The following is a 47,018-nucleotide window of genomic DNA, read 5'->3' as shown; positions in this document are numbered from 1 at the left end:
TGGTGGAACAGAAATCAACCTTTTAAATAAAGACAGTAAGGCACGGACGCTTTCTGGTTTGAATGATGGAATGCTTTCAGAAACTTCGACTGAAGCGGTTACTGGTAAGCAGCTTTACAATACGAATACTAAAGTTGCTCAATATTTTGGAGGTGAAGCTAAGTATGGTCCTGATGGATGGACTGCTCCGACGTTTCAGATTATTCAATTTGATTCTGATAATAAAACCGGTGAGCAAAAATATAAGAAATATAATAATGTAGCTAGTGCTTTTGATGGTGTTAATAAAAGTATGGAAGATCTGAACAAACGCCTTAATAATATTCAAGGTCAGGCAGGAAATGATGGTTTAGCTTGGAATAAAGATAAAGGTGCCTATGATGCAAGCCGAAAAGGAGAAGATGGTGAGATTACTAATAGTAAGCTTACCGGTGTCGCTGATGGTGAAATAAAAAAAGGCTCTAGCGATGCAGTGACTGGTGGTCAGCTTTGGGAGACAAATCAAAAAGTCAATGATCTTGAAAATAAGTTTAATAAATTTGAAAACTCAGGTGGTCAGATGACAGAGGGTGCCGTTCTATATGATCAAGATGAAGATGGGAATAAAACCAATAAAATCACTTTAGTAGGGGGTGATGCAAGTGCGCCTGTTGTGATTGATAATATTGGTGATGGTAAAGTTGAAAAACATTCAAAAGAAGCCATCAATGGTGGACAATTATATGAAAAAATGGAGTTTATCCTTGATGAGTCGAAAAAATATACAGACGAAAAGATAAAGAATGCTGTTTCTGAAGCTAAAGAATATACCGATATGAAATTTGATACATTAAGTTATAACCTTGAGGGTGTAAAACAAGAAGCAAGGCAAGCAGCAGCTATTGGTTTAGCAGTGTCTAATCTACGTTACGAAGATGCTCCTGGTGCGTTAAGCATTGCGTTTAGTAGCGGTGTGTGGCGCAGCCAATCTGCAATTGCTTTTGGTGCTGGTTATACATCTGAAGATGGAAATATTCGTTCCAATGTTTCTGTAACAACTGCTGGTGGTCATTGGGGTATAGGTGCAGGTATAAGTGTGAGACTGAAGTGATGATAAGATATCAAAGTGTTTTTGTAAGGCTTTTTTTCGCTTTTGTCTTATTAGGCTTAGGCGAAAGGGAAAGCTTTTCTCATGAAAAAAATAACATGTATACGGTGTATCCACCCCAACTTTCTGTACCTTCTGGAAAACCTGGAGAAATACGACGGCTCATTATGCAATTTTATAATTGGACTTTGATTTGTGATGAAAACAAAATCCTTAAGCAGGGTATATGTAATGTAACGCAAACAGTTCATGATGAAGAGGATAATACAGTTTTTAGTTGGTCTCTTGTTTCTACAAAAAATGGTCAACCAGCTATGCTTTTCCGTACATTACCAAATGCTGATACAACTGTTCCTATAAGAATATCTATGGAAGGTGTTAAAGAAGCTATTTTGGTTCATTATACACAGTGTGATCAAGTGGTTTGTTTAGCACAATCGCCTTTGAGTCCGGTCTTAAGTGATCAAATAGAGAAAAAGAAGAATGTACGTGTTTCCTACAAACTTAAAGAAGAAAAAACATTTTCTTTTATCTTACCATTTAATGGGTTGAGTGATGCACTGTTTTCTTTACAAAGATAAGGGATGTAATTTTACAAAGATAAGGGATGTAATAAGGTGAGATGATTATTTCAGATAAGTAGTCACTGTTCTTTTTTAACTAAAATAATAAAATAAAAAAATTGAGCATTTATATTTAATTTAAAAATATAAGATCAATAATATTAGCATCTTTTTCTTAATAGATAATTTTGATCGATCTTATAAAAAATTATAAATGCTGTAAACTATTATATTTTGATATATAAGTTTCCAATTCTAAAATTTCTTAAGAAAAAATGATTTTTATGAAAATCGATGTTTTCTTTATTTATTTAATAAATTTCATCATTTTCATACAGAATTTAGAATTTAAAGAACAGAAATATATTTTTCAGCTTTTGCATATGAGGATTGATTTTTTTACATTGAAAGTTGTTCTTTAGAAATTGCTCTTCTTGATATTTTGAAAAAATTTTCTTTGACATTTGGTTAGAGAAATTATGGTTTGGATATATTTCTCTCCCCCATTGATATTGTTATGCTCGCTGAGTGTTTTTAGGCGGAAGATGTGCATTTAGGTGGTTTCAGATCACTGAAAATTATGTGCGAGTTTTTTTAAAGAATTTTTCAGATCCTTACAATTAGGAGTTTTATTACAGAGCTGGATATTTTATCTTTTGGGAACTTTTGGAACAATGATGATTTTAGTAGGGATCTATCTCAATTCTAAATATTATGATTGGAGTCAAAGCGAGGGTATTTGGATGAAAAGCACAGATATGGTCTTTATGATAAAAAATTTATTGTTGTGCGATATCAAAAATATGTAACTAATTTTTGCATTGAGTATGAGAGGGAAAATTTAGTTTTAGCTGGTCGTGTTATTTGAGATGTTATTCAAGAAGTTTTGTTCAGCCAGTGATTTAAGAGTTGCGGATTGTGAAGCAAATAAGGGATTTTATAGAGTTGGATGTTGAGCAATGGTGTTGGGGCATCATCATAAAAGCAAATATTTTAAGTATTAGAAATTATCAGAATATAGCAGTGGTAAATTTATGAGAAAAATAACATCAAAAGGTGGTAGAGGTGGTTCGGGATCACATGCACTATATCAGCGTGTAAAAAAGAGAGCAGGAACAATTAAAGCATCATCAAGGCGATGGTTAGAGAGGCATTTGAATGATCCTTATGTTCATCAATCAAAAGTGGATGGTTATCGTTCGCGTTCTGCTTATAAACTAATTGAAATTGACGAACGTTATAAGATTTTCAAAAAAGGTCAGAAAATCATTGATCTAGGAGCTGCTCCTGGGGGATGGTGTCAGGTGGCAGCCCATAAAGTAGAATCAAGCGATCAAAAGCCTAGCGTCGTTGGTATTGATTATTTACCGATGGATCCACTGCCTGGAGTTGTAGTGCTGGAGATGGATTTTTTACATGAAAATGCACCGCAGAAGTTGATGAATGCTTTAGGAGAACAGCCGGATATAGTTCTTTCTGATATGGCAGCACCAACAACGGGTCATCGTCAAACGGATCATTTGAGAACAGTATATTTATGTGAAATGGCGGCTGATTTTGCTCTTTCTTTTCTTAAATCTGGAGGGCATTTTTTGGCAAAGGCTTTTCAAGGAGGAGCAGAAAATATTCTTCTTACTAAATTGAAACAGAATTTTAAAACGGTTCATCATGTCAAACCTCCTGCAAGCCGAGCAGAATCAGTTGAACTTTATCTTTTAGCTCTTGAATTTAAGGGTATAACTGAAACATAAAATAGTTTTTTCATTTATAAAAAGTTAAAAGTTACTTGACTTGATTTACAGTATTTACAGTGCAAAAATTTTTTTAACCAATTTGTAGTAATTATTGTGTGGTTTTTGTGCAGAATGAAAATCCGTAAAATAGGCGTATTTTTTGTATAGATAGAATAAGTTAATTCTCAGTAGGCGTTTTTATGAAATTTCTTGATCAGGCTAAAGTCTATATTCGTTCTGGTAATGGCGGAGCAGGAGCAGTGTCATTTCGTCGTGAAAAGTTTATAGAATTTGGAGGTCCAGATGGAGGGAATGGGGGACGTGGTGGTGATGTGTGGGCTCTTGTAGTAGATGGGCTCAACACACTGATCGATTATCGTTACCAGCAGCATTTTAGAGCAAAAACAGGTGGACATGGTAGGGGGCGTAATATGACAGGCGTAAAGGGTGATGATATCATCCTTAAAGTGCCGGTTGGAACACAGATTTTTGAAGAAGATAATAAAACGTTGATTTGTGATCTGATAAAAGTTGGTCAACGTTACCGTCTTGCTAAAGGAGGCAATGGCGGTTTTGGTAATCTTCATTTTACAACTTCTACGAATCGGGCACCTCGGCATGCAAATTCAGGCTTGAGGGGAGAAGAGCGTACACTTTGGCTACGTTTGAAATTGATTGCTGACGGAGGGCTTGTTGGTTTGCCGAATGCTGGAAAATCGACTTTTTTGGCTTCAGTAACCGCTGCAAAGCCAAAAATTGCAAATTATCCTTTTACTACTTTATATCCTCATCTTGGTGTTGCATCTATTGATGCTCGTGAATTTGTTTTGGCGGATATTCCTGGTTTGATCGAAGGAGCTCATGAAGGTATTGGAATCGGTGACCGTTTTTTAGGGCATGTGGAACGTTGTCCTGTTTTACTTCATTTGGTTTCTGCTCAAGAAGAAGATGTGGCAAAAGCTTATCACACTATTCGCCATGAGCTTGAGGCATATGGACACCATTTGAGTGATAAAACTGAAATTGTGGCTTTAAGCCAAATCGATACTCTTCCTATTGAGGAACGTGCAGTCAAACAGGAAATGTTGCAAAAGGCATCTGGTAAATCAGTTATGATGTTTTCTGCGGTTAGTCATGAAGGTTTAGATAATGTATTGCGTGCTATTGCACATATCATTAAAAAAGAACAAAAAAATAATGTTTGTGAAGAGTAAACAGGATTCATAACATGGCATTTGGAATGCAAAAACTTGCGCAATATAAACGTATTGTGATTAAGGTTGGTTCTGCGCTTTTAGTTGATCCTCAAACAGGTTTACGCGTTGAGTGGCTTAAAAGTTTAATCAGTGATGTTGTTGTACTACGCCAAAAGGGAGTTGAGGTTTTATTAGTTTCTTCTGGTGCTATTGCTTTAGGGCGCACCTCACTTAATCTTTCTAGAGGTTTTTTAAAATTAGAAGAGAGTCAGGCATGTGCTGCCTTAGGTCAAATTGAGCTTGCCAAGGCTTATGGTGATGTACTTGCTCAACATGGATTGAAAACAGGCCAGATTTTGCTGACATTATCCGATACAGAAGAGCGTCGGCGTTATCTTAATGCCCGTGCTACTATTGATACACTGTTACGTTTAGGAGTTGTTCCTATTATCAATGAAAACGATACCGTAGCAACAAGTGAAATTCGTTATGGTGATAATGACCGTTTAGCAGCACGTGTTGCAACGATGATAGGGTCGGATCTTTTAATTCTTTTATCAGATGTTGATGGTCTTTATACGTGTTCTCCTCATTTGAATCCAGAGGCTGAATTTGTTGCTTTTGTTGCATCAATTACACGTGATATTGAGGAAATGGCAGGTGTTGCTGCTTCAGAGTTTTCACGAGGTGGAATGAAGACCAAACTTGATGCAGGGAAAATAGCTACTTCTGCTGGAACAGCGATGATTATTACCTCAGGAAAACGCATGAATCCCCTTGTAGCAATTGACAAAGGAGAACGCAGTAGTTTTTTTGCGGCAAGTGAGAAGCCAGTCAATGCTTGGAAAACATGGATTTCTGGCCATTTAGATCCATCTGGTGTTTTGACTATTGATCAGGGAGCTGTTAAAGCACTTGCGTCTGGAAAATCATTACTTGCTGCCGGGGTTATTGCGGTTGAGGGCATGTTTGATCGTGGAGATACGGTTGCGATTGTTGATAAAAATGGGATTGAAATTGCTCGTGGTCTTATAAATTATGGAACAGATGAAGCGAAAATTATTATAGGTCGTAAGAGTGAAGAAATAGAATATATTCTTGGGAATGGAATGTGTTCCGCTGTAGTGCATCGCAATGATATGGTTTTACGTTGCTTGCCGGATTAAATGTAAAAATTCTCCTTTTTTATACTCCTTTTTGGTGAATGAGTGATCATATGACCTTAGAAGAACAGATGAAAGCTATAGGGCAAAAAGCACGTGATGTTGCTTCGATACTTGCAAGTGCTTCTGCTGACCAAAGAAAAAGTGCTTTGGAAATGATTGCTCTGAGCCTAGAGGCTCAGTCGATTAAAATTTTATGTGCTAATCGTCAAGATTTAGAGAATGCTGCTCGGAATAATTTAACATCTGCGATGGTTGATCGGTTGAAGTTAGATGAATCACGTTTACATGGAATGATCGATAGTGTTCGTCAGATTGCTTGCTTGCCCGATCCTGTTGGAGAAGTTATCAGTGAATGGACACGTCCAAATGGGCTTAATATTCGTCGCGTGCGAACACCACTTGGTGTAATTGGTATTATTTATGAAAGTCGGCCAAATGTTACGATTGATGCAAGTGCTTTGTGTTTGAAATCTGGAAATGCTGCAATTTTGCGTGGTGGTTCAGACAGTTTTCATTCTGCACTTGCGCTTCATTCAGCATTAGTAAAGGGTTTGGAACAGGCTAATTTACCTAAGAGTGCTATTCAAATAGTTGAAACAAAAGATCGCGATGCTGTTGGGGAAATGCTTAAGGGTTTGGATGGCGCAATTGATGTTATTATACCCCGTGGTGGGAAAAATCTTGTGGCACGTGTTCAATCTGATGCGCGTGTTCCTGTTTTTGCACATTTAGAGGGCCTCTGTCATATTTATATTGATAAATCAGCGGATTTAAATATGGCACGTGAAATTGTATTAAATGCAAAATTGCGGCGTACGGGTATATGTGGAGCCGTTGAGACAGTTTTGATTGACCGTCAGGCATTAAAAAAATTTCTTCCTGTTCTTATTGCTTTGAAGGAGAAGGGATGTGAAATTCGTGCGACAGAAGATATTTTTTTGCTTATGTCTGGAATTAGATTAGCCTGTGAAGAAGATTGGTCTTGTGAATATCTTGATGCAATTTTATCTGTCAAAACGGTTGATGGTGTTGAGGGAGCTATTGCACACATTCAGCGTTATTCATCAAGACATACTGAATCAATTATTAGTGAAGATATGGGGGTGGTTAAAATGTTTTTTGATCGTTTGGATTCAGCCATTTTGCTTCATAATGCATCTACACAATTTGCTGATGGAGGTGAATTTGGTTTTGGAGCGGAAATTGGTATTGCGACAGGGAAAATGCATGCACGTGGACCAATAGGGGTTGAACAGTTGACATCATTTCAATATCACATTAGTGGAAATGGACAGGTTAGACCTTGAAGCAACTGTTTTTTCCATGGGAAAATCGTATACCACATGTTGAGAAGTCGAATGTTATTGGACTTTTCGGTGGGTCCTTTAATCCACCGCATGCAGGTCATCTTCTTGTTGCAAAGACTGCAATTTTGCGTTTGCGTCTTAACCAATTATGGTGGATGGTAACTCCGCGAAATCCTTTAAAAGATTGTATACAATTGCCATCTTTACACCAGAGAATGCAGTTAAGCTTGAAATTTATTAACCATCCAAAGATTCGCGTAACAGGTTTTGAGAAGGCTATAGGGAGCAAAATATCAGTCGATACGATTTCTCATATCCTTATACGCCATAGGGGAGTACATTTTGTTTGGGTTATGGGGGCAGATAATTTAGCAACGTTTCATTATTGGCATAGGTGGCGTGATATTATGTCTATACTTCCCGTTGCAATTATTGATCGTCCTTCAGCACGTATGTCAGCACTTTCTTCTCCTATGGCTAGAACTTATCGTTATTCTCGTGTGGATGAGAGAGAAAGTACAATACTGCCTTTTATGACGCCACCTGCTTGGATTTATTTGCATGGGCCTTTATCTTTTCAATCTTCAACGAAGCTTCGTTTAGAAGGGAATGATTCTTCTTGAACATTGTATAGGATTCTGCGACTATTTTAGAATAATCCTCTTTACTCTTATGTTGCAAATAATAAGAAAGGATATTAACCTGGAAAAATTTGTACAAAAACGCTGTGATATTATTGCTAATTTAGTAGAAGAAAAATGCTTGTCAGTTACTCATGGTCTTAAAATTATTCTCGGCAGTTTAGAAAATATAAAAGCAGAGGATATTATTTCTATTGATCTCCAGGGAAGGTCTTCGTTGGCTGATTATATGGTTATTGCTTCTGGTTGTTCGCAGCGTCATGTTTCGGCTATCACTGATTATCTTTTACATGTTTGGAAAGACAGTGGATACGGTAAGGCAAGGGTAGAAGGAATGGCTGGGGGAGATTGGGTGCTGATTGATACAGGCGATATCATTATTCACCTTTTTCGTCCGGAAATTCGTAATTTTTATAATTTAGAAAAAATGTGGCTTGATTCAAGTTGGGATAATATTGAATCAATTTTTGTTGGAGACAACTGACATGCAAATTTCTATTTTTGCTGTTGGTCGTATGAAACAAGATGCTGAACAGATATTGGTTCAACGTTATTTGGATCGTTTTTCTAAAAGTGCTGGGGCTGTAGGTTTTCATTTTGGGAAGATGCAAGAAATATCAGAAAGTCGTGCTCAGACAGTCTGTCAGCGTGTAGAAGAAGAAGGGAAAAAACTTTTTGAATCCTTGCCTGAAAAATGCCGATTAATTGTATTGGATGAGCGTGGAAAGTTGATATCATCATCTATTTTTGCTGAAAAATTAGCATTTTATCGTGATGAGGGTGTTCGTGATTTAATACTTGCTTTAGGAGGACCTGATGGACATAGTGAACATGTTAGAAATCGAGCTGATTTTCTTTTATCTTTTGGTTTTATGACATGGCCGCATCAAATTGCGCGTATATTACTTACAGAACAACTTTATAGGGCCGTAACAATTATCAGTCATCATCCTTATCATCGTTTCTAAATTTTATATATTTTTTATTTATTTATGTACTTATTAACATTGTTTTAGGTGACAGCATTTAAAGCATCTTTATTTTAGTAATTGAGCTTGATGGTTAGGCAAATGAAGAGGTTTCTTCATGAAAAGATAAAAATACAGTATTTATGCAAGAAATGCCTGATATCTCTGATACTGATATTAAGCATGGGTGTTGGGATATCTATATTGCATGCTGAAAATATAGACAGTCGCGAAGTAGTACGAAAAACATTGGAGGACATTCGCAATAATATTTCTGTATCACGTGACCATATTGTTTCATTGCTAAAAAAAGTTGATCGCTTAAAAAAAGATCAACGTACTTTGACTGATGAACTCATAAAAGTCGCTAAAATAGAACGTAATGTAGCAAATGATATTATTAAAAGAGAGGAAAAGCTTAAGCAACTTTTAGAGCAGCAGATGCATGTGTATCACAATTTAAAAAATCGTCGGTCTGAATTTGCAGAAGTATTAGCCATTTTAGCGCGGACAGGATTAAAACCGCTTCCTGCTCTTATAACAAGACCTAAAGATGTTCTTGCTTCTATACGCAGTTCTATTTTATTGGGAGCAGTCATTCCTGATATGCAAGAAAAAATACAGGATTTAACAAAAAGTCTCAAAAGATTAACCGATTTAAGCCATGTAATTACTATGGAATGCGCGGATTTAAAAGCTAAAATGCAGAGTCAAGCTGAACAGCTTAAATATTTAGAGTTTTTATTAGGTGAAAAAGTGAAATTACAGAAAAGATCAGAAAAAGAGCTTATAATGCTGCGACAGAAAAATATCATTCTTATTAAAAAAGCTCAGTCTTTAGAAGAATTAATTTTAGAGCTTGATCATCAATCACAGTCTGATTTTTCTTCATCAGAAGAGATGCAAAAGAGTTTACAATTATTAGAGCAGATGGATTTTAAAAATAAAAAAGGTCGCTTGCTTTTACCTGTTTCAGGAAAAAAAATTCAACAGTTTAATAATAGTTCCCATATTGCACGCTTTGGTGAAATTATTGCAACAGAACCAGCAGCTGTAGTTGTTGCTCCTGCTGACGCTCTTGTTGCTTTTGCTGGATCATTCCGTTCTTATGGGCAATTAATCATTCTTAATGTTGGACACGGTTATTATATTATTCTTATCGGAATGGCTAAAATCAATGTAACTCAGGGGCAATTTGTTCTTTCAGGTGAACCTATTGGTATGATGGGGACGCAATTTTTTGCGAATACTATTGCATTGGATATAGGCAAAAGAACTCCAGTGCTTTACATTGAGTTTAGAAAGCATGGGAAACCTGTGAATCCAAACCCTTGGTGGCAGACTGAACAATTGAAAAGGAACAAAAATGATTCGTAAAGTTATTTTTTCGGTCGCTGTGATGTTGCTCAGCGCTAGTTCAATGATTATGGTGCAGTCTGTTTCTGCGAATAATGATAGCAATACTTATAAACAGTTGGCTATATTTGGTGATGTCTTTGAACGAGTGCGTGCGCACTATGTGACAGTTCCAAATGATAAAAAGCTTGTTGAAAATGCTATTAATGGTATGCTTTCTTCACTTGATCCACATTCCTCTTATATGGATGCTGAAGCAGCCAAAGACATGCGAGCTTCTACTAAGGGAGAGTTTGGTGGTCTTGGTATTGAGGTGACTATGGAAAAGAACCTCCTTAAAGTTGTTTCCCCAATGGAGGATACACCAGCTTCAAAAGCTGGTATTTTAGCAGGAGATGTTATTTCAAAGATTGATGGTAAACAGATAAATGGTCAATCCTTGAATGAGTCTGTTAATCAAATGAGAGGTGCTGTTGGTACACCGGTTACGCTGACAATTATTCGTTCTGGTGTTGATAAACCGTTTGAGATCAAAGTTATTCGTGATGTTATCAAGGTGAAGGCGGTTAAATATCGTGTTGAAAATGATATTGGTTATTTAAGACTCATTCAATTTTCTGAGCAGACTTTTGGTGATCTTCAAGCTGCAGTTAAAGATATTCAATCCAAAATTTCTAAAGATCATTTGAAAGGGTATGTACTTGATTTACGTCTTAATCCTGGAGGCCTGTTAGAACAGGCTGTTAGTATTTCAGGTGCTTTTCTTAATAAAGGTGAGATTGTATCAATTCGTGGTCGCAGAAAGAAAGATGTGACGAGATTTGATGCTAGACCAGGAGATTTAATTAATGGGAAACCTCTCATTGTGCTTATTAATGGTGGTTCAGCAAGTGCTTCTGAAATTGTCGCAGGCGCTTTACAAGATCATCGCCGTGCTACAATTTTAGGAACACAATCTTTTGGTAAGGGATCTGTTCAAACAATTATTCCTCTAGGTGAAAATGGAGCTTTACGTTTAACGACAGCGCTTTATTACACCCCAACGGGTACATCGATTCAAGGAACTGGGATCACACCTGATATTATTGTAGAGCAGCCATTACCTGAAGAATATAAGGGTTATGATGTAACGCTTGGTGAATCTGAGTTAAAAGGACATATCAAAGGAAAACAAGAAAGTGATAAAGGCTCTGGTTCAGCTGCTTTTGTTCCTAAAGATCCTAAGGATGATATGCAATTAAATGAAGCTTATAAGCTTTTACGGGGTGAGATAACGCATAAAGCATTTCCACCAGATCCTCATCAAGATACTTTAAAGTAAGAAGAAATGTGTACAGAATATATTTTTTATGAGTTGCACTTTATATAGGGGATAATGGGATGGATACAATAGTTGACTTTAAAGCTCTCCCTTATCGGAAATGTGTTGGAATTCTTGTGTTTAATTATGAAGGTAAGGTTTGGGTTGGACGCCGTTTGATGACAGTTTCTCATGCAAATGTTGATATGTCCAAACTCTGGCAGTTACCACAGGGGGGGATTAATCAGGGAGAAAAGCCAATAGATGCAGCACGGCGTGAACTTTATGAAGAAACAGGTATCCAATCAGTTAAGTTGATTAAGGAAGCTCAGGATTGGTTTGAGTATGATTTTCCACAGGAACTTATGGGACATGTTTTAAACAATAAATATCGTGGTCAAACACAAAAATGGTTTTCTTTTCAGTTTACAGGAGAGATTTCTGAGATTACAATTAATCCACCACCTGATGGAAATAAAGCAGAGTTTGATCAGTGGAAATGGGTTGATTTGGAGGAGCTTCCTTCAATTGTTGTTTCTTTTAAGAAACATGTTTATACACAAGTTGTGAAAGAGTTTCGGAATAGTTTTAAGTATTTATAAACCTATAGTTGTAAGAGCTGTTCTTTTCTTAAGATACTTTGTATTATGCCTTTTTATCAGAAATAATAGAAATGATTCTATTGTATGTTTAAAAACTAGGATGTGAGATGAAAAAAATATTCAATTTGTTTATAATTTTTACACTCTTGAGTGTTTCTATTGCATTGGCGCAAAATACAAAGCCAACTACAAAAAAGCTTTCTGAAGCCTCATTACCAAATGGCGCTTCTTCTTTAACTGAGACTTATGGTTTGTGGAGCGTTAACTGTAATCTACAGGAAGGGAAAAAAGTTTGCTTTATGTATCGCCAGGAAGTTAATGATCAAAATCGTGTCATATTAGCTATGAATATTTCCTCTAATTCTGATGGTTCTTTGTCGGGAAATTTGACAGTTCCTTTCGGTATTTTAGTTTCTAAGCCTATTCGTTTACAAGTGGATAGTGGGAAAAATGTTATTGAAACTAATATTCGGACTTGCATACCAGCAGGCTGTATTGTTCCAGTAAGTTTTGACAAAAGTTATGTAGCAGCTTTACGTGTTGGAAAGAAATTGAATTTAGCGATGACAGTTTCTACTCCAGGAGAGCCAGCTCTGAATGACTTATTTGTGCAGTTAACTGGTTTTAGCGATGCACTTAACCGTTTTATTGCTTTGCAGATGTAATTTATAATAAAGAGAAAATCGGCCTTTTAAGGCCGGTATCTATTTAGAATAGTTTGTGAGCGAAAGCAAAAGTTAATCAGCTAACTGATTATGTCAAGGGTAAGAAGATTCGTAAATTCTTTTTCTATTTTGATGTGTTATTGTTTTATTTTAATATTTTATTATATTGCATCATGACAATATATGCTAAAAACGTCAATTTTTATCTTGTTTTCTTAGCAATGAAAAAGAAGAATAATTGGTGAGACTATTTTTTGAAGAGTTTATTTTAGTTAAATTTCTTTATATGGGTTTTCATTCTATTGATTGGTAAAGGAAATCAGGAATGATCTACGCTTTGCTTAGTGTGCTGGATCTGACATTTAGTATTTACATTACTATTTTAATAGCTCACGCTGTTTTTTCTTGGCTTTATACGTTTAATATTATCAATACACGAAATGCTTTTGTTGCTATGATAGGGGATTTTCTATATCGTACAACAGAACCAATTCTGCGCTGTATTCGGCGTTTTTTACCCAATCTTGGGACTATTGATATTTCACCTATTATAGTCTTTATGATTATTTATTTTATTCGTATCTTTATGTGGCGTGCTTATGCAGGAATGTTTTTATAAAAGTATACCTTCTCAGGCGAATAAATATGTTTTATCGAGTTGATACTCATCGTTTGGTTTTATTTGTTCGTTTGATTCCCAAAGCCTCAGTTGATAGTATAATAAAGGTTGAAGATAGAGATGATGGGAAACAGCATTTGATTATACGTCTGCGCGCTATTCCTGAAAATGGCAAGGCAAACAGAGCATTGATTAAATTTTTGGCGAAACAGTGGAAAATCCCATCATCTTGCATCTCTCTTGGAAGTGGTGCGACATCACACTATAAACAGCTTTACTTTTCAAAATATTTAAAAGAAATAGAGCAGATATTACAATCTTTTAGAAATTATGATTTTCTAGAAAAATCAAAAAGATAACAACCTGTTTAAGATACATGCTGTGTGGTTTATTCAAAATGAACAATTATTTTTATTGCGCTCAATAGCTTTTTTGATAAATTCACGTGCATAATCTTTATCATACCAACCTTCAATTTTGACCCATTTTCCAGGTTCAAGATCTTTGTAATGTCCAAAAAAATGCTCAATTTGTTTTAATATGATTTCAGGAAGATCTGTATAATTATGAACATTAACGTAGCGTTTTGTTAATTTTGGAGCAGGAATGGCAATAATTTTTTCATCTTTACCGCCGTCATCTTCCATCATGAGAACACCGATTGGGCATACATTAATGACACAGCCTGGAATAAGTGGACGGGTGTTGCTGATGAGAACGTCAATGGGATCACCATCTTCTGAAAGTGTATGTGGGATGAAGCCATAATTTCCAGGATAAACCATTGGTGTATGGAGAAAACGATCAACAAATAATGATCCGGACTTTTTATCCATTTCATATTTTATTGGTTGGCTACCAATAGCAACTTCAATGATAACATTAACATCTTCTGGCGGATTTTTGCCAATAGGTATTTCATTAATATTCATGTAATTATCCTTTCTAGGATTAAATAAAATCAAACAGAATAGTACATTGAGATGAAGAGACCATCGTTAAGGAAGTGATGAACGTGTTTTTTCGAAACGTTTACGTTCATTTGGGTCTAGGTAAAGTTTACGTAGACGAATATTTTTAGGCGTTACTTCTACCAGCTCGTCATCTTGTATCCATGACAGTGCACGTTCTAAGGTCATTTTGATTGGAGGGCTCAATTTGACAGCTTCATCTTTACCAGAGGCGCGCATGTTAGTTAGCTTCTTTCCTTTTAAAACATTTACTTCTAAGTCATTATCACGTGAGTGTATGCCAATAATCATACCTTGGTAAACTTTAACGCCAGCATCGATCATCATAGGACCACGATCTTCAAGATTGAAAAGTGCATAAGCAACGGCTTCACCATTATCATTTGAAATCATTACACCATTGGTACGGCCACTAATTTCTCCCTTATAAGGCTGATAGGTATGGAAAAGACGATTCATAATTGCTGTACCACGTGTATCAGTTAAAAGTTCAGATTGGTAGCCAATAAGCCCGCGGGTTGGTGCGTAAAAAACAAGGCGTACACGATTCCCACCAGATGGACGCAGCTCAACCATTTCTCCTTTGCGTTCTGACATTTTTTGAACAATGGTTCCAGAATATTCTTCATCAACATCAATCACAACTTCTTCAATTGGTTCTAAAGTTGTTCCATTTTCATCTTTTTGCATTACTACGCGTGGTCGTGAAACACTTAGTTCAAATCCTTCACGACGCATATTTTCAATAAGAACTGCAAGCTGTAATTCTCCTCGTCCTGAAACGTAAAAGGAGTCTTTATCGGCTGATTCCTCAATTTTAAGAGCTACATTTCCTTCTGCTTCTTTTAACAAACGATCACGGATAACGCGACTTGTTACCTTATCTCCTTCTGTACCAGCAAGGGGACTATCATTTACAAGAAAACTCATAGTAACAGTAGGGGGATCAATTGGTTGAGCTATAAGAGATTCATTGACGGAGGGATCACAGAAGGTATCAGCAACAGTTCCTTTTTGGAGTCCTGCAATTGCTATAATATCCCCAGCAGTACTCTCTTCAATAGGCTGTCGTTCTAGTCCACGGAATGCTAAAATTTTTGAAATACGCCCAGTTTCTAAAAGTTTTCCATTTTGTCCGAGAACTTTAACATTTTGATTGGGTTTAATTGAGCCTGAATAGATACGTCCTGTAATGATTCGTCCCAGAAAAGGATCTGCTTCAAGGATAGTACCGATCATGCGGAATGGTCCTTCAGCAATGGTTGGTGTAGGGACATGACGGATTACAAGATCAAACAAGGCATTTAATCCTTGATCTTTTGGTCCTTCAGGAGATTCAGCCATCCATCCATCACGACCTGACCCGTAAAGAATGGGGAAATCAAGTTGTTCATCCGTTGCATCAAGAGCAGCGAAAAGGTCAAAAACTTCATTGACAACTTCATCAGCACGGGCGTCAGGTCGATCAATTTTATTGATTGCAACAATAGGACGTAATCCTACTTTTAATGCTTTTCCAACAACAAATTTGGTTTGTGGCATGGGGCCTTCAGCAGCATCAACAAGGACAATAGCTCCATCTACCATATTGAGAATACGTTCTACTTCACCACCAAAGTCCGCATGACCAGGGGTATCGACAATATTAATTCTAGTATCTTTCCAAACAACGGATGTTACTTTTGCTAGAATTGTAATACCGCGTTCTTTTTCGATATCATTTGAATCCATCATACGCTCGCTTGTGCGCTGGTTATCACGAAAATTTCCTGATTGTTTGAGGAGTTCGTCTACAAGTGTTGTTTTACCGTGGTCAACGTGGGCGATGATAGCAATATTACGCAATTGCATAAATTTTCTTCTTTTCGTTTAATGAAATTGTATTTGAGTAAAGTTTTGTATTTTTCCTTTACAGTTTCAGATCTCTTACAGCTTTTTTTAGACTTTGGGAAGAGGAAGGACATTCTTTATAAAAATGGTAGAAGAGATTTTAGTATTTTCTATCTTAGAGCAAGATTCCAGATAAAACAAAGGAGGCGACAGAAAAGTAGATTATAATACCCATGACATCTACTAAGGTTGCAACAAAGGGAGCTGAAGCACTTGCTGGGTCAAATTGTAAACGTTTAAGAATAAAGGGTAACATAGATCCGGCTAAGGAACCAAATGTAACAATTCCAACTAAAGCTGCTCCTACAGTTATAGCAATAAAGAACCAATATTCACCATAATTATAAATTCCGAGTTGTTGCCAGACAGCAATCCGCGTAATACCTATGATTCCGAGTAAAATACCAAGAGATATACCTGTTGGGATTTCACGAATGATGACTTTCCACCAGTCTTTGAGTGTGAGTTCTCGTAAGGCTAGTGCACGAATAATAAGAGATGTTGCTTGTGATCCAGAGTTTCCTCCTGAACTCATAATGAGAGGAATGAATAATGTAAGGGCGATTACTTTTTCAAGTTCTGTTTCGAAATATTGCATGGCACTTGCTGTTAGCATTTCACCCATAAAGAGTAAAGCCAACCAACCACCGCGTTTTTTCATCATTCCAAAAAAATTTATCTGCATATATGGTTTATCTAAAGCTTCCAATCCCCCAAACTTATAGGCATCTTCATTCATTTCGTCGACCATAGAATCAAGTACATCGTCAACTGTTACAATACCAATAACGTGATTACTGTCATCAATAACTGGTACAGAGAGAAGATCATGACGTTGAAAAAGGCGAGCAATATCTTCGTGATGTGTGAAGGGTGATATTGTGATAGGCGTGTCGTGTGTGGAGACGTTTAAAATTTTATCATCGGGTGAGGCAAGAATAAGATTACGGAGGGAAACAGCTTTGAGAAGAGTGCTTGTTTTGGGATCAATGACATAACTTGTATACACTGTCTCACGTGTTCTTTCAACATCACGAATGTGATCTAAAGTTTTTTTTACAGTCCAATTTGCTGGTACTGCTATAAACTCTGTTGTCATTAATGCACCAGCTGTATGATCAGGGTAACTGGTAAGTTTTTTTAGTTCAGTTCGGGTTAAAGGTTTTAGCAAGGCATAAAGCCGTGTACGCGTTGCTTTATCGATTTCTTGGAAGACATCTGCAGCTGCATCTGCAGACATACCATCAAGAATTTCAACAGCAAGATTCACTGGTAAAAGTTCGAGAATAGCTGCTGGCTTTTCAAGCTCTGGTTTGTCAAAAAGTTCAATAGCATAATCAAGAGGTAAAAGACTGAGAATAGTCACCCGTTCCATAATATTAAGGTCATTGATGATATCAATCGAGTCAGCAAAATGAAGATTTTTTAATTCTTCAGCAAGAGCTTCAGAAGGTAAATGTTTGAGATTATTGGCGGTTGTTTTGATTTCAGTCATAGTGAAGCACCTTCTAAAAGATTAGAAATATATAGATAGAATGAATCAAAATTATAGACAACTTAGAATATCAGTGTCTTCAATTGTTAATATTCAAAGTAAAGTCAAGGATAGATTGTAATCTGTAAACAATTTCGTTTAGTTAGAAAAAGAGGTCTTTTTTGTGTATATTAATCATAAAATAATATTTTTTATTTTTATGTAAAAATTTCAATTTAAAAGGCTGTTTTGGGGTATGAAGTGATTGTTAATGGATCATTAATATAGGTGATTATTCTATTTTAAATTTATTAATAGAGGCAATATAATATTATGACACAAACAGCAATGTTAGACTGGATGAGATTTTCAGGGCTTCCTGATTTTGCTTTAATAAATGACGATGATTTTAAACCTGCTTTTGAACAGGCACTTAAAGAAGCTGAAGAGGAAATAGAAGCTATTGCTGCTGTGGAGGAACTACCAACACTTGAGAATTTTTTACAGCCTTTTGAGCTTGCTGGCACAAATCTTGACCGTGTATGCTCGATATTTTTTTTGCGTGCGAATGCACACAGTAATGAATTGATTCAAAAATTAGAACAAGAATTTGTTGTAAAACTTTCGCGTTATTCTTCAAAAATTATTATGAATAAACGAATATTTGCGAAAATTGATATGCTCTATCAACAATCACAACAAGGTTTCTATAATAACGAAACTAAACGTGTGCTTGAATTAGGATGGAAGAAATTTGTTCATAATGGTGCAAAACTTGATGAAAAAGGTAAAAAACGTCTTGTTGAAATTAACGAAAAACTTGCCCTTTTAGGTGCTACTTTTGGTCAGAATATCTTAAAAGATGAAGCTGAATGGATTTTGTTTTTAGAACAAACAGATTTATCTGGTTTGCCAGATGATCTTATTGATTCTATGAAGGAAATTGCTTGTGAAAGAGGTCGTGATGGACTATATGCATTAATATTAACTCGTTCGATTATTGAACCTTTTTTAAAATTCTCCCATTGTCATGATTTGCGCAAAATGGCGTTTCAAGCTTGGTCCCAACGGGGTGAAAATACTAATGATAATAGAGCAATTATTGTTGAGATGATTGCGCTTCGAGCTGAAAAGGCTAAATTGCTAGGGTATAAATCTTTTGCGGATTTGAAGCTTGACAATACTATGGCTAAAAGTATTGATGCAGTTATGAATTTGCTTATCCCTGTATGGGAGTGTGCAAAAGTTAAAGCTGCTACTGAACAAACTGAATTACAAAATTTTGCAAAAAATCAAGGAAATAATGAGCCCTTAAAAGCTTGGGATTGGCGTTATTATGCTGAAAAACTGCGCACTGAGAAATTTTTGTTTGATGAAACAGAAGTTAAATATTATTTGCAGCTTGATCGCATGATTGAAGCAGCTTTTTTTGTCGCAAAAAAACTTTTTGGAATTTCATTTGAAGAAAAAACTGCTGTTGCGCTTTGGCATCCTGATGCACGCTTATGGGAGGTTAAAAAATCTGATGGAAGTTTACTTGGCCATTTCATTGGTGATTATTTTGCACGTTCTTCAAAACGATCTGGAGCTTGGATGAGTGAACTACAATCACAGCATAAATTGGATGGAGGACAAAAGCCTATTGTTTACAATGTATGCAATTTTGCTAAGCCCCCTAAAGGGAAGCCTGCTCTTTTATCACTTGATGATGCACGCACACTTTTCCATGAATTTGGGCATGCGTTGCATGGTTTGCTTTCTGATGTAACATGGCCATCTGTAGCAGGAACATCAGTTGTGCGTGATTTTGTTGAGCTTCCCTCTCAACTTTATGAGCATTGGCTAATTGTACCAGAAGTATTGCAATTTTATGCTACGCATGTGGAAACAGGTGCCCCTTTACCGCAAGCTTTGTTGGATAAAATTTTGTCAGCACATACATTTAATGCTGGTTTTAATGCTGTTGAATTTCTTTCATCTGCTTTAATAGATATGGCTTTCCATCAAGAAGAAAAAGTCGTGGATCCAATGTTTTTTGAGCGTAAGGAATTAGAAAAGCTAGGAATGCCTGACACAATTATTATGCGTCATCGTCCTCCGCATTTCGCACATATATTTTCAGGCGATGGTTATGCGGCTGGTTATTATTCTTATATGTGGTCAGAAGTACTTGATGCTGACGCTTTTCAGGCTTTTGAGGAAACGGGTGATGTTTTCAATCCAGAACTTGCTGATCGATTAAAGCGTTTTATCTATTCTGCTGGAGGGAGTTGTGATCCCAAGGAACTCTATGAATCTTTTCGAAAGCGATTACCTTCACCAGAATCAATGATAAAGAAACGTGGATTGTAAAGATAAATAATAGGGTATGGAGTATACTGATTTTGTCTGAAGATAAATTAAGATACAGATGAAATACTATGATTTTTGAGAACTAGAACTAAAATTTTTATGTTATCTATCTCAGCTTTGGCTGAGGTCAAAGCTTGTATTTTTTACAGCATCACTAAATGATAAGTCTATAGCCTTAAATAATTTTACTAAGATTTTCTTAGAGATATAGTTTGTATTTGAATAATACAATGAAGTTCTTATTCTTAAAACGCATAGTTGGCAGTCATAACATTTTTTGTAATTGCATGATGCATCTCATATAGTGAAAAGTTTCATTTTAATTTATTTCAGGATTTTTTTGATAAATAGGAAAAATAATCCTGAAATTAACGGTTCTTTCCAGTTTGAGGATGCTAGATAATCAAAAATAAAAAATTCAATAAGTCAAATTAAAATGAGATAAGCATTTTACTTTAAGGGTATTTTTTTCTGATATGAGAAAGAGTTTCGTAACTTGGATATCCATTTGTTTCTAAACCATGACGTAGCTGAAAAGCCTTAATCGCTTTCTTGGAGGCTGTACCAATTTTACCATCAATTTCTCCTTCATAATCTCCAAGTTTTGCTAAACGAGATTGCAGTTCTATACGTTCTTGGAAAGTGATAGGTTTAAATGGTCGATTCCAATCTTGGAATAATTTAGGATGTCCAGCAATACGGTCTGCAAGAAGGCCAACAGCGAAAGCATAACGATCTGCATTATTATAACGTTTAATAACAAAGAAATTTTTTGTCACCAGAAATGCAGGCCCTTTTGGACCATCAGGAAATTTCAATATTGCTTGTTCAGATAAAGAAGGAAAAGGTTTTCCATATACGTGTTGAACACCTAGTTCTTTCCATTCTTCAAAGGATAGCCAATTTTCAGGTAGTTTTTTGTTATTTGGTAATTTAACTTCAATTCCCCACGTGAGATTAGATTGCCAACCATTCATATGGAGAAGGTTAGCAGCAGTAGCAAGTGAATCTGGAATCGAATTCCAAATATCAGAGCGCCCACTTCCATCCATATCAATAGCATAGATGAGATAACTGCTTGGAATAAATTGCGTGTGTCCTAGTGCTCCAGCCCAAGATCCTACAAGTTGAGAGCGATGAATTTCACCACTTTGTAAAATTTTCATTGCAGCAATAAGTTGCGCGTGGGCATATTTTTTACGTTTTGGGTCCGCATAAGCTAAAGTCGCAAGTGAACGGATGGTATCACGCATCACATCTTTATTTGTTAAAACTTTTCCATAGTTACTTTCCATAGACCAAATAGCAAGGAGGAAATTTCGGTTAACACCAAAACGTTTTTCAATTTTTGGTAACCATTGCTCCCATTTTTTAGCTTGTTGCTTTCCTTCTACAATTGCATCATCATGAACACGATTGTCAAAATATTCCCAAGGCATATCAACAAATTCTGGTTGATATGCTGCTCTTTTTAAGACTTCTTCGTCAATTGTGTTAATTGTTTTAAAGGCTATATCAAATGTGGATGATGAAATATTATTGGCTAAAGCTATTTTTTTAAATTCATTGATCCAATGTTGAAAACCATTGTCGGCGTATGTAAGTGAGGAAAAAACTATTGGAAGAGAGACAAAGATAGACAATAAACCAATGAGCAGGGATCTTCGATTTTTGGTTTTTTCTGAAAAAAATAATGTACTAAATTCTGTGATTTTCATTTTCTAATTTTTATCTGTGTAAAAGTGTTTGGATGTGTAAGCATTTTATTTTGTATTTAGTAACTTAATATATCAAATTTGTCTTAAAATAAAACAATTTTATTAAAATTATGTTATTTTTATGTTTAAAATATAAAAATAGAGAGAATAAAAAATCTTTATTTATTTGTAGTAAAATATAATGATAAATTATATCAGAAAAGTTACAGTAAATTAGGAAGATGAGCGTGCATAAAATCCGTAAGGCAGTATTTCCTGTAGCAGGTCTTGGTACTCGTTTTCTTCCGGCAACAAAAACAGTTCCTAAAGAAATGCTAACTGTTGTTGATAAACCTGTTATTCAATATGTTGTAGATGAGGCACGTGAAGCAGGTATTGAGCATTTCATTTTTGTTACTGGGCGCAATAAGGCAGTTATTGAAGATTACTTTGATGCTCAAGTTGAGTTATATACAACTCTTGCTGAATGTGGAAGAATAGAGGAACTCGAGCATTTAAAAGATTTGCAATTACAGCCAGGAACAACTTCTTTTACTCGGCAACAGCAACCTTTGGGATTAGGGCATGCTGTTTGGTGTGCGCGTGAGCTCGTTGGAAATGAGCCTTTTGCCTTATTATTGCCGGATATGCTCATGCAAACTGAAAAAAGTTGCCTTTCTGAGATGATCCATCTTTATGAAAAAACAGGAGGGGGTAATATTATTGCTGTTCAAGAGTGCAATCCTGAAGAAGTATATAAATATGGTATTGTGCGAAAAGGAAAACAGGTTGCAAATGGTTTTGAAATCACACAAATGTTAGAGAAACCAGCTATAGAAATAGCTCCATCTAATCTATATATTAACGGACGTTATATTTTGCAGCCAGAGATTTTTGATATTTTATCTGATCAAAAACGAGGAACAGGGAATGAAATTCAATTAACAGATGCTATGGTACGACTTTCAAATGAGCAGGATTTTTTTGGTTTTCAGTTAGATGGATACACTTTTGACTGTGGTTCTAAAATTGGTTTTATTGAAGCTAATGTTGCATTTGCTCTCTCACGTACTGATATGCATCAACAACTTTCTGTATCGTTGAAAAACTTACTTGCAAAAATTAACGTTGAAAAATGATATAGATTTTGAATGTGATTTCATTTATCAAATTTAGTTATGACGATACAGCCCACTCATACGTTAACTCTACAAAATGCTGTTATCTTAGCGCTTAAAACTATTTCTGTTGAAAAACGAGGGCTTGAAGTTCTTGAAAAGGCTTTTCATGAAAAGCTTGCTGATTCTTTTAGGGCAGCTGTTCAAACTATTAGCAATGCGAATGGTCATGTAGTGATTACTGGTCTTGGCAAAAGTGGTCATATAGGAACGAAGATTGCTGCGACTTTAGCTTCAACTGGAACACCTGCTTTTTTCATCCATGCTGCTGAAGCGAATCATGGTGATCTTGGTATGATTGGTTCTGATGATGTTATTCTTGCTTTATCATGGTCAGGAGAAACTACAGAGTTAAGTGGAATTATAAGCCATGCTGCACGTTTTCGTATACCATTGATTGCAATAACATCTGGTGAGCACTCTATATTAGGGCGGCAAGCTGATATTGTCTTATTATTGCCAAAAGTAGAGGAGGCTTGTCCTCATGGACTTGCTCCTACAACTTCAACAACTATGCAATTAGTGTTAGGGGATTCATTAGCTATTGCTCTTTTGGAAATGCGAGGTTTTACTGCAACCGATTTCAAAATTTATCATCCTGGAGGTTCTCTTGGTGCAAATCTTAAATATGTGCGTGATATTATGCATCAAGGTGATCGTGTTCCTTTGGTTGCACAGGGGATATCCATGACCGAAGCTATGGAGATTTTGGTTAAAAAACATTTTGGTTGTGTTGGTGTTATAAATCCAAGAGGTGAATTAATTGGAATTGTAACGGATGGTGATCTTGCACGTAATATTCACAAGGATTTATCACAATTCGATGTTGATGAGGTCATGACTAAAAATCCAAAAACCGTTAGTCCAGATACACTTGTTGGTGCTGCAACAGCATTTATTAATGATCATCATATTGGTGCGTTTTTCGTGATTGAAAATAAGAAACCTATTGGAATTGTTCATTTTCATGATCTTCTGCGTATTGGTGTGGCGTGAGTTGATTAATACTGACGAGATCCAATGTCATTTTATTATTTGACAGCAAAAAATAATAAAACAATAACACAGTATATTTAAAAGGAGGGAGTCTTGAGATATCTATTGGTAAGCAATTATTTTTTTAAAGTTCATGGTATAACGTAAGCTTAGAAATATTATAATGTGTTTTCAGCTAATAGTTTACTCGCAAGAAGAGAGAACTTCATTCCTGTGAGAGTCAAAAATTTTTAACTTTTTAGGTTTTGCGTTTGAGGAGGAATTGTGAACCAGTATCTGATGTACAGAGAAGTCGCATTGTATCGTGAGATATTATGCAACTAGCTCTAGAGATGGTTCCACGAAGAAGCGAATGTATTTCAATTTCTACGTAGTGAGTGTTGATATAATGGTAGGTACCTTCTGAAAGTTTTTCTTTTGTATCTGCTGCTCTTGTTTCAAAAATACCATCATGAAAAGAAGAAATAATACCGTTTGTATCGATCCATTCTCCATCGATTCGGGTTGGTATATTGTTGACAAATATATATTTTCCTTGATTTCCCGAAAGATTGCAAGCAGCTAATGTCAAAGCGGTGATTGTTAGATACAAAATACAGCAGATGTGTTTCATTTTCTTTACTCTATTTGTTTTGATGTTCTTTATTACTTTTTTAAAGTAAAAGCAAAAAATTGAAAAAACTCTTAACATTGTGTTTAATAAGTAATTTGCTAAAATTAGCACGCCGGTTGCAAAAGGTAAAATATATTTTGTGGTTTTTAACGAATCTTATTATAAATATATTTAGTAGTCTCAGAGGAGATTATTAAAGTTATGGTTGGTCCTGTTCTTGTTGCGGGTGAAGATCACAGGAAGCGTGCAGAGCTTTCTACTATGCTTCGGGGGTTTGGTTACCGCGTTATTGAAGCAGAAAATAGCCTACGTACAATTGATCTTTTATATAGGCGTAAAAATATTATGCTTATTTTGCTTGATATTACTATGAGTGATCTGAGCGTAAGTGATCTAATTAAAATGATTAGAACAGTCGGAATTTCTGCTCCTATTATTGTTATCGCAAAACAAGATACTCAAGAGCTCATTCAAAACGCTTTAAACGCTGGAGCTATTGATTATTGGATTTATCCAGTTACACCGATGCGGTTGAGAGTTACTTTGAATAATCTTGCGCTCATCACTGCATTGGAAAGTGAAGTACAGTCTATTCGTAGACAAAAAGAAAATCATTTGCAATTCTCGGATATCTATAAAAAAAGCAGTGTAATGCAAGTGATTCTAGAACAATCAAAAAGTGCAGCGACTTCTTTTCAGAATCTTTTGATAGAAGGTGAGGTAGGGACTGGTCGTGAGAAATTAGCCCGCATTATCCACCATGAAGGTTTTTTTTCAAAGGGGGCTTTTGTCCGTTTCCAATGTTTACCGGTTTTTGATTCAGAGGAGGAGAACCGTTTTTGGTTTGAAGAGTTTTTACCATTAGTTTTTTCTCTTGAACATGGGACGCTTTGTTTGTGTGATATTGATCGACTTGAGCCTATACAGCAAAAACGTTTTGCGCATTACCTTAAAGAGAGAGCAGAAGCAACAAAAGGTACAAATCCACCTTTCCGCATTATTGCTCTTTCAACATCGCGTCTTGCAGATTTAGTTCAGGAAGGTTTTTTTATACATAGTTTTTTTGAACAAATTTCCCAATTATATATCAACATTCCCTCTTTGCGAGAGTTAAGGGATGATCTTCCAGAAATTTCTCAGTGTTTAATTGACCATATTATTACTGAAACGGGGCGATCGCATGTGCATGGTTTAGCAGGAGCTGTTATTTCTATGTTTATGCAGTATGATTGGCCTGGTAATTATAGAGAGCTGGAAAATTTGCTTTTCCGTGCGGTTTTGATGAGCGAAGGGCCATTGTTAACTGTGCAAGATTTTCCGCAATTAATAAAAAATCCACTCATGATTGTTTCAAAGATGATTGATCATGATATTCAAGAACGCTATGAGAAAAAATTTATACAGTTTTTTAACGCCGATGGGCATGTACGCACTTTTTCTGAGATGGAGCGTGATATTATTGAAAAGGCAGTTGCACACTATAAAGGGCGTATGAGTGAAATTGCTAGGCGTCTTCAGATTGGGCGCTCTACGCTTTATCGTAAAATAGAAGAATTGAAGACAATCAATAATCAAAAACAGTAATAAAATCTGTAACAAACACCTCTCTTAAGAACAATAACGGTTTAAAAGGGTGGTGTGATTGTTTTGTAATCAAAAAAAGAGAAGCCCTTTTGACTGTAAAAATTAGAACATCATTTATTATAATAACTTGCTCGTTTAAAATATTTTTGAACGATGATAGTAAGGTCTCTTTGAATTTTTGAATGTGAACATCGAAATTTTAAAACGATGATGTTCTTTATCTATTTTAGAAAATGATCACATTCTTTCTGTTACAGATTAAGAGATAGAATCATTGATTCTAATGTTTTTTTACGTATTTATTGAGTGTATTATGATCGTTTTTAGAAAGAAAGTTCATCTCTTTGATATTATTAAACATTATTGTTGGTTTCACTACACTTTTTATTATTGCTTCTATGTTGGCAATTTATACTTATGGTTGTTTCGTTAGAAGTGCCAGGGGAGAGTGTTCTTATGCATTGAGTGTTGAGAAAAGTGAGACCCAAATTGATCGTATAGTTAGCCGATTAGCAAAAGAGACAAATGGAATAGGGATTGATAAAGATGCTCTTTCACTTATTGTTAGCAATCTAGATGCATTTTGTGTTCGTGCGATAGGCGCAGCGCAAGCGGGACGCAGTCTTGATCTCATGTATTACATTTGGGATGATGATTTAACAGGCCGCTTGTTACTCAGCGAAGTAGTAGAGGCGGCTGATCGTGGTGTAAGGGTGCGTCTTCTTTTAGATGATATTAATGCTCAGGGGCGTGATCCAGCTTATGTTGCACTTGATAAACATCCTCATATTGAGGTGAGAGTATTTAATCCGGGGCGTGCGCGTAAGGGCGGTTTACGTCGTGGTTTAGAGATTATATTGCGGGCAATTATGGTAACACGCAGAATGCATAATAAAGCTTTTATTGTTGATGGGCGGGTGGCTTTTGTAGGAGGACGAAATCTTGCAGATTCTTATTTAGGTGCAAGTAAACAATCAAGTTTCCGAGATTTAGATCTCATGTTAATTGGTCCATCGGTTAAAAAGGTAGAAACTGTCTTTGATGATTTTTGGAATAGCACTGTAGTTTTACCGATTCATACTTTGGTTGTTCCTAACAGAGCAAGAGACCTCGATATTTGGAAAGCTAAATTAAGTAGATTTCGTAATTCCAAAATTGCCAAAGTTTATTTAACTTATGTCAATAACCATATTAATTTTGAATATTTTATTCAAACAGGCAAACGATTATTTGTCGCAGATAAAGTTGATGTTCTTTCAGATCCTCCAGAAAAGGCATTACGTAAGCACACAGCAAATTGGCTGATGGAAGCGCTTTCACAGGTTATTAATGGTGCAAAAAAAACAATCCAGATTACATCGCCTTATTTTGTTCCGGGCAAAGCAGGAACACAGAGTTTTCGCAATTTGGTATCAAAAGGTATTGATGTAAAAATTCTTACTAATTCTTTAGCGGCTACTGATGTGGCTATTGTACATGGCGGTTACGCCTCTTATCGTAAGGTGTTATTGAAAAGTGGTGTTCAACTCTATGAACTGAAACCGGATGGAGGAGCTCATCGATTGCGGTTGTTTAGATCTAATAAGGCGAGTTTGCATACAAAAGCTTTTTTAATTGATTGTAAAACTGCTTTTATTGGATCTTTAAATTTTGATCCTCGTTCGGTTTCGTTGAACACAGAAATGGGTATTCTTTTTGAATGTGCACCAATTGCAGCGAAGTTAGATTTACTTTTTTCTGAAGAAACGACTGGTGAGATGAGTTATTGTTTACGTCTTGGTGATAATAATCGCATTTACTGGGATTTTATTGAAAATGAAAAAAAACACAGCGTTGATTATGAACCAGAAAGTAATTTGAAACGTCGTGCATTCGCAAAAATAATGAGTTGGTTGCCCATTGAATCGCAATTATAGACTGTACTAATTCTACTTTAGAAAAATATTTTTTCTTTTCATTTTATCGGTCACATGGCATAATTGACTGCCAATTCGCGACTTAAGAGAATTAAAGTTGCGCCCTATAATTGTTGCAGTATTTTAGTATTAGAGGAATTTGGCTATGGCAAAAATTATTGAGACAAGCACAGGTGCATTGGCACTAACTTTTGATGACGTGCTTTTACAACCAGGCCATTCGCTCGTTATGCCTAGCCAAGTAAATCTTAAAACACGTATTGCAGCGGATATTGAATTAAATTTACCACTTCTTTCTGCTGCAATGGATACGGTGACAGAGTCGCGTTTAGCGATTGCTATGGCTCAAGCTGGTGGTCTTGGTGTTATTCATCGGAATATGTCTCCTGCAGAGCAAGCTGAAGAAGTGCGTCAAGTGAAAAAATTTGAGTCTGGTATGGTTGTCAATCCAGTGACAATTGGTCCTGATGCAACACTTGAAGAAGCCAAGGCTTTAATGCGTTCTCATAGTATTTCAGGTATTCCAGTTGTCGAAAGTGATGCTAAAAGTGGAATTTTTGGTCGACTCGTTGGCATTTTGACTAATAGGGATGTGCGTTTTGCGTCGGATCCAAAACAAAAAATCCGTGAACTAATGACACATGAAAATTTAATTACAGTGCGTGAAAATGTTCAACTGGATGAAGCAAAATATCTTTTACATCATCACCGTATTGAAAAGTTACTTGTTGTAGATGAACAAAATCGCTGTGTTGGTTTGGTGACAGTGAAAGATATTGAAAAGGCACGGTTAAATCCGAATGCTGCAAAAGATTCTCAGGGTCGTTTACGTGTTGCTGCTGCAAGTAGTGTGGGGGATGAAGGAATTGAACGGGCTGAACGGTTAATTGATGCGGGTGTTGATCTATTAGTGATAGATACGGCGCATGGACATTCTCAACGTGTATTGGACATGGTTGAACGTATTAAAAAAATGGCGATTTCTACAGTTGTTATTGCTGGTAATGTAGCAACTCCTCAAGCAACACAAGCTTTAATTGATAGTGGTGCTGATGCGGTAAAGGTTGGTATTGGACCTGGTTCTATTTGTACAACGCGAATTGTTGCAGGTGTTGGTATTCCTCAGCTTGCAGCTATTATGGGAGCTGCGGAAATTGCTGATAAAGCAGGAATTCCGGTTATTGCTGATGGTGGTATCAAAGCTTCCGGCGATTTTGCTAAAGCTTTAGCAGGTGGCGCTTGTGCTGCTATGATTGGTTCTCTTCTCGCTGGTACAGAAGAAAGTCCAGGAGAAGTTTATCTTTATCAAGGTCGATCTTTTAAAGCTTATCGTGGTATGGGGTCGGTTGGTGCTATGGCGAGGGGATCAGCAGATCGTTATTTTCAGGCTGAAGTTCAGGATACACTTAAATTAGTTCCTGAAGGTGTTGAGGGGCAGGTTGCTTATAAAGGTCCTATAGCGTCAGTTTTACATCAACTGGCAGGTGGATTGCGTGCTTCTATGGGGTATGTTGGAGCGCAAAATTTAGTTGAGTTTCGTGAAAAAGCAACTTTTGTACGTATTACGAATGCTGGTCTTTATGAAAGTCATACACATGATGTTGCTATTACGCGCGAAAGTCCGAATTATCGCGGTCCTATTTGATAAGTTAGCTAAATAGGTTAAAATTGTATTAGTATGAAGAAATTCTTGGAAGGAAATAATCTTAGCGTGCTGATCATTTTTTAAATAGTTTTCCTACTTAATTATGTCAGAACTATAAAAGGAAAGAATTGGATATTAATACTCCAATTCTTTCTGGAAGTTGTAGTTATCTAGAAGTTATATAAATGAAAAATTAGCTTTTTATGTTCTTCCGTCCTGCTTTCGATGCACATTGGCGATCGTTAACCAAACCACTTTGGACGGATTTCTTGCCACTGTTTGAGGGCATTTTATTTTGGCTGCCTTTGGATGCAGTTATTTTTCCATGACTAGAAGTTTTCATTATTTTCTCCTTTTTAATTATATGGCATACACCAGTGTAAAACAAACGGTCATGCTAGAGAGTAGTTCCAATAATTTTCCAAAAAGTTCACTTATGTTTTTTGAGGAGAAGAGATGAAGCTATATAATATTTTCAGACGTATTTTCATTTTTCACTGAAAAACAAAACTTTACGGGGTATCTCTGTTTCAATATTTAAGTCGCTTAGTGAGATGATAAATACTTATTTGTTAAGGATTTAATAATTATAATTCTCTCATAATCATAACTGGAATAGGCGCTTTATGGATGATAGCTTGACTTTTGGAGCCAAATAAAAAATTATGCATTTTAGAATGATGGAAAGCGCCCATAAGGATCATATTAAGATTAAGAGGCTCTACGTTATGAAGAATCATTTGCTCAAAATTAATTTCTGTTTTGAGGGATTCGGCATTAAATCCAGCAGATTGTAACCGTGCTAATGTTGCGTCAAAGCTATTTTGTATGGCTTGTGTTTGCCGCTCTGCCATCCCTAATATAAAAGTTATATTTTTGAAAGATTCTTGTGTGCAAATAAAATCAATAGCTTTCATAATTAATGGACCACCATCAAAAGCTATGAGAATTCGTTGAATAGGATGAAGGTGACGTGAGGCAACGAGGATTGGAAGCTCAGAAGAACGTACGACATTTTCAAAGTTGAGTCCTAACCGTTTTTTATCAGATGCTGTTTGTTCACCACGTTTTCCCATTACAATCATTGATGATTGATTGCTATAAATATTTAATGCATCCAGAAGAGTTCCATGACGTAGACGTGTTTCAACTTCGATTTTGCTATGAGAGTTGAGGTAATTTTTGGCTTCTTCTAAAGCCGCTTGTCCGACTTTTTGAGCAAAAAGTGCTTTAGCAAGAGTGGGATCTTTCTGTTCTAGGGTCGACAGGTCTGGGATATTATTGTTAATATCCATTTGTTGTGTATTTGGTAAACTAATTTCTTCTTCTGATTTATCCAATACATGCAACAGTCGGATTGTTGTTTGCATAGATTTAGCAGCCCATAAGGCTAAGTCACATACAGGGTTTGCATATATTGAAGAATCAATAAGAGCGAGTATAGGTTTTTTCATTGCTAGTCTTTCGATGTTTTGGTGTTATAGAATGCGTCATTAGCTTCATTATCTTCGTTAAGGTTTATAAATTATAAAAATGATGATCCCTCTTTCGCTTTAGAGTAAAACATTTTAAATCAGAACACTAGAACTATTCTATTCGGCTTTAAATATCAGTTTTTAGATTGTTTTAAAGTTTATGCTAAAAATGGTAAGGTAATTTTTGTTTTTAAATTAAATCATTTAGATTTTAGAGGGAGAAATGAATGCGATTGGGTGGGCGATTGCAGGCGGCAATAGATGTTCTAAAAGAAATAGAAATGCGTTATCGTCCTGCGGGTGAAGCTTTAAAAGATTGGGGGCTTTCTCATCGTTTTGCTGGGGTAAGTGATCGTGCAGCAATTGGTACAATTGTGTATGATGTTTTAAGGCGGCGTTATTCGTTGCAGTGGCGTATGGATAGTGATAATCTTCGAGATTTAGTTTTTGGTACTTTGTTCGATTCTGGTATGATGACAATTGAGCAAGTTGATAAAATTTTAGAGGGAGATCGATTTGCACCGCAATTATTAGCACCTCAGCAGAGGCAAGCATGGCAACAACGCCAGTTAGTAAATGCTCCAGACTACATTCGTGCTGATATTCCCCAATGGTGTCAAGCTCATCTGTATCCTTTATTTGCAGATAATTGGATTAGGGAAGCTGCTGCTTTAGCAACACGTCCTTCTTTAGATTTACGTGTGAACAGTTTAAAGGCAACACCTGAGAAGGTACTCAAAGCATTAGAAAAAACAAAAGTTAAGTCTTTTTCATGGTTTCAGCAAGCGTTAAGGATTGAACCGATTGAAAAATTTAAGCGCCATCCTAATGTTCAAGCTAAACCTGCTTTTCAAAAAGGATATTTTGAGATACAGGATTTAGGATCTCAAATTGTTTCTTATCTTATAGAAGCAAAAGCAGGTATGCAGTTATTAGATTATTGTGCAGGAGCTGGGGGAAAAACATTAGCTTTAGCTGCCAATATGGATAATCGAGGCCAAATTTATGCTTATGATTCAAAGAAGGTCCGCTTGGCTCCTATTTTTAATCGACTTCGGCGGGCTGGTATTCATAATGTACAACCACGAGCGCATAAAGAAGAATTAAAATCATTAATAGGTAAAATGGATATCGTTTTATTGGATACTCCATGTAGTGGGACAGGAATATGGCGCCGTCGTCCAGATGCGAAATGGCGTTTGACATTACAACAATTGAAACAACGTCAGGAAGAACAGTTTGCTATTTTGAATGAAGCCTTGATTTATATAAGGCCAGGAGGGCGTTTAGCTTATATTACATGTTCTCTTTTTAATGATGAAAATGAAGAACAAATTTCCCGCTTTCTTCAAAAGCATTCTAATTTTTCTCCAATTAATATGCAGACACTTTGGCATCGACATTTTAGCCATTCGATTATACAACCAGTATTTTCAAATTATGGACTGACTTTATCACCAGCAGCAACTAAAACAGATGGTTTCTTTTTATCTATTTTACAAAAGGAACTCTAATGCGTATTTTGACTTTTTTATTTCGTACTTTTATTGCGAAGAACCTTTTTCTTATATCAATAGACTTGTGAAAAGAGAAAGATTGAATAATACATTTTTTTATTTTAGATAATTTTGATTGGTTTTTTATGAGCATATTGCGTTCAGATACTGTTCTTATCATTGATTTTGGTTCACAAGTTACGCGACTCATTGCACGGCGGGTGCGAGAATTAGGCGTTTATTCCGAAGTTGTTCCTTTTCAATTTGCTTTAGAGGAGTTTAGGCGAATTAAGCCTCAAGCTGTTATTTTATCAGGCAGTCCTTATTCAACTGTCGATGACGGTTCACCACGTGTTCCGATGGAGATTTTTAACGCTGGTATTCCGGTTCTTGGCATTTGTTATGGTGAACAAGTCATGTGTATTCAGCTTGGCGGAAAAGTTGAAGCAGGACATGAACGTGAATTTGGACGTGCTTTGTTAGATGTAAAAAAAGAAAGTGCTCTTTTTGATGGTGTTTGGGAGAAAGGATCATGCCATCAAGTTTGGATGAGTCATGGTGATTGTGTAGTTGCTTTGCCAGAAGGTTTTCATGTCATCGGAACATCAAAAGGGGCTCCTTATGCTGCTATTGCTGACGAAAAACGACGTTTTTATGCAGTGCAATTTCATCCTGAAGTTGTTCATACAACGGATGGTGCGAAACTCTTACAAAATTTTGTTCATAAAATTTCAGGTCTTAAAAGTAATTGGTCAATGGCCGCTTATCGTGAGCAGGCAGTTGCTGCGATACGCAAGAAGGTTGGAAAAAGTCGTGTAATTTGTGGTCTTTCAGGTGGTGTTGATTCATCAGTTGTGGCTGTATTACTTCACGAAGCTATAGGTGATCAACTAATATGCGTTTTTGTCGATCATGGGTTGATGCGTAAAAATGAGGCAGAAGAAGTTCTTAAGCTTTTCCGGGATCATTATAATATAAAACTGGTTCATGTTAATGCTGCTAGTATCTTTATTAATGCGCTTGAAGGTGAAATAGATCCAGAAAAAAAGCGAAAAATAATTGGTCGTCTTTTTATTGAAGTTTTTGAAGAAGAAACAAAAAAAATAGGAGGTGCTGAGTTTTTAGCACAAGGAACACTTTATCCAGATGTCATTGAAAGTGTTTCAGCGATTGGTGAAGCTGTAACGATTAAAAGTCATCATAATGTAGGTGGGTTGCCAGAACGGATGAAGATGGAACTTATAGAACCATTGCGTGAACTTTTTAAGGATGATGTTCGTTCTTTGGGGCGAGAATTAGGTTTACCTGAGCAGTTTATTGGACGTCATCCTTTTCCAGGACCTGGTTTGGCAATTCGATGTCCAGGTGCAATTACGCGTGAAAAATTAGAAATTTTGCGTGAAGCAGATGCTATTTACCTTGATGAAATCCAAAAAGCTGGTCTTTATGATAAAATTTGGCAAGCTTTTGCTGTTCTTCTTCCTGTTCAAACCGTTGGTGTAATGGGTGATGCACGCACTTATGAATTTGTCTGTGCTCTTCGTGCTGTAACATCTATAGACGGTATGAGTGCTGACTTTTATCCGTACGATATGGAATTTTTGAGTAAAGCAGCAACACGTATTATTAATGAAGTTCGAGGTATTAATCGTGTTGTTTATGATATAACTTCAAAGCCTCCTGGCACTATTGAGTGGGAATGATTAAAATCAAAAATAGTAAAAATATAGTGTCTTTAGGATTTAGAATTGTAGAAAGTCAGGAAATAAAAAGAAGAAAATTATTATAGGTCTTTATTCATGATTGCAAATCATCATTAAAGGCATTTTAACGAGTATCGTTTGACATTAAGAGAAGTGTAAATAATATGCTTAGACAAAAAATTATTGCTCATCGTGGTGGAGCTAGTCTTTATTCTGAAAATACACTTTCAGCATTTCGCCGTGCGATTGCATTGGGAGTGGATGAAATTGAATGCGATATTCATCTTCTTAAAAGTGGTGAAGTTGTTATATTTCACGATTTTTCCCTTGAACAATTGGTTGGGAAAAAAGGATATATCCATGAGATTGATAATGAAACACGTCAGCAACTCTGTGTGAAAGGGAGTACTGAAGCACCTCCTTTATTGGAAGAATTGCTTGATCTTTTAGTGTCAACCGATGTAGCACTTCATCTTGAAATTAAAACATGTGGTGAGGTTGAGCGTGAAACTCTTTTATCTCAAAAAGCGCTTGAATTGATTAAAAGTCGGTGCTTAGAAAAACGAGTTTCAGCAATTAGTTTTGATGCCAGGAGTCTTCGTCCTTTTATTGAAGCAGGAATACCATCGGGGCCATGTATTGATAATTTTAAAGGTGATATATCTTGCTGTTTTTCTGAATGGAAAAAATTGGGGTATTCTGATCTAAGTTTGGATAGCTCTATTGTATCACGAAACTTTATTGAAGCCGCTCTTGATGCTGGCTTCACTGTAGGTGTATGGACAGTCAATGGGGTGTCTCGTTTGTCACATTGGCTTGATATACCAGTGCATTATATTACAACGGATCAACCTGATCTTGCTTTACGATTGCGTTCACAAAAATAAAAGATTCAATGATTGTTGACATTGATACTCTTTATAGGGTGAGGATTTATCACTTATATTTTTAAATGTCCACTTTTGAAAGATTGCGAACGATTTCTATTATTTCTAAATTAGCGGTGGTAAGCCTTTCAAATTAATTGGTAAGTAGGATTACCAACGGTTTCAACAGCATAGAGATTAGTATCATTAGTAGTATAATACTCTATCGATCTTAACACATTAGCATTCTATTACCCATTCAAAAGCAGGCTTGCCATTCACGACATAGTTATAGGTTTAAAGAGGGATATCTGTAATTATGATATTGCTGCTGTAAATCCTGTAGATTTATCTTTTATCTTATTTTTACTAGCGAATTTCATTTCTGTAATGTAATAAAGCTCTTCAGGATTAGGGATATCCGCAAGTTTACGATCACTTTTTTGAAAGTAACTCAATAAGGCTCTACGCTTTCATTATTTACATGTAAATAACAAGGTTTCTGTCCAGCAGTAAAACAAATGTCCGCAAATTCCCAATGCTTTTTATGCAAGGGATACGAGGCAATTCTTTAGAAAAGTGATAGCAATACGAGTGCGGTAATCTTCTGAATACAAAAGTTCGTAAACATAATAAAATAAATCATCTTTTTTAATATAAATACGACTTTGATGATAGGTTTAGGAGTTCATCTAAAAATTATCAAATTACATTTTATCATTTATTTTATAAAAGTGTGAAATAATTTATAATAAATTTTGTGTTTTGATAAAGATGAAAATGATAAAAGGGGAACTCTGCTTATTGATTAATTGATATAGAATTCAAAATTTTCCCAGGTTGATTATGTGCGTTTTCCTGTGTGTTTATTAAAAGTATGAAAATTCTGATTGGGAACAGTAAAGCTTAATTTTTGTCCATAATCGTTTGTGAGACGCTCTTTTATTTCAACAGTGAAAATAATATTATTCCAACGTGTTAAAACGTGACATCCTGTACCTACTGGTTTTATGAGTTCAATTTGTGCATGAAAAACAGGCCCTTTTTCCGGATATTCACCCAACAAAGTAGCTTCTGGTCTAAATGCTAAAATATCAGTTTCTTTGTTACAAGAAAATGAGCTGCCTAAATATTGTTCTAAGATCTGACGATCAAGAAAATTAATAGGAGGAGAACCAATGAAGCCAGCAACAAAGGTTGTGGCTGGGTAATCATAGATTTCCATTGGAGTTCCAATTTGTTCAATACATCCCTTATTCATGACGACTATTCTATCGGCTAATGTCATAGCTTCTAATTGATCATGTGTAACATAAAGGCTCGTTGTTCCTAATGAACGCTGGAGTGTTTTAATTTCAATGCACATTTGGGCACGTAATTTCGCGTCAAGATTTGAGAGTGGTTCATCAAAGAGAAAAACACGTGGTTGACGAACAATAACACGCCCCATTGCAACACGTTGGCGTTGTCCTCCTGATAATTGCCGCGGTTTACGGTCGAGAAATGGTTCTATTTCCAAAAGCTTTGCAGCATGGGCGATACGTCTATTCATTTCATCTTTAGGAGTTTTTCTATTTTTGAGGCCATATTCCAGATTTCCACGTACAGTCATATGTGGATAGAGTGCATAATTTTGAAAAACCATAGCAATGTCACGATCTGCTGGTTCACGATTATTAATGAACTCATTGTCAATATAAAGTTCACCGGAAGTAACTTGTTCAAGTCCAGCAATAATACGTAATAGAGTTGATTTTCCACATCCCGATGGACCAACAAGAACGAGAAGTTCTTTGTCAGAAACAGTTAAGTTTAAGTCATTAATAACCAGACTATCATTGTCATACTTTTTTATTACATTTAGTAGTTGGATTGTAGCCACAATTATTTCTCCGTTTCAATGAGACCTTTGACAAAAAGCCGTTGCATGAAAATAACTACTAAAACAGGCGGAGTCATAGCAACAACTGATACTGCCATGAGGATGTTCCATTGAGGATCATGTTGAAGTGATTCAACAACAAGTTGTTTTAAGATAACAAGAATGGTTTGATGGTCTTGATCCGTTGTAGCAATAAGAGGCCAGAGATATTGTATCCATCCGTAAATGAACATAATGATAAATAAAGCAGCAATATTGCTTTTGCTGAGCGGAAGAAGAATATCCTTAAAAAATTTCAATGGTCCTGCGCCATCAACACGGGCAGCTTCTAAGAGTTCATCAGGAACAGTGAGAAAAAATTGACGAAATAAAAATGTGGCGGTTGCTGATGCAATTAATGGAATAATCATTCCACTATAGGTGTTTATCATTCCTAGCTGTGCTACTATTGCATATGTTGGAATGATGCGGACTTCAATGGGAAGCATTAATGTAATAAAGATAAGAGCAAAAGCAGTTTTACGAAAGGGAAAGCGCATATAGACGATTGCATAAGCAGAGAAGAGTGAAATAGTGATTTTTCCAATACTAATACCAATAGCCATAATGAATGAGTTCATTAAGAGTGGCCAGAGACGTGGAAGGCCAAGTTGTACAAGGCCATCACCAAAGATTGTTTTATAGTTTTCTAAACCATATTGTCCTGGTAAGAGAGGAAGGGTTCCTGCGTTAAATGTTGCTGAATGATGGGTTGATGCGATAATGGCAACGTAAACTGGAAAGCAGATGATAAGAATACCGATAATGAGAATGAAATGGGTTAAAAATTTCAAAAAAGGACGGTTTTCAACCATGACCTCTCTCCTAATATTGGACACGACGTTCAATCCAGCGAAATTGGATTAATGTTAAAATAATAACCATTAGCATTAATATGGTTGATTGTGCAGCTGATGCACCAATCATTTGATTTTTAAAGCCATCTTCATACACTTTATAAACGATTGTGCTCGTTGCACGTGCAGGCCCTCCAGAAGTCATGTTATCAATAATACCAAATGTATCAAACATGACATAATTGACGTTAATAATAAGAAGAAAAAAAGTTGTTGGCGAGATTTGAGGGAAAATTATAGTCCAAAATCGTTTAAAAGGGCCAGCACCATCAATGGCTGCGGCTTCTATTTGTGAGTGAGGAACAGATTGAAGACCAGCAAGAAAAAAGAGAAAATTATAGGAAATCTGTTGCCAACTAGCTGCAATCACAACCAGAAGCATAGCTTGAACGCCATTAATACGATGGTTCCATATAATACCTATTTTTTCAAGAAGGAAAGGAAAAGTTCCAATAGTTGGGTGGAAAATAAATAACCATAATATACCTGCTAATACAGGGGCAACGGCATAGGGCCAGAGTAAGAGCATAGTATAAGCTTTTTTTGCACGGATAACACGGTCAACAGAAACAGCTAGAAGAAGTGATATTGTCATTGAAACAAGAGTGACAGAAACAGAAAATATAATAGTTGTGAGCAGTGATTGTATATAAGTGGTGTCAGAGAAAATAGTCATGTAGTTTTCAAGACCAATAAAGGCTGTTGAAAAACCAAAAGGATCTTCGCGTTCAAAGGATGATTTTATTGCTTGAGTGGCAGGCCAAAGAAAAAACAAAAAAGTTATTGCAAGTTGAGGAAAGAGTAGCCAATAAGGAAGGAGGCTATTTCTGAAATATGCATGTTTTTCTTGCATGTGCAGGGCTCTTTGATAAGAGTCATCGGAAGAAGAAAATTGAAATACATCGACTTTAAAATCGAATTTTTCAACCTTGAACAATGATCATGAAACTTTAATGATTGGCTTTTTCAAACTCACGTAAAAGCTTATTACCGCGTTTAACTACTTCATCTAATCCTTCTTTTGGTGATTTGGAACCATTGAGAACGGCTTCTAATTCTTGATCAAGAATAGAACGAATTTGCGGTAAGCTGCCAAATCTTATCCCTTTTGAATTTTCTGTTGGTGGATTTAGATTAATTTGTTGAATGGCAATATCTGCACCTGGATTCTTATCATAAAAATTTTGTTCTAGACTTAACTCGTAAGCAGCTTTTGTGATGGGAAGGTATCCTGTTTTTTGATGCCATTTAGCTTGATTGTTTGCTTGCGAGAGAAATTTAAGAAAAGCTGCTGCACCTGCATATTCTTTAGGTGTATGACCTTTTAAAGTCCAGATAGATGCACCACCAATAATTGAGTTTTGTGGAGCATCTTTTACATCAGCATAATAGGGAAGGATACCAAATCCAACATTGAATTGGGCTTCTGAAAGAACTCCACCACGTGATCCTGACGATTGTATCAAAATCGCACAGCTTTGCGCCATAAACATTGGTACTGAATCGAGTGCGCCAGCTGGGCCACCGTAACGAAAGATACTTTGATCTGACCATCTTTTAAGGTCAGTCCACATGCGTATTTGCAAAGGTCCGTTCAATGTTAATTCTGTATCAAGTCCATCAAGTCCATTTCTTTTTGTTCCTATAGGAATATTATGAAATGCTGAAAAATTTTCCATGCCAATCCATTGGGCAGCATAAGTCATTGTGAAACCACAACTTGCAGCTTTGTTATCAAGAATTTTTCTTGAAAAATCTTCTATATCTTTCCATGTTTTAGGTGGTTGTTCTGGATCAAGTCCTGCTTTTTTAAAAATATCCTTATTATAAAAAAGAATCGGTGCAGAAACATTAAATGGCATAGAGAACATACGTCCCTGAGCATCAGAATAATAGCCACTGATAGCAGGTAAATAGTCTAAGGTATCAAATTCTTGCTTTGTATCTGCCATGAGTTGGTAAAGTGGATAAATTGCACTTTTTGCAGCCATCATAGTGCCTGTACCAACTTCATAGATTTGGGCCAGAACCGGTTGTTGTTTTCCTCGGAATGCTGCGATAAGTGATACCATACTTTCTTCATACTCACCGCGAAATGAAGGAACAATTTTGTAATCAGATTGACTTGTATTAAAATCATTAATGAGATTTTCAGTTTGTTTTCCTAGATCTCCACTCATAGAATGCCAAAAGCTGATTTTTGTTCGTGTAAAACCGGTTGTTGCTGCAGTTATAGCAATCATAAATGCTGCCGTAGAAAGATAAAGACGATTCATGATTCACCCTTTTTGAATTGATGGAATGCAGTTTTCCAGGACTATTAATATAATTCATGAATATATCATGACGGTTCTATTTGAGAAAGATGTCAGTTCATTTAAACATGAACCATGCAAAGGTCAAACGAATTTGTATAAATTGACCAGTTTTACAACTTTTATGATTGTTTCGATGTCGTTGTAAAGTAGGCTTATAAAATGGCAATAATTCCGCAAAAATGAAAAAAGATAATCAGAGAGGCAAACAGTCAAGGATGTTTAGATAAGGTAATATAATCTTTAGGTTTATTGTTTACATTCCAGTAATATTATGTGTCTTAATGTTTGCTTATCGCATTGATGATGGTGTTAACATTATATTCCATCATATCAAGATAAGTTGCAGCAGGGCCTTCTTTTTCTGATAATGCATCAGAATAAAGTATGCCACCAATTTTTAAACCTGTTTCTTTTGAAATTTGTTCTGTAAGACGAGGATTAGAGATATTTTCAATAAATAATCCCGATACTTTATTGTTTTTAATTTGTTTGATAAGTTTGGCAACATCGGCTGCAGTAGCTTCTTTTGAAACGCTTTCGGGAGCAAGGATGGTGAGATCGTATTCATGAGCAAAATAACCAAAGGCATCATGAGATGTGATAATGGTTCGCTTTTCTTTCGGAAGAGTAGACATTTTTTTTGCGATGGTTGCATGCATTGCTTTTAGTTTTTGAATATAGATATGAGCATTTTTATTATAATTTTCACATGATTGTTGATCGATTTTACAGAAGGCAATAGCGATATTTTTGACGTAAATTTCAACATTGGGAATAGTGTGCCAAGCATGTGGATCAACACTACCGTGATAATGTGTCATCCTATTGTGTTTTTGGTGTTTAATTTCGAATGGGGAAATATTAGCACTAACTTCTACAAGAAGTGCTTTTGTTCCGGTTACTGTAGTGAGCCGGTTCATGAAACCTTCTAAATACAGACCGTTGATGAAAATAATATGAGCATTTTTGAGAGTTTTTGCATCACGGGGAGTAAGCTCGTAGCTGTGGATGCTTGTATTAGGACCAACAAGGGTAGTGATTGAAATATGATCACCTCCTACATTTTTTACCAAGTCTGCAAGAATCGAAAAGCTTGCGACAACATTAATTTTTTGATGTGCAGTGACAGAAAGCGGGAAAAGGGGCAATAGGAGAGAGTTCAGTAGAACAAATTGTTTAACAAATTTATGCATGTTGTTTTCTTATGATGGAAGGGATGTATAAAAAAGGCGAGGGAACCAGGTTATAATAAGTCCGCGTGGGCTTATAAGACAGGTGATAAGATAGATAGATCCCGCTACTATAATAATAGAAGCACCAGAGGGAAGGGATATATGAAAAGAAAGCAGGAGGCCAAATAAACTGGAAATTATTCCTAAAATAATCGATAATATACAGATAGGGCCCAAACGCGAAAGCCAAAAACGAGCAGTGATTGCTGGAATTATCATAATGCCGACTGACATGAGCGTGCCTAGTGATTGAAACCCACCAACTAGGTTTAATACCATGAGCCCAAGTAATAATATATGAACATATTTTCCTAGTGGAGAAAGTGATTTAAAAAATAATGGATCAAAACTTTCTACTACAAGAGCTCGCCAAAAAATACAAAGATTACTTATTGTTATGAACATTATAAAAGTAATCAACCAAAGGGCTTGTGTGTTAATAGAAAGTACTGAACCGAATAAAAGGTGCAATAGGTCAATTGTTGATTCTTTGAGTGAAATGATCGTGACACCTGTTGCTAATGCAAAAAGATAGAAGACTGTCATTGAAGCCTCTTCTTTTTGAAAGCCATTTCTTGAAATCAAAGCAGTTGCTAATGCGACAATAATACCTGTTCCAACGCCACCAATAGTCATGAATATGGGAGAAAAACCGCAAAAAAGAAAAGCGATTGCAACACCAGGAAGAATAGCGTGTGAGATCGCATCACCTGTTAAGCTCATACCGCGTAACATTAAAAATACTCCAATGGGGCAAGCACTGATTGCTAATAAAATAGAACCAATTAAAGCATTTTGCATAAATTGGAAATCAATAAAAGGTGCGAGAAAAAATGCGTACATGTATGATAATCCAGTTTAAATAAAACTACTTGACAGAAAAAGCTTGTTCTTGGGGATTGATATGGAAAAAATTGGATATGAGAGATGGCGTCACAAGATGATTGTTGGTGCTTAATAACTGTGTCGTTTCTCCATAAAAAACATGTTGTTTATTGATGTGAATCGTTTGTGGAAAATATTTTTGAACAATAAAGGGTTCATGGAGCGCTATAAGAATTGTGCGGCCTTGTTGTCGCCATTGAGTAATCAGTGTAAGGAGATCATTTTGAGTCTTAAGATCTATACCGTTGAAAGGTTCATCAAGCAAGATAATGTCAGAATCCTGCACAATAATACGTGCAAAAAGAGCGCGTTGTAATTGGCCACTTGATAGAGTACCAAGTGGATGGTGTGCTAATGCTGTAAGTCCAACTATTTCTAGTGCATTTTGAATTTTATATTGATAGGAACGTTGGCTTTTCCATAAGCCACAGAAAGACCATAGTCCCATTTTGAGTAGTGTTTCTACATCAATTGGGAATGTCCGATCAATATCACAATACTGTCCAAGGTAAGCAATACGGCTTCTCGTTGATTTTGTAATTTTACCACTAATCGGTTTAATTAATCCGGCAATAGTTTTAAGAAATGTAGATTTTCCAGAACCATTATCACCAGTTATTGCAATTAATGAACCCGTTGTTAGTTTTGCTGAAAATTTTTTTATAACAATTCTGTTTATATAGCCTAATGTCACATTGTCGAACTGTAAGCGCATAATTTATACTATTCCTTATATTTCTCCTAAAAAGTTATGTTATATAATTACATTTGTCAATAAAATGTTATATTATTACCTATGTTTTTAGGAGATTGTATACGGTAGTGTGAAGGTCGTGGAAAATTTTAATTAGCTTTGAATTTTTCTTGACGAAATCATGTGTATGTATACTATATATAGTATCAGAATGATTGGTGATTCAAAATAAGCGCTAAATTAAGTGTGTGTCTGTTTCATTTGAGACCAGATTGTTCCCGTAGTATAGTATAGTACCAATTTTTAGAGTAGCAGTTCAATTAGAATATTGCCTTAGGGAGGATTTTTTTTGTTCATTGTCTATGTATTATATTTTTTACAGTGAGAAAACAAATGAATACCTAAACAGGGTAGCTATAAAGTTAGTTTGTTGTGTGATGCGTTTAATTGGAAAATAGTAGAAGCAAGAAAAATGCGAATAGCTAGTTGTTGTGTAATAGAGAGCAATTATTTAGCCTGTAAAGCCTTTGTTTATTTGCGTTATATTTTTGTTTTTAAGAAAATGTGGTAATTTAAATCTGCATCCAAGGGTTTATTAAGTCATTTTTAATTGAAATATGACGTAAGATCTTTTTGTACATAATTACTATTTTTGTTTATTGTGTGAGTATTGTGAAATTATCAGAATTAATTTTTTTCTGATTTGTTTTTTTGAATTATGGAAGTTGGAAAGAATGATCACTATTTATAGTAAACCATCTTGTGTTCAATGCAATGCCACCTACCGTGCCTTTGATGCCAAGGGTATTGATTATAATGTTGTTGATATTTCTCGTGATGAACAAGCGTATAGTTTTGTTCAATCTTTGGGATATCGCCAAGTACCTGTAGTAGTTTGTGGTGACAATCATTGGTCAGGTTTTAGGCCAGATATGATTAATGGTCTTTGTGGCTAATGGGCCTTATTGTTTATTATTCGAGCGTAACGGGTAATACTGAACATTTTGTTTCTCAGCTTGGTCAACGGCTTTTCAAAATTGATAAAAAAAGTCCGTCGATATTGGTCAATGAGCCTTACGTGTTGACTGTGCCTACTTATGCAGATGGTAAAGGTAGATTGGCTGTTCCAAAAGCAGTTATTCATTTTCTTAATGAAGGAGAAAACCGTAAATTGATTCGGGGTGTTATTGGTGGCGGAAATCGTAATTTTGGTTGTTATTATAATTTAGCGAGCAAGATCATTGCAGAAAAATGCCGCATACCTTGCCTCTATCGTTTTGAGCTGCGAGGAACTGAGGCAGATGTTATTTGTGTTAAAAAGGGATTGGAAAAATTTTGGAAGCAATAAGTGTAAAAAAATTGGAGACGCCAGATCAAATTACAGATTATCATGCACTCAATGCGATGCTTAATCTTTATGATGAGAATGGTCATATTCAATTTGATATGGATAGACTTGCTGCTCGGCAGTATTTTCTTCAACATGTTAATCAGAATACGGTTTTTTTTCATAATTTAAAGGAGAAAATAGATTACCTGGTAGAGGAAAATTATTATGAGAGAGAATTATTTGAACTTTATGATTTTTCTTTTATCAAAAAGCTTTTTAAACGCGCTTATGCATTTAAATTTCGTTTTCCTACTTTTCTGGGTGCATTCAAATATTATACGAGTTACACATTAAAGACTTTTGATGGTAAACGCTATCTTGAGCGTTATGAGGATCGTGTTTGTCTTGTAGCTTTATATTTAGCACAAGGGAATAAAGTCCTTGCTGAGGGGTTGGTTGATGAAATTATTATAGGACGGTTTCAACCAGCAACACCAACATTTTTGAATGCGGGCAAGAAGCAACGAGGTGAATTGGTATCGTGCTTTTTATTACGTGTTGAAGATAATATGGAATCAATAGGCCGTTCGATTAATTCAGCTTTACAGCTTTCGAAACGCGGCGGAGGTGTGGCACTTTGTTTAACTAACTTACGAGAAGCAGGGGCACCAATCAAGAAAATAGAAAATCAGTCATCAGGTGTTTTACCTGTGATGAAAATGTTAGAAGATGTATTTTCTTATGCTAATCAACTGGGTGCGCGACAAGGAGCTGGTGCTGTTTATTTGCACGCACATCATTTAGATATTATGAAATTTTTGGATACGAAGCGAGAAAATGCTGACGAAAAGGTTAGAATTAAAACACTTTCACTTGGTGTTATTATTCCTGATATTACTTTTGAACTTGCTCGTAATAATGAGGATATGTATCTTTTCTCATCTTATGATATTGAGCGGGTTACAGGAAAACCTTTTAGTGATATTTCTTTGACAGAGCATTATCGCTCTTTTGTTGATAATTCAAAGATACGTAAAAAGAAAATAAGTGCACGGGTTTTCTTTCAAACATTAGCGGAAATTCAGTTTGAATCAGGATATCCATATATTTTATTTGAAGATACGGTCAATCGGGCTAATTCAATAGCAGGTCGTATTAGTATGAGCAATTTATGTACAGAAATTTTGCAGGTGAGTGAAGCAAGTGAACTAGAAACAGATTTAACTTATCGTGCTGTTGGTAATGATATATCTTGTAATCTTGGCTCAATGAATATTGCAAAAGCGATGGAGAGTAATGATTTTGGGAAAACAGTGGAAATAGCTGTTCGTGCTCTAACAGCTGTTTCTGATATGAGTAATATTGCTTGTGTGCCTTCTATTGCGAAGGGAAATGCCGAAAGTCATGCGATTGGTTTGGGGCAAATGAATCTACATGGTTTTCTAGCACGTGAAAGGATCTATTATGGAACGCCGGAAGCAATTGATTTTACCAATATCTATTTTTACACAGTCACATATCATGCATTGCGTGCTTCTAATTTAATTGCGCGTGAACGCCAAAAAATGTTCGTAGGGTTTGAAAGATCAGCTTACGCAGATGGGCATTTTTTTACAAAATATATTGAGAAAGAATGGAAACCACAATTTGAGCTAGTACAAGAGCTTTTTACACGTAATAATATCGTTATTCCGAGCCAAAAAGACTGGCAAGAGCTTAAACAATTAGTTACTCAATATGGACTTTATAATCGCTATCTTCAGGCTGTACCACCTACGGGATCTATTTCCTATATTAACCATGCGACTTCTTCTATTCATCCGATTGCTTCAAAGATTGAAATTCGCAAAGAGGGAAAAATTGGACGTGTTTATTATCCTGCTCCTTATATGGATAATACGAATTTAGAGTTTTATCAGGATGCTTATGAAATTGGGCCTGAAAAAATTATTGATACTTATGCTGTAGCTACGCAGCATGTTGATCAAGGTCTTTCATTAACGTTATTTTTCCCCGATACAGCAACTACACGTGATATTAATCGTGCGCAAATTTATGCCTGGAAAAAAGGTATAAAGAGCATTTATTATGTACGGTTACGGCAGATGGCATTGAGTGGAACAGAAGTTGATGGTTGTGTTTCGTGTAGCTTATAGGAGATGATTATATGACCAAAATTACAACCAAAAATCCTGTTGTTCGTGCTGTAAATTGGAATAGACTACATGATGAAAAAGATCTTGAAGTTTGGAATCGTTTAACTGGTAATTTTTGGTTGCCTGAGAAAGTGCCGCTGTCAAATGATATTCCTTCATGGGCTAGTTTGACAGAAGAAGAACGAAAACTGACAATTCGTGTTTTCACAGGTCTTACTCTCCTTGATACGGTTCAAAATACTGTGGGAGCTATTTCGCTTATGGCAGATGCTGTAACAGAACATGAAGAAGCAGTATTAACCAATATTGCATTTATGGAAGCAGTTCATGCACGTTCTTATTCCTCTATTTTCTCAACTTTATGTTCGACAGTGGAAGTTGATGATGCGTTTAGATGGTCAGAAGAAAATACTTATTTGCAGAAAAAAGCGAGATTAATACTTGAGCATTATGAAGCGAATGAACCGCTAAAGAAAAAAATTGCTTCAACTTTGCTTGAAAGCTTTTTATTTTATTCAGGTTTTTATTTGCCCATGTATTGGTCAAGCCGTGCTAAACTTACTAAT

The 47,018-nt window shown here is 35.9% G+C and carries 41 protein-coding genes (1 of these 41 cut by a window edge); 28 read left to right on the top strand and 13 right to left on the bottom strand.

Features of this window, described 5'->3' with window-relative positions; genetic code table 11:
• The 15 genes from T420_RS07085 to T420_RS0106115 form a co-directional block, all read left to right on the top strand.
• On the top strand, nucleotides 1–1,090 hold a 1,090-nt coding region (locus T420_RS07085), incomplete at its 5' end, for a Vomp family autotransporter (protein WP_155914841.1).
• Nucleotides 1,090–1,668 carry an invasion associated locus B family protein gene (locus T420_RS0106195; protein WP_026501233.1) on the top strand — a complete coding sequence of 193 codons (579 nt, stop codon included), beginning with the start codon at nucleotides 1,090–1,092 and terminating at the stop codon, nucleotides 1,666–1,668. The genes T420_RS07085 and T420_RS0106195, both read left to right, overlap by 1 nt.
• A gap of 1,016 nt (nucleotides 1,669–2,684) precedes the next feature.
• Complete coding sequence (locus T420_RS0106175) at nucleotides 2,685–3,401, top strand: RlmE family RNA methyltransferase (protein ID WP_013545423.1); 717 nt, start codon at nucleotides 2,685–2,687, stop codon at nucleotides 3,399–3,401.
• Nucleotides 3,402–3,583: 182 nt separating this feature from the next.
• Nucleotides 3,584–4,597, top strand: a complete 1,014-nt coding sequence (gene obgE, locus T420_RS0106170) for a GTPase ObgE (RefSeq protein WP_013545422.1) — start codon at nucleotides 3,584–3,586, stop codon at nucleotides 4,595–4,597.
• A 14-nt stretch (nucleotides 4,598–4,611) separates the two neighbouring features.
• Nucleotides 4,612–5,745 (top strand): glutamate 5-kinase, encoded by a 1,134-nt coding sequence (gene proB / locus T420_RS0106165; protein ID WP_013545421.1) that lies wholly within the window; start codon nucleotides 4,612–4,614, stop codon nucleotides 5,743–5,745.
• 50 nt (nucleotides 5,746–5,795) lie between these two features.
• Entirely contained in the window at nucleotides 5,796–7,052 is a 1,257-nt protein-coding gene (locus tag T420_RS0106160; RefSeq protein WP_026501232.1) for a glutamate-5-semialdehyde dehydrogenase, read from the top strand.
• A gap of 29 nt (nucleotides 7,053–7,081) precedes the next feature.
• Complete coding sequence (locus tag T420_RS0106155) at nucleotides 7,082–7,675, top strand: nicotinate-nucleotide adenylyltransferase (protein WP_026501231.1); 594 nt, start codon at nucleotides 7,082–7,084, stop codon at nucleotides 7,673–7,675.
• Between the two features lie 49 nt (nucleotides 7,676–7,724).
• Nucleotides 7,725–8,177, top strand: coding sequence for a ribosome silencing factor (gene rsfS / locus T420_RS0106150; RefSeq protein ID WP_173361649.1), 453 nt, complete (start codon nucleotides 7,725–7,727; stop codon nucleotides 8,175–8,177).
• A gap of 1 nt (nucleotide 8,178) precedes the next feature.
• Nucleotides 8,179–8,661, top strand: coding sequence for a 23S rRNA (pseudouridine(1915)-N(3))-methyltransferase RlmH (gene rlmH, locus T420_RS0106145; protein WP_013545417.1), 483 nt, complete (start codon nucleotides 8,179–8,181; stop codon nucleotides 8,659–8,661).
• Between the two features lie 90 nt (nucleotides 8,662–8,751).
• Complete coding sequence (locus T420_RS0106140; RefSeq protein WP_026501229.1) at nucleotides 8,752–10,038, top strand: murein hydrolase activator EnvC family protein; 1,287 nt, start codon at nucleotides 8,752–8,754, stop codon at nucleotides 10,036–10,038.
• Nucleotides 10,028–11,338 carry a S41 family peptidase gene (locus T420_RS0106135; protein ID WP_013545415.1) on the top strand — a complete coding sequence of 437 codons (1,311 nt, stop codon included), beginning with the start codon at nucleotides 10,028–10,030 and terminating at the stop codon, nucleotides 11,336–11,338. The genes T420_RS0106140 and T420_RS0106135 overlap by 11 nt, the downstream gene beginning before the upstream one ends.
• 59 nt (nucleotides 11,339–11,397) lie before the next feature.
• Entirely contained in the window at nucleotides 11,398–11,919 is a 522-nt protein-coding gene (locus T420_RS0106130; protein WP_013545414.1) for an RNA pyrophosphohydrolase, read from the top strand.
• 107 nt (nucleotides 11,920–12,026) lie between these two features.
• Nucleotides 12,027–12,584 carry an invasion associated locus B family protein gene (locus T420_RS0106125; RefSeq protein ID WP_026501228.1) on the top strand — a complete coding sequence of 186 codons (558 nt, stop codon included), beginning with the start codon at nucleotides 12,027–12,029 and terminating at the stop codon, nucleotides 12,582–12,584.
• 325 nt (nucleotides 12,585–12,909) lie between these two features.
• Nucleotides 12,910–13,203 carry a YggT family protein gene (locus tag T420_RS0106120; protein ID WP_013545412.1) on the top strand — a complete coding sequence of 98 codons (294 nt, stop codon included), beginning with the start codon at nucleotides 12,910–12,912 and terminating at the stop codon, nucleotides 13,201–13,203.
• A 26-nt stretch (nucleotides 13,204–13,229) separates the two neighbouring features.
• Nucleotides 13,230–13,562 carry a DUF167 domain-containing protein gene (locus T420_RS0106115; protein ID WP_013545411.1) on the top strand — a complete coding sequence of 111 codons (333 nt, stop codon included), beginning with the start codon at nucleotides 13,230–13,232 and terminating at the stop codon, nucleotides 13,560–13,562.
• Nucleotides 13,563–13,595: 33 nt separating this feature from the next.
• Here T420_RS0106115 and ppa read toward each other — a convergent pair whose 3' ends face one another.
• From ppa to mgtE, 3 genes are all read right to left on the bottom strand, one after another.
• On the bottom strand, nucleotides 13,596–14,135 hold the full coding sequence (gene ppa / locus T420_RS0106110; RefSeq protein ID WP_013545410.1) for an inorganic diphosphatase: 540 nt from the start codon (nucleotides 14,133–14,135) through the stop codon (nucleotides 13,596–13,598).
• A gap of 66 nt (nucleotides 14,136–14,201) precedes the next feature.
• Complete coding sequence (typA, locus tag T420_RS0106105) at nucleotides 14,202–16,025, bottom strand: translational GTPase TypA (RefSeq protein WP_013545409.1); 1,824 nt, start codon at nucleotides 16,023–16,025, stop codon at nucleotides 14,202–14,204.
• Between the two features lie 154 nt (nucleotides 16,026–16,179).
• Nucleotides 16,180–17,559 (bottom strand): magnesium transporter, encoded by a 1,380-nt coding sequence (gene mgtE, locus T420_RS0106100; RefSeq protein ID WP_013545408.1) that lies wholly within the window; start codon nucleotides 17,557–17,559, stop codon nucleotides 16,180–16,182.
• 312 nt (nucleotides 17,560–17,871) lie between these two features.
• On the opposite strand from mgtE, the gene T420_RS0106095 reads away from it, so the two are divergent.
• Nucleotides 17,872–19,890: a M3 family metallopeptidase gene (locus T420_RS0106095; RefSeq protein WP_013545407.1), complete on the top strand. Its 2,019-nt coding sequence runs from the start codon at nucleotides 17,872–17,874 to the stop codon at nucleotides 19,888–19,890.
• A 455-nt stretch (nucleotides 19,891–20,345) separates the two neighbouring features.
• Here the strand turns inward: T420_RS0106095 and T420_RS0106090 are convergent, their stop codons facing one another.
• Nucleotides 20,346–21,608, bottom strand: a complete 1,263-nt coding sequence (locus T420_RS0106090; protein ID WP_013545405.1) for a lytic murein transglycosylase — start codon at nucleotides 21,606–21,608, stop codon at nucleotides 20,346–20,348.
• A 227-nt stretch (nucleotides 21,609–21,835) separates the two neighbouring features.
• Between T420_RS0106090 and galU the strand changes: the two genes are divergently transcribed.
• Together galU and T420_RS0106080 are read left to right on the top strand one after the other, a co-directional pair.
• The gene (gene galU / locus T420_RS0106085; RefSeq protein WP_013545404.1) at nucleotides 21,836–22,726 is read left to right on the top strand and encodes a UTP--glucose-1-phosphate uridylyltransferase GalU; all 891 of its coding nucleotides are present in this window, start codon (nucleotides 21,836–21,838) and stop codon (nucleotides 22,724–22,726) included.
• 39 nt (nucleotides 22,727–22,765) lie between these two features.
• Nucleotides 22,766–23,761: a KpsF/GutQ family sugar-phosphate isomerase gene (locus T420_RS0106080; protein ID WP_013545403.1), complete on the top strand. Its 996-nt coding sequence runs from the start codon at nucleotides 22,766–22,768 to the stop codon at nucleotides 23,759–23,761.
• A gap of 238 nt (nucleotides 23,762–23,999) precedes the next feature.
• Here T420_RS0106080 and omp10 read toward each other — a convergent pair whose 3' ends face one another.
• Nucleotides 24,000–24,374 carry an outer membrane lipoprotein Omp10 gene (gene omp10, locus T420_RS0106075; protein WP_013545402.1) on the bottom strand — a complete coding sequence of 125 codons (375 nt, stop codon included), beginning with the start codon at nucleotides 24,372–24,374 and terminating at the stop codon, nucleotides 24,000–24,002.
• A 201-nt stretch (nucleotides 24,375–24,575) separates the two neighbouring features.
• On the opposite strand from omp10, the gene T420_RS0106070 reads away from it, so the two are divergent.
• The 3 genes from T420_RS0106070 to guaB all read left to right on the top strand — a co-directional run bounded on the left by T420_RS0106070 (nucleotide 24,576) and on the right by guaB (nucleotide 29,519).
• Nucleotides 24,576–25,958 (top strand): sigma-54-dependent transcriptional regulator, encoded by a 1,383-nt coding sequence (locus T420_RS0106070; RefSeq protein WP_013545401.1) that lies wholly within the window; start codon nucleotides 24,576–24,578, stop codon nucleotides 25,956–25,958.
• Nucleotides 25,959–26,302: 344 nt separating this feature from the next.
• Entirely contained in the window at nucleotides 26,303–27,874 is a 1,572-nt protein-coding gene (locus T420_RS0106065; protein ID WP_013545400.1) for a phospholipase D family protein, read from the top strand.
• A 145-nt stretch (nucleotides 27,875–28,019) separates the two neighbouring features.
• On the top strand, nucleotides 28,020–29,519 hold the full coding sequence (gene guaB, locus T420_RS0106060) for an IMP dehydrogenase (RefSeq protein ID WP_013545399.1): 1,500 nt from the start codon (nucleotides 28,020–28,022) through the stop codon (nucleotides 29,517–29,519).
• A gap of 587 nt (nucleotides 29,520–30,106) precedes the next feature.
• Here guaB and T420_RS0106050 read toward each other — a convergent pair.
• Complete coding sequence (locus T420_RS0106050; protein ID WP_013545397.1) at nucleotides 30,107–30,973, bottom strand: universal stress protein; 867 nt, start codon at nucleotides 30,971–30,973, stop codon at nucleotides 30,107–30,109.
• Between the two features lie 248 nt (nucleotides 30,974–31,221).
• On the opposite strand from T420_RS0106050, the gene T420_RS0106045 reads away from it, so the two are divergent.
• From T420_RS0106045 to T420_RS0106035, 3 genes are all read left to right on the top strand, one after another.
• Nucleotides 31,222–32,508, top strand: coding sequence for an RsmB/NOP family class I SAM-dependent RNA methyltransferase (locus T420_RS0106045; RefSeq protein WP_013545396.1), 1,287 nt, complete (start codon nucleotides 31,222–31,224; stop codon nucleotides 32,506–32,508).
• A gap of 128 nt (nucleotides 32,509–32,636) precedes the next feature.
• Nucleotides 32,637–34,193 (top strand): glutamine-hydrolyzing GMP synthase, encoded by a 1,557-nt coding sequence (gene guaA / locus T420_RS0106040; protein WP_013545395.1) that lies wholly within the window; start codon nucleotides 32,637–32,639, stop codon nucleotides 34,191–34,193.
• A gap of 164 nt (nucleotides 34,194–34,357) precedes the next feature.
• Nucleotides 34,358–35,080, top strand: coding sequence for a glycerophosphodiester phosphodiesterase (locus T420_RS0106035; protein ID WP_013545394.1), 723 nt, complete (start codon nucleotides 34,358–34,360; stop codon nucleotides 35,078–35,080).
• An 823-nt stretch (nucleotides 35,081–35,903) separates the two neighbouring features.
• Here T420_RS0106035 and T420_RS0106025 read toward each other — a convergent pair.
• From T420_RS0106025 to T420_RS0105995, 7 genes are all read right to left on the bottom strand, one after another.
• A complete protein-coding gene (locus T420_RS0106025) occupies nucleotides 35,904–36,941 on the bottom strand; it encodes a sn-glycerol-3-phosphate import ATP-binding protein UgpC (protein WP_013545392.1) in 1,038 nt (345 codons plus the stop codon).
• Between the two features lie 2 nt (nucleotides 36,942–36,943).
• A complete protein-coding gene (gene ugpE, locus T420_RS0106020) occupies nucleotides 36,944–37,795 on the bottom strand; it encodes a sn-glycerol-3-phosphate ABC transporter permease UgpE (RefSeq protein WP_013545391.1) in 852 nt (283 codons plus the stop codon).
• A gap of 10 nt (nucleotides 37,796–37,805) precedes the next feature.
• Nucleotides 37,806–38,690, bottom strand: coding sequence for a sn-glycerol-3-phosphate ABC transporter permease UgpA (ugpA, locus tag T420_RS0106015; protein WP_026501227.1), 885 nt, complete (start codon nucleotides 38,688–38,690; stop codon nucleotides 37,806–37,808).
• A gap of 97 nt (nucleotides 38,691–38,787) precedes the next feature.
• Nucleotides 38,788–40,113 (bottom strand): sn-glycerol-3-phosphate ABC transporter substrate-binding protein UgpB, encoded by a 1,326-nt coding sequence (ugpB, locus tag T420_RS0106010; RefSeq protein WP_013545389.1) that lies wholly within the window; start codon nucleotides 40,111–40,113, stop codon nucleotides 38,788–38,790.
• 320 nt (nucleotides 40,114–40,433) lie between these two features.
• The gene (locus T420_RS0106005; RefSeq protein WP_013545387.1) at nucleotides 40,434–41,348 is read right to left on the bottom strand and encodes a metal ABC transporter solute-binding protein, Zn/Mn family; all 915 of its coding nucleotides are present in this window, start codon (nucleotides 41,346–41,348) and stop codon (nucleotides 40,434–40,436) included.
• Nucleotides 41,349–41,357: 9 nt separating this feature from the next.
• Entirely contained in the window at nucleotides 41,358–42,230 is an 873-nt protein-coding gene (locus T420_RS0106000) for a metal ABC transporter permease (RefSeq protein ID WP_013545386.1), read from the bottom strand.
• A gap of 25 nt (nucleotides 42,231–42,255) precedes the next feature.
• Nucleotides 42,256–42,987 carry an ABC transporter ATP-binding protein gene (locus T420_RS0105995; protein WP_013545385.1) on the bottom strand — a complete coding sequence of 244 codons (732 nt, stop codon included), beginning with the start codon at nucleotides 42,985–42,987 and terminating at the stop codon, nucleotides 42,256–42,258.
• Nucleotides 42,988–43,700: 713 nt separating this feature from the next.
• On the opposite strand from T420_RS0105995, the gene nrdH reads away from it, so the two are divergent.
• The 4 genes in view from nrdH to nrdF are tightly spaced (at most 11 nt apart) and all read left to right on the top strand, a layout consistent with a single transcriptional unit that may run on beyond the window.
• A complete protein-coding gene (nrdH, locus tag T420_RS0105990) occupies nucleotides 43,701–43,922 on the top strand; it encodes a glutaredoxin-like protein NrdH (RefSeq protein ID WP_013545384.1) in 222 nt (73 codons plus the stop codon).
• Nucleotides 43,922–44,314, top strand: coding sequence for a class Ib ribonucleoside-diphosphate reductase assembly flavoprotein NrdI (nrdI, locus tag T420_RS0105985; protein WP_013545383.1), 393 nt, complete (start codon nucleotides 43,922–43,924; stop codon nucleotides 44,312–44,314). The genes nrdH and nrdI overlap by 1 nt, the downstream gene beginning before the upstream one ends.
• Entirely contained in the window at nucleotides 44,302–46,452 is a 2,151-nt protein-coding gene (gene nrdE, locus T420_RS0105980) for a class 1b ribonucleoside-diphosphate reductase subunit alpha (protein WP_026501226.1), read from the top strand. The genes nrdI and nrdE overlap by 13 nt, the downstream gene beginning before the upstream one ends.
• 11 nt (nucleotides 46,453–46,463) lie before the next feature.
• Nucleotides 46,464–47,018, top strand: partial view of a class 1b ribonucleoside-diphosphate reductase subunit beta gene (nrdF, locus tag T420_RS0105975; protein WP_013545381.1) — the 5' portion only. The gene runs 420 nt beyond the window's last position; only the first 555 of its 975 coding nucleotides appear in the window; it begins with the start codon at nucleotides 46,464–46,466; its stop codon lies off the right edge, out of view.

The organism is Bartonella clarridgeiae ATCC 51734 (assembly GCF_000518185.1).
GTDB classification, from domain to species: Bacteria; Pseudomonadota; Alphaproteobacteria; order Rhizobiales; family Rhizobiaceae; genus Bartonella; species Bartonella clarridgeiae.
The sequence above is the reverse complement of the archived record's forward strand: the minus strand, read 5'-3'. Positions and strand labels throughout refer to the sequence as shown.

Coding starts and splice junctions, on each gene's coding strand:
- T420_RS0106135 (WP_013545415.1), top strand. CDS start 10,028: ATGATTCGTAAAGTTATTTTTTCGGTCGCTGTGATGTTGCTCAGCGCT.
- T420_RS0106080 (WP_013545403.1), top strand. CDS start 22,766: ATGACGATACAGCCCACTCATACGTTAACTCTACAAAATGCTGTTATC.
- T420_RS0106175 (WP_013545423.1), top strand. CDS start 2,685: ATGAGAAAAATAACATCAAAAGGTGGTAGAGGTGGTTCGGGATCACAT.
- T420_RS0106115 (WP_013545411.1), top strand. CDS start 13,230: ATGTTTTATCGAGTTGATACTCATCGTTTGGTTTTATTTGTTCGTTTG.
- T420_RS0106125 (WP_026501228.1), top strand. CDS start 12,027: ATGAAAAAAATATTCAATTTGTTTATAATTTTTACACTCTTGAGTGTT.
- guaA (WP_013545395.1), top strand. CDS start 32,637: ATGAGCATATTGCGTTCAGATACTGTTCTTATCATTGATTTTGGTTCA.
- T420_RS0106140 (WP_026501229.1), top strand. CDS start 8,752: ATGGTTAGGCAAATGAAGAGGTTTCTTCATGAAAAGATAAAAATACAG.
- nrdH (WP_013545384.1), top strand. CDS start 43,701: ATGATCACTATTTATAGTAAACCATCTTGTGTTCAATGCAATGCCACC.
- T420_RS0106130 (WP_013545414.1), top strand. CDS start 11,398: ATGGATACAATAGTTGACTTTAAAGCTCTCCCTTATCGGAAATGTGTT.
- nrdI (WP_013545383.1), top strand. CDS start 43,922: ATGGGCCTTATTGTTTATTATTCGAGCGTAACGGGTAATACTGAACAT.
- rlmH (WP_013545417.1), top strand. CDS start 8,179: ATGCAAATTTCTATTTTTGCTGTTGGTCGTATGAAACAAGATGCTGAA.
- typA (WP_013545409.1), bottom strand. CDS start 16,025: ATGCAATTGCGTAATATTGCTATCATCGCCCACGTTGACCACGGTAAA.
- ugpB (WP_013545389.1), bottom strand. CDS start 40,113: ATGAATCGTCTTTATCTTTCTACGGCAGCATTTATGATTGCTATAACT.
- T420_RS0106195 (WP_026501233.1), top strand. CDS start 1,090: ATGATAAGATATCAAAGTGTTTTTGTAAGGCTTTTTTTCGCTTTTGTC.
- T420_RS0106120 (WP_013545412.1), top strand. CDS start 12,910: ATGATCTACGCTTTGCTTAGTGTGCTGGATCTGACATTTAGTATTTAC.
- ppa (WP_013545410.1), bottom strand. CDS start 14,135: ATGAATATTAATGAAATACCTATTGGCAAAAATCCGCCAGAAGATGTT.
- T420_RS0106045 (WP_013545396.1), top strand. CDS start 31,222: ATGCGATTGGGTGGGCGATTGCAGGCGGCAATAGATGTTCTAAAAGAA.
- ugpA (WP_026501227.1), bottom strand. CDS start 38,690: ATGCAAGAAAAACATGCATATTTCAGAAATAGCCTCCTTCCTTATTGG.
- T420_RS0106090 (WP_013545405.1), bottom strand. CDS start 21,608: ATGAAAATCACAGAATTTAGTACATTATTTTTTTCAGAAAAAACCAAA.
- T420_RS0106070 (WP_013545401.1), top strand. CDS start 24,576: ATGGTTGGTCCTGTTCTTGTTGCGGGTGAAGATCACAGGAAGCGTGCA.
- ugpE (WP_013545391.1), bottom strand. CDS start 37,795: ATGGTTGAAAACCGTCCTTTTTTGAAATTTTTAACCCATTTCATTCTC.
- T420_RS0106000 (WP_013545386.1), bottom strand. CDS start 42,230: ATGTACGCATTTTTTCTCGCACCTTTTATTGATTTCCAATTTATGCAA.
- T420_RS0105995 (WP_013545385.1), bottom strand. CDS start 42,987: ATGCGCTTACAGTTCGACAATGTGACATTAGGCTATATAAACAGAATT.
- T420_RS0106005 (WP_013545387.1), bottom strand. CDS start 41,348: ATGCATAAATTTGTTAAACAATTTGTTCTACTGAACTCTCTCCTATTG.
- obgE (WP_013545422.1), top strand. CDS start 3,584: ATGAAATTTCTTGATCAGGCTAAAGTCTATATTCGTTCTGGTAATGGC.
- T420_RS0106160 (WP_026501232.1), top strand. CDS start 5,796: ATGACCTTAGAAGAACAGATGAAAGCTATAGGGCAAAAAGCACGTGAT.
- T420_RS0106035 (WP_013545394.1), top strand. CDS start 34,358: ATGCTTAGACAAAAAATTATTGCTCATCGTGGTGGAGCTAGTCTTTAT.
- proB (WP_013545421.1), top strand. CDS start 4,612: ATGGCATTTGGAATGCAAAAACTTGCGCAATATAAACGTATTGTGATT.
- omp10 (WP_013545402.1), bottom strand. CDS start 24,374: ATGAAACACATCTGCTGTATTTTGTATCTAACAATCACCGCTTTGACA.
- guaB (WP_013545399.1), top strand. CDS start 28,020: ATGGCAAAAATTATTGAGACAAGCACAGGTGCATTGGCACTAACTTTT.
- T420_RS0106095 (WP_013545407.1), top strand. CDS start 17,872: ATGACACAAACAGCAATGTTAGACTGGATGAGATTTTCAGGGCTTCCT.
- rsfS (WP_173361649.1), top strand. CDS start 7,725: ATGTTGCAAATAATAAGAAAGGATATTAACCTGGAAAAATTTGTACAA.
- T420_RS0106050 (WP_013545397.1), bottom strand. CDS start 30,973: ATGAAAAAACCTATACTCGCTCTTATTGATTCTTCAATATATGCAAAC.
- mgtE (WP_013545408.1), bottom strand. CDS start 17,559: ATGACTGAAATCAAAACAACCGCCAATAATCTCAAACATTTACCTTCT.